Source organism: Tolypothrix sp. PCC 7601, assembly GCF_025677855.1.
Lineage (GTDB): Bacteria > Cyanobacteriota > Cyanobacteriia > Cyanobacteriales > Nostocaceae > Aulosira > Aulosira diplosiphon.
Genome location: NZ_CP064879.1, coordinates 5,305,780 through 5,363,450, shown reverse-complemented (window position 1 = coordinate 5,363,450; position 57,671 = coordinate 5,305,780). Strand labels below are relative to the sequence as shown.

Here is a 57,671-nt window from a genome sequence, read left to right as displayed (position 1 = left end):
TGGGATGTGAGTTTTGCTGAAGTAAGTGGTATCTCAACTTATATATACTGATATTTTGGCAAAGCAAATCAGATTGCCATCACCGTTTTATTTTTATGATTATGAAATAGAAATAATCCTAAAAAGCACCCTCTTTCTGAAATACAACTTTGAGAGTTTTAATAATTAAAATAATATCGTAAGCTATAGACCATTTACGTTGGTAGTCAATATCCATATTCAAAATATCTTCAAAGTCTTTGATTTGAGAACGCCCATTAGCTTGCCATTCTCCAGTCATCCCAGGTTTGACATTTAAACGTTGCCAGTGATGACTTGAGTAATGCATCACTTCATCAGGGGTTGGAGGACGTGTACCGACTAAGCTCATTTCTCCTAGTAGTACGTTCCAAAACTGAGGGAGTTCATCTAAACTCGTCCGCCGGAGAAACTTCCCTATCCTCGTAATCCGCGGATCATTCTCATTTTTAAAAATACGCTTGTTTTGAGATTCGTTCTTCACTAGATGCTTGAGTTTTTCCGCACCAACTACCATAGAACGAAATTTCCAAATCCGGAAAGAGCGCCCATTCAGCCCACAGCGAATTTGACTATAGAATATAGGGCCAGGATTATCTAATTGAATGGCTACAGCCACGGGAATCAAAATAACTGCCATAATCCCTAGTCCTATCACAGCACCTAAGATGTCAATTACCCTTTTCGCTTTGCTATTAACAGAAGGATGAACTGGGAATTGAGCAACATGGGCAAGATAGGCACGATTCACAACTGGGATGTCACTTGGTTGCGAATTAGAGAGTTTAGACATGGTAATTAAAGGTTCAGTCAATCAGTATTGAAAGCCAGCAATATAGATCAGAATTTTGGCGAATATTTAAGTCCATTTAATTTGTCCTGTTGGACTTTTATTTACTGCTCTGTTCTTCGCTAGGTGTCATTTGATAAATATTAAACTTTTGTTGTAAGATTAACCATAAAAAATGTAAATCTTCTATTAAATATCTTTTCCATAATCTCTTTGGTTCACGAGACATTCTATACAACCATTCCAAACCTAAATTGCTAATAAATTCTGGCGCTCTTGGAATATTTCCAGCTTCAAAGTCAATTGTTGCACCTATGGCTAAAAATATCTTGATATTGGGCAATTGCTCTTTATATTTACAGATCCACTTTTCTTGTTTAGGCGCACCCAAACCGACAGCTAAGACAGTTGCTCCTGAATCATTAATTAATTTCACTATCCTTTTACATTCTTGTTGATTTTTTTCAAAACCAAAGGCTGGTGAATAGTTACCCACAACAATATTGCGGTGGACTTTAGTATTTATTTTCTCTTGAGCTTTAGCTGCTACACCTTTGGCTGCACCCAGTAAAAAAATTTTGATTTGCTCGTTTTTTTTGTGGAAATTGTAAAAGGCGGGAAAGAAATCAGAACCAGAGATTTTTTCTTTGATGGGATTACCTAAAAATCTAGAAGCATAAATCAAAATTTGACTATCACAGAGTTTATAATCAGCACTACTATATGCCTCTAAAAACTCCCGATCACGTTGCAATTTCATTACATGATCGACATTAGGTGTAAATACAATACCTTTCTCAAGTCTTTCTAACAGATCTGTTGTTAGTAAGTTATCAATTTCAATATTTAAAACATTAACTCTGTCTGTAAATTCCTGAGCTATCGCATGACGATAACGTTGGAAATATTTCCTAATTAAGAGTTTGATTTTTCTAGAAAAGAAAATACTCCCAAAACGAGGAGTAATAAAACTCATTCGGTTTGCCATATATTTTGAAACCCATTATTGAAATTTGGTAAATGCTGGGGTGTTGTAATAGCAGCACAATGTACACACCGCTTGATGCAGGGTTAAAACAAACCTCTTTACTTGCTTGCTATACAAGGAATGCCATAGGGCTAAATCTATCAAGCCCTTGAGAATATTCGCATTACAATCTTATGCATCAACAAATAAGAGCATTGATATAACCAGAGATTTTATTTATTTGATATGGGTACAGTCTCCTCTGCTCATATCAATATAAAAAACTATCTAACGGCTATTTAAGCTCTCATCAATACAGCATTCTCATTAGTCAATAAGATTATCCACATAGCTATCCGCTTGGTTGTAGCGTACAGATAGCTGAAACTTCATAATAAATTCATCTATATAAAGTAGCTCAAAAATATGAGACTCTAGCCGTCAACTAGCTAAAAATATACATATAGCATAAACGATTCTAGAAATGCTATATTTAAACGTTGTTTATAGCTATTAATTCATTAATTAAAGATTGCTATTGTCTTTAATGAAGAGGGTAATAATGCAAGCTATATAATTTTTGAAACCCTGAAACATTTTTGCTATCTCTATCATCTCTAGCTGTATTATCCTCTCAATCATTCGGTCGTTGTCATGGAAAGACCTCGCGTTATGGTCATTGGTAGCAAAGTCACTACAGTGCAACGTGTCAGCCGCTACTGTATGACAAAGGATTTAGAAGTGTTCCCTTACTATGGTGTTCCGCTCAATGAAGAGATAACTCTGTTCAATCCCCATGTTTTTGTACTCTGTCAACCTCTACCTGAAGGCTTTGTGTCATGTATAGACCAACCTTACATTTTGTGGTCAGAGCAAACTGTTGATGGGGATAGAACCAATGTTAAATCCCCATCAGAATTGTCTATACGTTTGCAAGAACTCCTCCAAATTTAAATTAATCCTTCTCTGATAGCAATTGCGGCTGCTTGAACGCGATCGTCTACGCTGAGTTTATTGAGGATCATACGTACATAGGACTTCACTGTTCCTAGTGATAGGTATAACTCATCAGCAATGCTTTGGTTGGAATAGCCATCAGCAATTAGTTTTAAAATTTCCCGTTCCCGGTTGCTGAGGACTGGCTGTTGCGATGTTTCAGAAACAGCGACTTTGTGGGCAACTACCACAGGCCTAAGCATTCGGGAAACTTTTTGCGCTATTTGTGGGTCTAAATAAGCACCACCTTGGAGAATCAATTGAATCACTACAATTAATTGCTCCCATTCAATACTCTTTAAACAGTAACCATCTGCGCCAGCTGCCAGCATTCCCATTACCTGGGTATCATGGTCGAATGCGCTCAAGGCCAGAATGCGAATATGAGGGCGATCGCTTTTGATTTGCTGTGTAGCTGTGATGTCATCCATAATTGGCATATCAATGTCCATTAAAATCACATCTGGCTGGAGTTTTATCGCTATTTCTATTGCCTGTTTGCCGTCTGTAGCCTCTCCAACGACATCAAAACCAGGTTCTATCGTAAATTGGCCTTTCATCCCTCGGCGTACCAAAGCATGATCGTCTACTAATAAAATCCGTACGTTTTTTTGTTCGTCACTCTCAGACATGATTCCTGTTCCTACACTTTTAACACTATGCATGATGGAACCTAGCCTTATCTGTATTAACTGGTAAGGTAAACCAAAAGGTACTACCCTTACCGAGGGAACTGTCAACGCCAATTATGCCACCATGAGCTTCAATGATTTGACGGCATAAATAAAGACCAAGTCCACATTTACCACGTCGGCCTCGTCCTTGTACAAAACGGTAAAACAGTTGTTCTTTTTCCTGTGGTGCAATCCCTCTACCTTGATCGCGCACCGAAACTTTGACTTGGTTGTCTTTGAAGCTAGCAACATTAATCAATATTTGCTTGTGAGGCTCACTGATACGCACAGCATTATCTAGGAGGTTTTGTAAAACGCGTCGAATCTCTAACTCATCGCCATAGATGGTTGGTAGAGATTGAGCAATGTTATATTTCAAACAAAAATGAGATTGAGAAATAGCCTGAATTTGGGTAATTACTTTCACAACTATCTTTTCCCAATTTAGAGGCTCATAATTCAAGCTCACCCTATTACCAACTTCATAGCGAGAGATATCTAAGAGCGGAATGGCACTAAGATAACGGCAAACCCATTACCTATAAGGCTTTTGGGTGTGGGGTGTCGGGTGTGGGGTGTAGTGAGTTGAAGATTTATTTATGTTGGCACTGATTTCTAGAAACTCTTTATTCTTCCCTACACCCTGCACCCTACCCCCAACACCCAGTCCAGGCAAGGATTTCACTTTTTCTTAGTGCCATTCATCTCAGATAACACTACCAATTACTTATCTGAGATGTATTTTGACCAAATTACTTAAGACAATATGAACACACAAGTGTATTCAATTACGGGCTGCCATAGTAAATTCCTCGCCCATTTGTACCAATAAAGACCAGCCCAAATTGCTGTCTACTGGCTTCCATGACATTTGGGTTATTGCCGATAGGTATTTGGGGATCGCCAATACTTGTCCATGTTTTGGCATTATCTAGAGAACGGAATACTCCTTCACCTAGACCAGTAATTTTGCCATACAAATACAATGCAGGAATTGTGCTGCTCGTTTGTGGCTTTCCAAAAGCAAATAAATAAGCTCTCTCCACTTGGGGAATCTTTGTAAATGTCTGACCACCATTGGTTGAGCGATGTAATCCATTCCAGTTGAGACTCACCCAAACCTCGCCGCTTACCCCTGGAACTGTTTTCAGGGTAGACCAATTTTCATTGGCTAGGGATGAGTTAACAACATTGAAAGATGTACCACCGTCATCACTGCGGTAAAATTTGCCCCCATTGTAATAGTAAAATACATTACCATTGACTTTGTCTGCGGTTAGTGGCTGACCCCAATACCAAGGCCCTTGGGGGCCATTGGGTAATCCCGATACTTGACTCCAAGAAGCGCCGCCGTTGGTAGTGCGGAGCGGCTGACTTTGACTATTGATGACGACAAACAAATTGGGGTTAGTTGCAGATGTGGCTACACGCAGAGGTATGGTCTTAGAGGGAAATGAGGAAAACTTATTCCAAGTCTTACCGCCATCTGTCGAAGTTGCTCCATTATAGGTATTGTTCCAGCGATTGCCGCCTAAACGCACCATTCGTAAAGGATTGCTTTCACTGTAATCAATACTATAGGTGTCTTGAAACCGTAGACCATTATTGCCACCAAACTGTGTGGAAGGATAAGCCTTGAGTCCTTTTTGGTGATGAAAGCCATCAACATCAGCTAAACCGCTTAATAACACCGAACCACTGGGAGGCGCAGCGAGGGCAAAGCTAACCACTTCCTCATGCCCTTGTTCGTAATTAGACCAGATAGGTGATTCAACGTTGATATTATCTGTTTGCCATGTGCCATACCAATCTGTTAACCAGACCCTACCAGGAATTTTGGGGTCAAATTCAATATCTGCGGTTGCAGAAGCGAAATACCAATCAGGCCACCAAGGTACTTGAGAGTTTAAAGTACGTTTTTTAGCTTGCCATAAAGATCCACCGTTAGTAGATTGGAAGATGGTGTAAGAGTTGTTTTTTTGATACTGGTCGTAAACAACTAAAATTTGATTAGGGTTGCTGGGATTGACTGCGATCGCACCAAAGCCAGCTTGAGCATTAGGAGGGGTGATATTAGTCCAGACTCCATTTGTATATTTGCTAACTCCGGCTTTATGGGTCGCATAAACAATACCGTTGCTGACAACCGTCATGCGATTCACATGGGAAGGGCTACCTGGGATTTTACGCCAGGTGAGACCATTGTCAGTAGATTGATATATGCCATCACCGTAAGTATTGGCATATACAACACCAGATGCTTTTTTATCAAACACGATGGCAGCAATGCCAATATCTGCTTGAGGTTTTGCAGGTAAGCTAGTAACTTGCTGCCATTTACCACCAGCATCAGATGACTTCCATAGCCCATTTGTACGGGAACCAAAGAAGATGATATTGGAATTAAACGGGCTAACAGCCAGTCTTTCGCTAGCCCAACGCTGATTTTCATTGCCACCCATCGGCAAGTCAATATTCAACTTCGTCCAAGTTTTGCCTTGATTAGTAGACTTAAAAATTGTCCCTAAACCAGCCCAGCTACCAGTGTATTTACCCGCAGCAATATAGACAACATTGGGGTTTTGAGGATCGAGTGCTAGGGCTTCGCCTCCATAGTAGTTACTTTGAGAGAGGGGAAAGCGCTCTGTTAAAGGTATCCATGTCTTATTTGCAGGATTCCAACGGTAAAAGCCACCGATATCAGTTCGGATGTAGACAAGATTTTGCTGTAGAGGGTGCAGATAAATACCTGTAACATAGCCACCGCCCCCAATAGCAACATTTTGCCACTGGTAGCCGGATGTAGCACTACAACTCGATTTTACAGGTGTAATTGCAATAGCAGTAGTCAGCACCATCATACCAATGCAGCCAGCATTGACTAAGGGAATGCAGAATTTGCGATCGCTCATAGCCGATTACTTGAATTACGGAACACATCTACATCTACAGAAGAAAACTAGTGTTACAGGAATATTACGCAAACTTTGCTACTTTAATATGAGTAATTTCAAGTATTTATTTAACAAATCCAATGTCAATCCTCAATTCATACTAGTGATGCTATTCTTGACAAAATAGAAGAATGGAAAGAACGTGGTATTACCATCTTTAAATTGCCTACTTATTCACCATAGTTAAATTTGATTGATATTTTGTGGCGGTTTATTAAGTATGAATGGATTAAAATAGATGCTTACAAAAATTGGCAGACCTTTGTCGCATCTGTTGAAAAAACTCTCAGAGAATTTGGAAAAAATTATGTAATTAATTTTGTCTAACTACTTATTAACCAGTTTGGTCTTGCAAAATGCGCTTTCTTTGATTATTTCCTTTAGTTGTTAAAGCCACAGCCTCTATATAACTGTACAACGACGAGGGTAACAACCATAGAGAATAAGCGGCTGCTAATGTTAAAAGCGTGCGGCGTGGCTCTTCCAAAAGAACACGCCAGTCTGTCACACAAGCTTTATTTATCAGCTTTACAGCCATTGATGCATCTTGCAGACTCACTGCTCTACGTGCTAAATATCGCATTTGGTAAGCCATTGCGATATTTTCTAACTCAGCCATTAATTCCGGATTTATATATGCACGAGCTTTTTCAAGCATTCTCTCCCAAGAATTTAACTTTTTAACTAATTGGGCAGAAAATCCTTGGGAATTAACGCGATAAAAAGTTAAAGCTTCTGGAATTCCTTCTATGAGCCATTTAGTTGTCATCATAATACGTAACCAACACTCCACATCCTCGGAAGGATGCAGTTGGCGATCATCATCAAAATATAAATGACTTTTATAGGCAATGTCTTCTAGAGTTTCTCTTCTAATTACTGGTACAGAGCCGAATGGCACTAAGAAAAGAGAAAATCGTTGAGGCAGCAGGGGTGCAGAGGAGCGGAGGAGCAGGGGAGAAAGAAGAAGTTTTATGCATCGAACGCAAGAAATAGAAATTCCCCTCTGCACCCCTGCACCCCTGCCCCTCTGCAATCCTTACGCTGCATACCCTTCAGCTTAACTTAGTGCCATTCGGTACAGAGCCATTACCGATGGGAGTACGACAAAGGAGATCTAAAGGAGTAATATGCTTGAGTTTGGTTAGTTGATAGATCCCCAGAGATTTCCCTGCTTCATCAATAAATTCAGAGCGACAAAAACTAACGCCAACTGCTGGAGAGTTATCAAGATGTTCTACGTGCTTTGCTATCTTTGTTGGGGCCCATAAATCATCTGCATCTAAAAAAGCTAAATATTCTCCTTGAGCGTGACATATACCAGTATTCCGAGCAACGGCTACTCCAGCATTTTCTTGAGAGACAATTGTAATTCGTTTATCTGTAAATTTTTGGCAAATTTCTCTGCTTTGATCTGTAGAGCCATCATCAATAATCAGGATTTCAAGATTTTGATAGGTTTGGTTAAGCACAGATTTTACTGTGTCAGCAATATATTTTTCAGCTTGGTAAACTGGAATAATGACAGAAACTTTCTTCATAGCCTTTTAGTAGTGATTATTGATTACTAAAACCCATATTCGATATGAAGCTTTCCTTTATGATCTCTATGGATACTTAAGAACGTTGATCTTGTAAAATGCGTCGCCGTTGGGTAATGCCTGTACTTTTTAAAGCAACAGATTCTATTTGTTTATAAATAGATTGGGGTAGAATAAAAAGCAAATATGCTGCAACTAAGGTAAAAGTTGTCCGTCGTGGCTCTTGTATGAGAATTCGCCAGTTAGTAGCTAAAGCTTTATTTATTAGCTTCACAGACATTGAACCTGCTTGTAGACGTAACGCTGTGCGAGCTAAATATCTGAGATAATAAGCTCTACCAAGTTCTTCGCAATTATTTAATACCGAGGGTGCATAAGAGCGGATTTTATCAATTACTTTTTCCCAAGCATCTAACTGCTGGAAAAGATTTGCCGAAAGCCCATCTGAATTTATGCGATACAATGTTAATGATTCCGGAATACCTTCAATTTTCCAATTAGTCTGGATTAAAATCCGAATCCAGCATTCAACATCCTCTGATTGACGAAACTGTTCGTCAAAATAAAAATCTTCTACAGTACCGTAAAGATTGCCTTGAAATTTAATATCTGCAAAAACTTTCTTACGAAATAATGCAGATGAGCCATTGCCAAGTGGATTGCAGCAAAGTACATCAGGTATGGTAATTTTTTTCAGTTTAGGCATTTGATACGTACCTGATGGCTTACCCGATTCATTAATAAAGGCGGAACGGCTAAAACTCACACCGACATCTGGTGAAGTTCTAAGGTGAGCAATATGTTTTTCTAACTTCTCTGGTAACCAAATATCATCTCCATCTAAAAACGCTAAATATTCTCCTTGGGCATGGCGTATTCCAGTATTTCTAGCTCCAGCTAATCCGCGATTTTGCTGATGAATTATTTTAATTCTGTAGTCTGCAAATTGCTGACAAATCTCTATACTCTTATCGGGAGAATCATCATCGATAATCAGAAGCTCAAAATTTGTATAAGTTTGGCTTAGTACAGATTCTACAGTAGCAGCTATAAATTTTTCAACTCTATATACCGGAATAATTACAGAAATTTTGCACATTTTTAAAGCTGTTTGTTGATATTTACTATTACGTGAATATGATAATTATTTGTGAATTTACTCGCTTAATACAAGAAAAATTTATGTCATTCTCTTCTGTATTGTTTTGGGGAATTCTTTTAAAACAAATCATTTTCATGTTTGTTATTGTTTAATGTTAGAAAAAATCATAAAACGGATAAAATTTCGTTTTAATAAATCTTGATATTATATGCAAAAATAATCACAAATCAAAGAAGCAAATAATCACAATATTATGTGCATTTTTGAGTAGCTATAATTCAAGTATTTCCTCAATCAAAGTTTCCAACTTAATTATGTAGTTTTGCCAAGCATTTTTGACTGATTCCCGACCACCATTCCCCCAAATTTCTAAATCTTGATTTGATAGAGATGTGATCGCCTGAGCTAGTTTTACAGGATCTTGTGGAGGTACTAAAATACCACAGTTGTATACTTGTTCACTTAAACCATCAACATCAGACGCAATAATTGGTTTACCAGCTGCTTTAGCTTCTAAACAAACAAGACCCCAGGGCTCCCATATAGAGGGAATCACTACAGCATCACACTTTTCTAAGAAACTAGGTACATCATTAACACGTCCTAGTAATCTGACATTATCTAGTCCTTGGGCTAATTGTTTTAGTTCGCTTTCTAATGCTCCTTCTCCTTCTAACAGCAGAGTAACTTGTGCTGGTGATACTAATTTCATCGCTTTGAGCAAAACATCAAATCCTTTTTGGAGACAAAACCGCCCATATGCCCCCAAGATAATAGGCTTGTGAATAGGTTTTGAAGGAATCGCAAAAAACTTTTCTAGTAATCGGCATGATTCGATTACAGATACTTTATGTGAAGGAAGTAAACGATTTTGTAACATCCATTCAAATTGATTTTGGGATATTGATATTACATGATCTGCAAGACTATACGATAATTTGAGCATCAAGTGAAAACGAGACAAGTTAGGTACATTATATTGTTCAAAACATCTTGAATAATGATGCTCAATGATAATGATTTTTGTATAAGTATTTTTGAGTTTTATCGATAGCAGCTTTAGAATATTCCTCCAAGTATTCACAACATTAAATAAAATAATTTTAGGCTGAAAATCTTTAATAAAATCAATTTCTTTAATAGATAAAACTTTGAATTCAAATTTATCTTTCAGTTCCGAATGTATTAATGCATCAACAGTAGATTTTACTCCACCTAAATTATAATTTTCAACTAATATCAATATTTTATCTTTCATTAGTTTAATAATTTGTTGTTTGTCTAAAATTATGCAATAAAAAATACTAAGCTAATCTCATAAATAGTAAAATTTTTCAAATTTGTATTTGATGTTAATAAATATTTATTACTGTTTATTGCTCATATAAAAATTAGGAGGTCTCGTAAATATATATTTTATAGCCCAAATACTAAATGCACCTTGAATTACTAATTGACAAATTAACACTGTTGCGGCTATCCAAAAAATTCCCCACCTTACAGCAAATAGTAAAAAAACGGCAAATAACAAAGTATAAGTTAAGTTAAAATAGAGGTTAATATGAGTTTTACCTACAGCATTGATTAGTAAGCTAGTTGCATTGTAGAGAGGAAGTGATAAAGCTGATAAACAAATCAGGATCAAAACCGGAATCGCTGTTACCCACTTCTGCCCAAAAATAAGTGGCACATATAAAGGAGCTAGGCTGGATTGAAGAAGAATTAATGGAATTACAAACGTTGCAGTAGACTTAAGACTACTAAAGTATCGTGATCGCATCTGTTTAAAGTCTGCCCTAACTTCGCAAAGATGAGGAAATAAAGCAGTATTAAATGCGTTGACTACGTTTAAACTTATACCTAAACCAGCATTAAAGGCAAAATAGTATATACCTAAAGCATCAATGCTTAAAAAACGGCCTACTATTAAATAATCTATATTACTTCTGAGCTTATTTAAGAACTCAACGCCCAGTATATCTTTGCTAAAATATAGAATTTCTTGCCATTGTTCTAGCTGAAATGATTTAGGAGGCTGCCACTTATGATTCCTGTTATTAATGACTATCCATATAGGAGTAGTTATAACAATTGGTAAAATTACAGACCATACACCTAACCCTAATATAGCTAAAGTAATTGTTAAAATATTAATTGATAGAGACTGAATTATATTACATAAAGCTATGATATTTAATCTATTTTCGCGTTGAATTAATGCACATTGAACCATGAAAAATGGCAACATTAAGTATACTAAAGCACTAAAGCATATTGGTAAAATAATTCGATTATTTCCATAAAACAATGCTATTGGGAATGCTGCAGTACACTGAAGGATAAACATGAAAATGCAGACAATCCAATTTAGCCAGTATGAAGTATTACATATAACTTTTAAATTTTGTTCATCAGCCTGAATAATCTTAGAGCTAATTCCAGATTTCAGCGTTACAACATTTGCAAACTCATTGGTAGTTAAAATAACAGCTACTAGTCCATAATCATAGGGACTAAACATCCGTGCTAATGTAAAAGTTGTGCCTAAGCGAAAAATACGGTTTGCTAATTCTGCTCCTCCCAACCATCCAACATTGCGAATAAATTTAGTAGATAATGTTTGCCTTATATTATTGATTAACATGTGATTACAAAGTTTATTATAATATTGTTCTAATTATTTAGAAAATTTTATAGTAATCTTAGGATTAAATCTTTTCTTTAAATGCCATACCCATGATTAACAAACCTGGCCAATAAAGATAGGCTAAAGTTTCTATATTTTCTCCAAAGGTAAAGAAGAACAAAACTAAAAGTATACTAAGACTTACTTTAGCAGTATGAATTTTATGATATTTATGGATTAAATCTATCAAGCTCCATAAAAAAGGAAATAATAATGAAAATGCGCCTACTAATCCTTTTTCAAATAGGATACCGAACCATGTATGGTGACTACCTATAGGCATAAAAGTGGCAATTGCAGGCCCCTTAGGGTCAACAAACCCATGACCCCAAATAGGTGCTTCATTCCAGCGTTCTAGAGCTACGCGTCCTAAAATTTCTCTAATTCTTGATGAACTAGCTCTTACCTTAGAAAACTGTTCTTTAAAATCCTGAATAAAATTGATTAGCTTAGTGGCAAAGATACCTGCAACAAAACATATAATACCAGATAAAATTTGTACTTTAGGTTTAATAAAGTTTCCTATTAGCCAGGAAAAACATGGAACTATGGCAAGGCATAGCATTGACAATCTAGAAAATGAACTTAATATCATTGCTATAGAACCAATAATACCAATAAAGCGCCATTTTCTATCAGATTCCTGATTAGCTAAGAAAAAATAAATACAGCCTGTTAAGCCTAAAGCAGGTGCCCAAGGTGTAAATAATTGTAGACGGATTTGATTGGTTTCTTCTTCAAATCCATACAGGGCCACATTATACATTAAACTACTATTACCTCCTATTAAATGTAAAGGGGAATTATACAAGATATTCGGTAAATGTAATTGAGAAGCTATATAGCAGAGGGGTATAAATATTAAGCTTTGTAAGCAAATAATACAAATGGCTCTATAAATTAATTGAGGACGAATTTTTAAGCATCCAATCAAAGGAAATAATGCCAGATAAGCCCATGTTCTAGCCCAATTGATTGATGAAGTGACAATTTTACCTATTCCTAAATCAAAATCTATATGAGCGGCAATTAAACTTACTTCCATAACTAACATGGAAATAATCCATACCCAGATAGTAGGGGTAATGATGATTTTTTCATTATTAGGTGTATTATAATTTTGCTGCCAAAGTTTTTTAAATAGATAAAAAGCTAATACCCAGATAACTATAGACATAGCAATATAATTTGCTCCCAAAAGGTACAAACCATAAGTTCCTACAAGTGAGTACCAAACTAATTTTTCCGGGAAGTTTTGAGGTTTCATTGAATTTCTAAAAAAATTTCTTAGAACTGATTTTATGTAACATATAATTGCTAATTCTATAAAGGCTATTATTTTTGCTGATGACGAGCGCGCAGTGAGAGTAAAAATATTCCAGATGTTAATAAAATTGAACCAACAGTCGCACCAATATAAACGTATTCTTTTTTAGGATAGCTAGGCTTATCAGGTAAACTTGGTTCATTCACAATTTGCATGAAGGGATAAGAACCAAAAGCATTGGACTTACCGATATCAAGCCTAGTTAATGTAGTGGAAAATACTGCTTCTGCAACTTGCATATCTCGTTTTAATGCATCCAAGTTGGATTCTTGCTGTGCAAGATTTTTGAGTCTAGTTTCTAACTGAGTAATCTGTCTTTCTATAGCGTGAGCTTGAGATGTTAGTCCCTTTTGATCTGCTTGAACTGTTACTACTTGTTGAAACAAGCTATCCTGAGCAGTATTACCATTATTATTGCTACTTAGGTTTAATTGATTAAGAAAAGCCAGGGTGACTGGTTCTTTTAAAAGATATTTGCCTCTTTCGAGCAGAGCTTTTAGTGCCATGTCTCGCTTGTCTTGCTCTGCAATAATTTGAGGATGATCTGGTAAAAACTTTGATTCCAATACAGTTAAAGAAGCACTAGCTTCGCTATAATCTTTTAAATTATGCTGAAATATCTGATCTGATTGTAGAACAAAAGCTTGTGTAGCTTGTTGAGCAGATAGTTTTAAATTAGCGGATAATTGTTGCAACCTAGTGTTAGCTTGCTGTTGTTGAGCCAAAATTTCAGCTTTTTGTCTGCGTAGTTCTTCAATATTGGTTGTGAGTTCCTTAAGTTGTTCTTCAGAGTTTAAACCTGAACTAGCTTTATAATCCGAAAGTCGTTTCTGGGCAGTTTGTAATTTTTTTTGTGAAGATTTGAGTGAAGTTTGAATACCTAAGTCTTTTTTTAGGGCTTCTTGAGTTCTTAATTCATTAAGCCTTGCTTCTAAAGCTTTGTAGAAAGCTACAGATTTATTCTGTGCTTCCTCTGGACTTTTACCTTGGAACTCAACTTCCATGATGGTAGTATTATCTAATACTTTAATTCTCGGTTTACCAAACTCTTCTAAAGACATATTAAGTTGAGCAGATGCAACCTTAAGTACAGGTTCACTGCCAGCAATAAATTTATAATTTTCTCGCGGATCTTGTGTAGAACTATAAGAGTATGGAGATGAATTTTCATAAGAAGCTTGTCCAATGCCTGGTAAATTAACATTGGCGTTGGAACCTGCTCCTGGTAAATTGATAGCCGATTTACTAGTATAGGTTGGTGATGTAAATAGTAAATAACAAAAAGCTAATAGCCAAAATACTAAATTGGTAGTGATCCCTAAAAAAAAATAAGGTTGCCAACGTCCCTTATTTGCTGTTGATTTGCCTAATTTACCAGAATATCCGGTGGAGATTTCTATCCAATTAGTCATGAAAAATCCTCTAAAAGTCAGGAAATTGTGGAGTTCCAGAGGCTAAACGGTGTTATGCAATCAATAACTCGGCTCCGCTTATTGCCTGAAAATACCTGTATACATAGGTTTTGGTTACATGCACTTGATTGACACGTGCTGATTAAATTTTCTTACAGTATTGGGGATCGCCAACACTATCTCATGGCTATTGTCACGCTTAGATTAGATAGTATCCTGGCAATCATGAAACTATCCAGTTGGATAACCAAGTGGATAGGATAGGTAATTGGTAGTTAGGAATTACTTTACTTGCGGGTATAACGATGTTTTACGCCTATGGGGAAATATTCTGGATCGCCAGTAGGGGCTAATGCAACCTGTGGCATTTGATATTCTTTGGGAACGTAGTTAGCAAACTCGCTGTTGAGGCGGAGAAGTTCAGAGAGAATTGAGTTTGCGATCGCATTTCTTTTTTCCTCGCTAGCCTCGACTCCCGGTGCTAACTCTACCACCACAGATAATAAGCGGTTCTGGTCTGCGTCTTCTTTGACCTGCAATACAAATTTACCTGTGACCCATTGGGGAATTGGCGATCGCTCTAAACCAACTGTGACATTTTCCGGATAGATATTGGCACCAAAGTAAGAAACTGTAAAATTAGAGCGTCCGAAAACATAAACAAAAGGTAAGGGGTGAATTCCTCTGGCTAGCTGAATGTCGGTAGCTAGGCTTTCATCTTGCAATGGGTCGAATCCCCACTCTGCCAAGAACTGTAGCATGGCATCATAACTAATGATGCCGCCTGTATCTAAGATGTTATAACGCACTAAAGGAATGCCATTGTCTCCAGAAAATAGCAATGTGCCATTCTCAACTTCAAAAAATCGACTGATGGGATCATACTGTACTAGCGTTGGTAAGCGAGATTCCCCAAATAATGCTTTGGCTGCATCGGGATGTTGTGCTAAAAAACGACGAATGCAGATACTCAAAGGCGTTTCATTTCCTAATACACCTGCATCAGCAGTTCCATAAAGCGATGCGAAATCGTAACAGGGATTTTGTGAACCTATGCGTTCCCCAACCAAACTGCGCCATTCTTCACTAAATACTTCTCCCGCCATCACTAACTTAATATGATATTGCTGCCACTGTACGCCACGGGCAATGCCTGTATCAATCACATCTTTTAAAAATGGTGGATATCCTAACAAAACCACTTGCTCAAATCCTAACCCAAGCTCCTGTACAACCCGCAAGATTTCATCTTTATTATTACCAGGAGTAATCATCGTCACAGGGTAACCTTTGCTAGCGAGATAACGACAGCAATTTGTTGTGAACATTCCCCCTACCCATGTACCCAAAGTAAAGCAAACCACCGCTAAGGTACGTTTGGTATCTGCAGAAAAACTATCGTGAAAAATTTGCTCAAAGCGGGTGGCGATTTGCAATTCATCGGTGAAGAAGCGGGGCCAAAACGTCGGGTTACCAGTGGAACCAGAAGACGCAGCAATCATGTCACATTCCGACAACTGTCCATGACGACACAAATCAGTTAAAGGATAACGCTGAATGTAATTTTCCTTGGCGATCGCAGGCAATTTTTGGAAATCCGCTAAACTCTGGATAGTTGCCGCATCAATGTTTTCTGCTGCTAGAAAAGCTTTGTATGCTGGTACATTAGCAGCTACATCTTGAAATAAAGCTAAAGCTGTTGCTTGTGCGGAAGTTGCAAGATGTTGTTGTAATAGTGTTTCTAGGGGAGTAGATAAAAAATCTTGAAAGGCTGTGATTGCTTTTTGGGATTTGTGCATGGTTGGGGATTGGGGTAATGGGGAAGGGGGAAGGGGGAAGGGGAAATAATGTGTGACAGACGCGATGAATCGCGTCTCTACAATTGTTGACTCTTATTTAATTACGAATTACGAATTATGAATTACGAATTTAATTAGGGAAGGAAGTAAATGCGATTGATTTTATATACGAAACCGGGATGTCATTTATGCGAGGGTTTGCAGGAAAAGCTGGAAAAAATTCAAAATATTAGTTTTGAGTTAGAACTGCGGGATATTACGACTCGTGATGATTGGTTTTTAGCTTACCAGTATGAAGTTCCGGTTTTATATTTCTCTGAAAGTGAAGCCACAGTTGACACAGAGGAAAACTTAATAGAAAAACCTTTGCCACGCCCTTCTCCTCGTGCTAGTGTGCAGCAGTTGGAGCAGATGCTGCATAAGTATTTGTCCAATTAGTAAAATAATGCACAATAAACGCAAGATATAGTGTGTGACGAGGTTCACAAGATGAAACTGCGGGAATTACTAGCAGCAATAGACAGTGTAGAGCAATTGCCAAACCATCCGGCTTTGGAGGATGCGGAAGTCAAAGGCTTGAAAACAAATTCTCATGCTTGCGGTTCGGGAGATTTGTTTATTGGAATGCCAGGAACTAGGGTAGATGGTGGAGAATTTTGGCAAAGTGCGATCGCATTGGGTGCTGTAGGTGCAATTGTCTCTCCTCAAGCTGTGCAAAAAAATCCTCCCACACCAGAGGCTTTTGTCGTTAGTGCTAGTAACATGACGAAAGCTTGTGCTCAATTAGCCAGTGCTTTTTATGGTTACCCTGGGCGAAAACTCAAACTTGTGGGTGTGACTGGGACTAATGGTAAAACTACAACCACTCACCTGATTGAATATTTTTTAAGCAAGGAAAATTTACCCACAGCCTTGATGGGTACTCTTTACACTCGCTGGCCTGGTTTTGCAGAAACTGCTATTCACACTACGCCGTTTGCGGTGGAACTGCAACAGCAACTAGCAGCAGCAGTAGATGCTGGTTGTGAGTTTGGGGTGATGGAAGTCAGTTCCCATGCTTTAGCCCAAGGTCGAGTTTTGGGTTGTGAGTTTGAGGTGGGGGTATTTAGCAATCTCACCCAAGACCACTTAGATTATCACCGCGATATGGAAGATTATTTCGCGGCGAAGGCATTATTGTTTAGCCCAGATTATCTTAAAGGCAGGGCGATAATTAATGCTGATGATGCTTATGGTCAAAGATTAATCGCTTCTTTAGGTGCAGACAAAGTTTGGAGTTACAGCGTTAATCATACTAACGCTGATTTGTGGATGAGCGATTTAAATTACGAACCGAATGGTGTTAGCGGTACATTGCATACACCAAAAGGGAATGTAGCTTTTCGTTCACCTTTAGTGGGTCAATATAATTTAGAAAATTTGTTGGCAGCAGTAGGTGCAGTTTTACATTTGGGTTTAGAGTTAGACTTTGTTGCAGCTGCAATTCCTGATTTTCCTGGCGTTCCCGGACGGATGGAAAGAGTGCAGATTGCTGCTAATCAAGACATTAGCGTGATTGTCGATTATGCCCATACACCAGATAGTTTAGAGAATTTACTTAAAGCGGCGCGTCCGTTTATTCCCGGTAAAATGATTTGCGTATTTGGTTGTGGTGGCGATCGCGATCGCACTAAGCGTCCGAAAATGGGAAAAATTGCCGCTGAATTAGCAGATGTAGCTGTAGTGACATCTGATAATCCCCGCACCGAAGACCCAGAAAAGATTTTACAAGATATTCTGGCAGGAATTCCCGCAACTTTAAATCCTACAGTCATAGGCGATCGCGCTACCGCCATTCGTACGGCGATTTTACAAGCGCAGCCAGGCGATGGTGTCTTACTTGCAGGTAAAGGTCACGAAGATTACCAAATTCTCGGGACAGAAAAAATCCACTTTGATGACCGCGAACACGCACGCGAAGCTTTACAAGCAAGACTGAAGATATAAAACCGCCGCTTTTTATAAATTTAAATTCCCTGCATTTCTTTTCCCAGAGTGCAGGGGTGCAGAGGAAGCAAGGCAATACTTATCGGTTAAGGGCAAAAGGGGAAGAGGAAAAAGGCAAGAAAAAACCTTTAACCCTTACCCTTTCTCCTGCACAGACGCTACGCGTAGCTTGCTGAAGCGCAGGGGTACACCTTTTCCCTAAACCAAATTCCTCATTGAAAATCTTTAACCTTACTGATGGAATAATTTAATTTCTGGAAGTCTCCTATAAGAGAAATAAATCATTCAAGATGATGCCCTGTTTCCTATTTCCTCTGAAAAACACCAAACAGCAAACACCTTTGATCCATATCTAAATTAATCAAAAGATAATTAATGATAAAACTAATAAATTCTCAATGTATTGTTACCCATATATACTTGCCACCTTATAGGGTAAATGATACACTCCATTAGTTTTACAATTTATATTCCATATTTCTTGATAAATATTAAATTTTGTAGATTTTCCGTAAAAAAGGTAAATATTAGGGTGAAAAGCAAAGGCAGAATTATTTATGTCCTTTATCCTTCCTCATTTTTCCTTCTTGTGCTTGACTCATGAATGATTTTCTGGCTCAGGATCTGTCTGTTTATCATTTGGTTGCGGGAGTGCAAGCGCCTCCTCAAGCATTGCCTCTCAGTCCGGCGGCTCTGTTATCACTAGTTAGGTCACAAATTGACTTGCTGATTGAACAGAAAATTGCCGCGACTTTATGGGTAAAGCTACCACCTGGAAAAATTTGGTATTCAGAATTAGAGCGTTATCAATCTGCAGTTGATGTGTCTGTTGTGATTTATAACTGTCAGATGGAAGAGAGGCGGAAAGGGGAAGAGAGAAGGAATAGATCCCTGAGTCCAGCACTGAATAATCAAGTTATTAAGTTATTACCAAATAGGCAACTACAACGGGAATACTTTTTTATAATTTTGTCGCCACAGTTTTGTAGTTTAATTTTGGCTTATCGACCCCTTAAAAGACGCAGGAACCCAATATTAAAAAAGGTAAATGCCAATAAAGCTACACCTTTACTAGCGATCAATACTGTTGAAGGTAGAGTAGTTCAGCAAGTACTAGATGGCATTAGAAAAGCCAGCACAGCAGAATCATCGCCAATTGTGCCGACTGATTTTCTTTGCCCCAGTATGCCTGAATCTACACTCATGAATCAGCTTTTGGTCAAGCAAATTCAGCGACAAGATGAAATTAACCTACAACAAATTAAAAAGCGCACTACCAAGTTGCAACAGCAAAATCAAAAACTATATAACAGAGGAAAAGCCAAAGATGACTATTTGAGTAATGTGTGTCAAGAGTTGCGTACACCTCTTACCCACATGAAAACAGCGCTGTCATTGTTAAATTCTCCTACCCTCAAACCACCCCAACGGCAACGCTATTTACAAATGTTAAATAGCCAATGCGATCGCCAAAATTCTTTAATTAATGGTTTAGTAGATTTAGTCAATTTAGAGCGTAATTTGCAAGATACCACCTTAGAAGCGGTCAGTCTTGCAGATATTGTGCCTGGTATAGTCAGTACATACCAGCCCGTAGCTCAAGAAAAAGGCATCATGCTAGCCTATACAGTACCCACAGAACTGCCGTATGTGTGGTGTGTGGCTGGGGGATTGCGACTAATTGTGATTAATCTCTTACATAACAGTATTAAATTTACCCCGAGTGGCGGTCAAGTTTGGGTGCGATCGCGCGTGCAAGGCAATTTTGTACAATTAGAATTTCGCGACACAGGTATTGGCATAGCCGAAACCGAAATTTCCAAAATATTTGACAGCTTTTACCGCGTGCGTTCTGGGACAATAGATGAATCTAGCGGCCCAGGTTTGGGATTAACAGTTGTACAGCAGTTAATTTGGCGTTGCGGTGGCTCAATTGCCGTCAGAAGTAAACCAGCTGAAGGCTCAACGTTTACAGTTAGTTTAGCGCGTGTTCAAGATCAGCCAGTCATTTAATTTTTGAATTAAAAATCTCAACTCTAAAATCCAAAATTCGTCTTCTCCCAAAGGGAGAGGCTACGCCAAGGAAAGTTGGAAGACAGTTGCTACAAGTCGGGGAACCCGCAAGGGCGCACTGGTTCAACTTCCGCAAAATCTGAAATTGCGTATTAAGTAAGTCGGTGTAAATAAACCAAGCTATGTTACGAAACGTAAATAGGTTTGAAACCCTTACCAATGACCAATGACCAATGACCAATGACAGCCCTTACCAGCTATCTTTAATTGCAACGTTCTATTTACCATTGCTTAGTGCTAACTTCCAAAGGTAAGAAAATAGTCATCACTTCCCCATAGTGCGGACGCTGACGCACTATGAGTTTGCCACCAATGGCTTGAAACAAATGTTTGGTTGCCGCAATATTGAGACTAATTGTACCGGTTTCCGGTTGGAACATCAGCAATTGACCCAAGGCTTTGCGAATAGGTGGCGTTGTCGGTGTCGGCGCTTTAGTAGTATCTTGGCACTGAAATTGCGGCGACAATTGTAACTTCAGTTGATCACCAGCAGGAATCACTTGCACTTGAATATGACTACCAGCAGGTAAGCTGCGAGTAAAATTCTCAATCAAGTTAGTTAGTACCCTGTCTAACATTGTTGGGTTACTAACTACCGTTGGTAATTGTTGGGGTAACACCACATCTAAAGTTAAGTTGCGTCGAGTTGCAGCTTGTTCCCAACGGGGAATACTCTGCTGCAAAACTTGATCGAGAGACATCGGTGTTAGTTGAGTGTGGTTAGATTTCACCGAGTTAGATGTCTCTAGTTCTGCGGCTTTAAACAGCAATTCCATCCTGTCAATTTGCTCAGTACACTCATGATCAATCACTTCTAAGCGACTGATGACATTCGCCGGTAAGTCTCGCCGCTTTAATAGTAAGCGAGTCATGGTGCGAATAGTGGTTAAAGGAGTGCGAACTTCATGAGCAAATGCTTGCAGTAATTCTACATCCGGACGAGTAGGCGAAGAGGCGGGGGTGGGTGTTGGTGGTGAAGTCGGAATATTCTCTTTATATTGTTCTGGTTCTGCGAATTCTTGCAGTAAAAACTGACTAAACTGCATGACAGTACGGTAATCTGGAGGCACGACAGCATACTTTTGTACTAATGCATCCAAATCGGCGTAAAAATCAGGGTTAGTTAGCATTACCCTCGCACCCACAGCTAGCCAAGCTTGCTGTACTACCTCTGGTTCAAAGGAAAATAAAAATGTTTTTTGGCCGTTCTTTTGTTCAGCCAACACTAGTACTAATCTAAATTTATCTGTAAAAACTAAGCAGAATTGTTCTGTCCCTAGAGGATCGGCAGGCAATAAGCGTAATACTGATTTATGGGAAGCAGCGTCCTCTACCTTTTCTAGGGGGATCGGCATTTCAAATGGCATCAACGCCAAAGGATTAAATGGCTGGGCTGTAAAAGTTAGAGTTTGTAAGCTTTGAGTGAGTGATGCTTGGCTAAACAGGGGTGCTGGTGCAGCTAAAACTAATCCTTGGGTTTTATCAGGTGCAGCAGACGCTAAAGAATTGATCAGCAGATGTTCTGTTGCTGCCAAGCTGATACGCCACTGCCATTCTGCTTTGGCTGATGAACACTCAGTCAGAGGTGACTGATTCTCAGCTAAGATTTCCTTCAGACTTGGCAATATCCATTCGTACACAGGTTTTCACCCCTTGATTGGAAAGCGACTAATAACAGCTAGGTTAAGCATTTCATTACTTACTTACGAGGTTATAGCCATTTGTGTATTGGCGACAGTCGTAGAACCGAACAATCTAGGCGCGATTTCCCCTGAGATTGAGATCAACTCACCAAGAGCGATCGCCACATTTATGAAAATCACTAATGAAATATTATTAAATTTTGGGCAATTTAGTGCCAAAGCTATTTAGATCTGATAACATCTATCTTCTAATGAGAGACATGAATCAAGCCTACCTTGGAGGACAGCTACTGGGTATTTAGATTGTGACGATATAAAACCATCAAGTGTATGCCAAGTCTGACTCATTAGTAGCCGTAACTGAAATTAAATTGGTACTTCTATGCGTTGGCTAAAATAGCCTAGCCTTTAGAAGTTTCCTGGGTTTCAGATTTTAATCACCTGTGTGCTGAAAACTAGCACTTGCGTAAGTTCAAATTTAATTGTTTTTTAAGATTTGCTCCTCAACATAACACACACCTTAATTAATCGCTTCAAGTAGTCAATTCGGAGATTGATATGAAAAAGCTCATACCCTTGTTAGTCAGCAGTATTCTGGTAATTGGTAGTTTTGGTTGTCAAGATGCAACCAAAAATGCATCAGAAACTCCCACCACCAATGAAGCCAGCAAAACTACAGCCAAAGAAGCATCCGCCAACACTAAAACTACAGCCAAAGAAGCAGCTGCAAATACTAAAACTACTGCTAAATCTACTACCGAAACTAGCAAAACTCCAACCAAAGAAGCAGCTGCAAATACCAAAACTACTGCTACTGAAACTGCTACTAAAAGTTTAATTCTCAGCAAGTTAACCGAAAAAATTCCTGGTAGCAAGTTAGTAGTTGAAGACAAAGACGGCGTTGTTACAGTCACAGGGACAGTTCCCACCACGGCTGATCTCAAGAAGATTGAGCCATTAGTCAAAGAACAAAAAGGTGTTAAAAGCGTAAAAGTAGAAGCAAAAGCTGCAAAAGCTCAGTAAAATCTGAGACAGTTTTCCATTAAGAGTCTAATAATTCTTAACAGGACTTATAAAAATATAAGTCCTGTTTTTCATGACAAATTAGCTACTTTCTTGATCAGAATCCGATTCAATACTGCTCGGTTAATGATTTTCAACTCTTAATTTGGTTTGAGGAAAGGTAAAAGGTTAAGGGTTAAAGGTTTTTCTTGCCCCTTTTGCCCTTAACCGACAAGTATTGGATTATTCGTTACCAATTTGTAAATTTGCATTCTCTAAGATAAATACATGCAATTCTATAAATTGGGGATGTACCATGCCAAAACGCCTGATAATAGAGTTAAATAATTGGTTACAACGAGATAGAATTGTACGGAATTTAGAAATATTTCAAGACTTTATTATTATCTCACTCTGTCTAGGCTTATTTTGTGTAATGCTGATTCGTCTGACAGAAATGTTTACTTCCTTTTTACGTCCATTAGATTTACGGGAAGTAACATCTGATATTTTGTTTATTTTAATTCTAGTAGAGTTATTCCGCTTGTTAATCGATTACCTACAAGCACAACGCATATCTGTAGGCGCAGCAGTAGAAATTACTATTGTTTCAGCTTTGCGAGAGGTAATTTTACGTGGTGTGCTAGAAATACCCCGCGATCAACTACTAGGTATTTCTATATTTTTAGTAGTTTTAGCAGGGATTTTAGTAGCTTTACCTTGGATGACTCGCTTTTTTGAACATGACAAAACTACTAATCCTGACATTGCTGAAACAATCACGCAGTTATTGACTGAAAAACCTGAGTTGTAAAGTCAAAGATCTAAAGTGATGAGTCATCGGTAATTGGCTATTTTTCCTGTAGTTATCTAGCCAATCTTTAACTTTTTTAGTCCTGTTCGCACCTGATAGGTTGTTCAGTTAATACCAACTAATTATATCAAAAGTTGGTATAATGCTCCAGATTGTGCGATCGCCCTGAGGATTCTATCCTGCAATTCGAGTCTAAGAGCTAGGAGAAAGGTAAAGAAAAACCCTTTCTCCGGTATCTCAAACCATATTTTCAGTGCAAATTGCTATTTCTTGTTATGGGAGGACTAATAAAGGCAGATTTTTACAGCTTTTTAGTGAGTTTTTGTTTCTCGGATGTTAGCAGCGAAACTCTCTAGAAAGTAGTTGTCGTTAACTATTTACATCAGAAAATATAAAAATTTTTTGTCAGTTCGCTAGTAATAGGTTAATAAAAGATAAAAATCGGATTAAAAATGTAAACTTGATCCACAATACAAGCAAATGAAACTTAAATTTTATGCAAGTTTGATGATTTTTATGAAGTTTTAAGAGTTATTATCGATCGCAGGAATTAACTTGAAAAACTTGCAAAAACCAAATCAATTTAGTGAACTACCCTCCAGTTTACAGTTCAAAACAAAACTGTCCCATTCATTTGGTTGGCAAAACGGGACAAGCAGTTCAGATTTCAATTCATTCTCCTAGTCGGTATATCTGTGCCAACTGCGAACGGATATTACCAGATTGGAAGCAACAGTCAACTTTATGGGTAGTGATTGTTTTACAACAATCACAGTATCAATTACAGGAAAGTACACCTGTCATAGAGGAAGAGAAAGAACGCTTACGAGAAAAGTTTATGCGGTTTGGTTTTGATTTAGCTTTTAATCTACGCGATCGCAGCTATTTTACAGACCTCATAGATCCTCGTACAGGCTATCCGCTACTTTCTCATCCTGGAATTGTTCCTCATGACGACACAGCAGTTGTCAAAGCTTTGCTAAATTACCCAGTCATCAAAAACAAATGCTGTGTACTAGTACATCCAGAATGGGGGACAGCAGTCTATCCCAGCATCTTGATTTCCGAAGCTCCGCCAATCATGATTGAATGGGTGACTAAAAGCATAGCGCCCATGCATGGATGGCAAGAAATCAGCTAGATCATCAGTAACTGCGAATAAAAATGATGGACAAACAGGGCACTAGCATCGCCGTAAAAAATGTAAGAGTCAAAAATCACAACTCAAATAAAATTTTGATTTTTGACTCTTGCCCCATACATATGCTGTACGCTCAATTCGCTTAACTATATTTATAGTAATGTTTGTAGCCTTTGTACTTAGTCTTATCTCCGTTAGCAACGATGCCTAAAATATTGACGGGAGAGAGTTTTAGACTATCTTGAGCTTGCATTAGCCCCGATTTATCTGTTTTGTCTAACCTTACTACCATCACTACCCCGTCAGTGTAGGGTGCGATCATTCTCGCATCAACTAATCCTACTATCGGCGGCATATCATAAATAACTAAGTCAAAAGTTCTATTGAAATAGCCCATTAGTTGCTTCATTTTTTCTGAAGAAAGCAACCTTGCAGGATCGGGCGGTATTGGCCCCGAAGTAATCACAGATAAGTTGTTCATCGTTGGCATTTGCCTGATTACCTGTCCTATGGGGATATTCGTGGAAATTAAACTGCTTAACCCCCACAGGTTACTTAGATCGGCTAATTCATGAACTTGGGGTCGGCGTAAATCAGCATCTACAAGTAGTACTTTTTTGCCCATTGCTGCTGCTATTTGGGCTAGTTGGAATGAAACTGTAGATTTGCCGTCTCCTGGTAATGCTGAACTAATAACTAAAGAGTGAATTGGTTGATCGGAACTGAGTAGTTGAATATTTGAATACAGTACCTGTAAAGATTCCCAAAATCTGCCTTGACCGTAATAGCGATCGCTAGACGAGCGGCGTTGTAATATATGAGACATTTTTGGCATTTTGCGGGAAACATTTTTCGGTAAGATTTTTTCCAAAACTTTGTTCTCAGAATTGTGATATCGACTATCTTGGATTTTTCTATCAAAAGGCAAAGTTCCCAGCAAAGGTAGTTTGATTTTTTCTTTGAGACTGTCAGCAGTATGGTATGTATTATCTACCTTCTCTAGTAGCAAGCTAATGCCAACACCTAAAAGTAAACTAGCAATAAAACCTAACGTTAAGCTACGTTGAATATTAGCAGATATTGGTTGTCCAGGCTCAAATGCTCCTTGAATTAACTCCCAAGGTAGTTCTGTCTGAGCCACCTGAATTTGTAGCGTTTCCCGAGTAGTTAAAAACCGATTCAGGCTCTCGGTGGCAATTTGTAGCTCTCTCTGCAGTTCTGTATATCTTCGCGATAAAACTGGTAATAGTTTAACTTCTCGATCAACTTGGATTTCTACTTTCTTTAATTCTTGGCTTTGTACTTCTAAAGTCTGAACTTGAGTAGCTATCTCAGCAAATTTAACACCTAAAGTTCTCTTGGCTTCTTCTTCTAATAATGGCAATAAATTTTCTTTTTTCTGCCTTAAACTTTGGATAGGTGGGCTATCTTCTTGAAACCGAGTTTGTTCTCCAGCTATTTGAGCGTCTAATTGACGGATCTGAGCAATTAATTGTTGATATACAGATGTATTGCTGATCGCGGCTAGTTCTCCTTGTTCCCCTTTCATATTGGCAAAACTGGCACGAGACATAGCTAATTGTTGATCAATTGCTAATCTTTGGGTTTTCAAGGCTTGCACTTGACTGGCAATTTGTGTTGCCTGGGCTTCTGGACTAATAAAATCATACCTTTGGCGGAACAATTGCAGCTCTTTTTGCAAACTATCTACTCTATTTTTAATACTTGGTAGTTGTTTCTCAACAAACTGTACACCTTGCCTTAACTTGGTTTGGCGCTTTTGTAGACTATATTCTAAATAAGATTTAGCAATGATATCTAGAACTACTTTAATCTGCCGAGGGTCTTCACTTTTGAATCGTACCTCTATAATTTTCGTCTGTCCTAAACGACGAATTGTTAACAATGCCATTAGAGAATCATAATTTATATTTGGATAAATTTTCTGTATCTCTTTGACAATGCTTATCATCAATTCTGGGCTTTTGAGAACTTGTATTTGGCTTTCGTAATCTAAACTACCAGATTTACCTGAGCTACTAGGATCAATGGTGAGTTGTGACAAAGATTTCTCTTCATTTACAGGTTCTACTAAAAGTCGAAAATTACTTTCATAGATAGGTTTTTGCTTTAATGTAGAGTAGCCCACAGCAGCCATGACCACAGTTGCTACTCCTACAATAATCAACATGCGTCGCTGTACAACACTGAGGAATTGTCGTAAGTCCCAATCATTACTATCCTTGTCAAACCATGCCGTAATCTGAGGTGAAAATGCTTGGTGTATCGCACTTCCATTGCGCTCGTAAGTTGAAGGTTTAGTTAAATTGTTCTCCATCATTTATTTATCTTGTGTAATCAGCTAGGTAAAATTGGTCATTGCTGGTTGTAGTAAAGGTAAGATACACTCTTGTACTTGTTAAGTAAAATATATAAGTGAAAAACTAAATATTAGACTTAAAGTAAATCCCATATTATTAAGTTTTGAGTTGGCATTTATGTTCTTTGCCCTATCAATGCTCAAAAAAATAATTTATATAGCTGTTTTAGACTCCTAACGACAACTAGTCAATGTTTTAGAGGAGAATATCTAAAATAGTATTTATACTTAAAAGCACCTCAACCAAAATTTAGATGCTATAACAAAAGGCGGTTAAAATTGCTTGGGGCTGTCTCCTCTTAGTTCCGATTAGCTTAGTTAACTACTTTGTCAGCAGCATATGTATCTTTACGTAAGTTAAAAATCAGTCTAGTAATAATATGGACAGTGCTATACTGAGGCAAGTATATTCTGGCTTTCCAATGTCAACCTGAGTATACAAGGAAGTTTTAAGTATAAAATATGATACATTACTTAACTAAGAATTGAGATATAAATATCTAGCCCTCTCCCTCCTTTAGATGGACAGTCTCGGAATTCTTCACTATGTTTAGACAAAATCCTTTACAGGCTTACCTGGTTCTAGGCAGATTTTGCTCGCCTCGTGCTTCAAAAACAGAACTAAAACCCTGATTACAAATTATTCAACCCTCAATTACATAGAGCTTAGGCGTATTTCCAAAAATCAAACAGGAGTTTTATAGGATATTTTATTGCGGGATTGATTGTCACTAGTCTGCTGGATTGCTTAAGATATCTCTACTAACTCTGCTCTTACAGGCATAATAAGTTTTTCTGGTATGGTCTTCTGCCAATAACACTTAATCGGAGTTTTTCACAAAAGTCAAGGGTCAAAAAATTTTAGGTTTAGGTGGGTATTATAACTTTATCCAATCTCCTTACACAGCTTTAAATATTTGGGTAGGCTACAGTGAAAATTTTTCAACTCATAACGATTTTGCCTATTAGCTATTCGTCAAGAATTTTATAGTCATGGTTCAAATCCTTTAGCTCAGTTAAAACTAGAAAATCTCTGCTCTTAAATTTAATTATTTTGCTTAAAGTACCACTGTGGATTTCACGGTTAGTAGTAATACTTAAGAAGTATTATACTAATATTTTATTAAAAAATCAGTATAAATACTTTGGTGTATCATGGGTATATATGATTTAAAATTGTTCACCGATAACCGACGTAAAATTTAAAAATAATTTGTTACCAAAAAAATATTCCAATCATTGCGGTTATTTTACTTAGGCTGGATTCATCAACTCGATGGTGAATTTTGCCACAACTGCTGACTGCAATTTTTTATTAATTAAACAAGCAATTTATCTGGTGCATCATCTAGCTAATGCATAATACCTTGGCTCTGGATCATAGCAAAGCTAGAAAGTATCCTGATTAAACTCTTTCACAAAAAACCGCAATAAAGATTCAAAAAAATTATGTTTTTTCCCTAATTTATACAAACATCGTTTATAAAAGAATTTAACTGCAAGTATAGAGCGACTAAGGCAATCGATTGCTGCGATCGCTTTCTTGGTTATTTCTTGGTCTAGGAATCTTTTAAAAGGACGATATAGCCAATGACATTCAGTGAATGGCTGAAGAAATCGTTGCTAACCATCTCGACAAACAAAGGTGCTCAGAATCAGCAATTTTTTACTCCTGATAGAGACTTATTGTTAAGTGATAAAGTTAACTTCGATCATATAAAAGAGCAGAATGAGGAGGACTTTAACAAGTTTGTACTGCCTTCAATAGTCCCTAGTCAGTCTCTATCAATGAATACAACTTGGTATGAGCAACCGCTGAAATTATCTGTGATTACTGAGTTTTTTCCCCCAGACTACGCTGCTACAGGACAGTTGATTGAGGAACTGGTAAGACAGTTAGGTAAACAAGGAGTAAACATTGAGGTGTTTACAGGTCAGCCGGGGTATGCGTTTGGAACTTCCTATGCTCCTGCCATAGAACAAGTAGGTCGAGTTAGAATTAGGCGATCGCGCACTGCTCAACTTTGGTCGCGGCGAGTTCGTGGTAAAGCGATCAACGGTATCTTGTTTACCTTGCGTGCTGTGCTGCATCTAGTTAGATGTTGCCGTCGCCATGATGTAGTGTTGTTAACCTCAGCCCCACCATTTTTACCAATTGTGGGATATCTGGCTCACCTGTTTTTTAAGCTTTCTTATGTCTGCTTAATTTATGATATTTATCCCGATATTGCGATCGCCTTAGGAGTAATCCCTAAAAATCATTGGCTAGCAAGATTTTGGCAAACCATAAATAAAAAGGTTTGGCAAAAAGCTAAAGGAATAGTGGTGCTAAGTCCAGCGATGAAGCAGCGGGTAGTGGCAGTTTGTCCAGAGGTAGCAGATAAGGTATCTGTAATTCACAGTTGGGGAGATCCTGACTTGATTGTGCCAATGGTCAAAAAAGATAACTGGTTTGCAACGAAATATAACTTAGTTCATAAATTTACTGTTCTTTATTCGGGTAACATGGGTCGGTGTCATGATATGGACACCATATTGGCAGCAGCCAAACAACTGCAAGATGAGCCGATTCAGTTCGTTTGTATTGGAGGTGGTGCAAAACACGACAGTGTAATCCAAGCAGTCAATCGACTTGGGTTAAGTAATTTTTTGTTTTTACCCTATCAAGATAAAGAAGTACTGCCTTACTCTCTAACAGCTTGCGATCTCTCCTTAGTTAGTGTAGAAGCTGGTATGGAAAGTTTAGTTGCACCCAGCAAACTTTACCCAGCATTAGCAACAGGGCGACCTATTGCTGCAATTTGTTCAGAGTATTCTTATTTAAGGCAAATCATCGCAGATGCCCAATGTGGTGCTAGTTTCGAGAATGGTGACAGTTATGGATTAGTTGAATTTATTCGCTTATTGAACAGTGACAAACAATTAGCAGAACGCATGGGTATGGCATCTCGTCGGTATTTGCAGTCGCATTTTACGCCCGAGATTATTGCTAAACAATATTTAAGAGTTCTCCGACAAGCTGTTTCTTAACGCTTTTGAGTATTATTACGCAACATAATTCCCAAAAACGTATTAAATTACTTTCATCTTCGGCTTGACAATCGTAATTTGCGGCTATATAAACAAAGTGCATCTATCATTTAGGAACGCTGACTCTGAAAGTTATGTTTGACAAACTGGTCAATGCAGACTTCCTTAAGTAGGATTACGGAAACCTGCTACTAAAGAAGAGATAGTGAAGCATTTTCCTTAGAACTTGCACTGGTTCACAAGTTTTTCTTCTAAAAATTCAATAACTCACTGTTGATTAAGAAGTGGGCTTTGATGGTCTTTATGATCTCAGTCCCTTCAACGCAACCTTCTTGTGGATTTGTTTGATGTCTACTGATATGGAGGGCCGAAGTGCAGAAAAGGTGTGATCGAAATCGAAAACGTTCTAAAAGACGAGCCATATATTGTCCAGAACATGGGTGCTATTTAAATAGCATGAGTCAAAAATATGGGTTGTTTGCAGAACGAGCTGGACAGCTACAAGAGCGAGGGATGAAGCGGTTAGATGCCTTAATGTTAGTTGCAGCCAAAACTGCAATTCCTATAGACGGTGAGTGGTTGGAAGCTTTTTGGTGTGATGAATGCCAACAAACTAAGTGGTACCACGTTTGTAAGGGCGATTCCACTTATGAATTATCAGTAGCACCGCCAGAACTTTGGCAACAAGCCACAGGGGTAATTAATCCACACAGAAATCCTTCAGTGGGGGAGTTCACTAGTAGAAATGCTCGGATGCTTCGCTACAGAACTATTGAAAATTGTAAGTTTATATACTAATGCAAACACTCAAACATCTGTCGTTTTGAGCGAAGCAGAAGCTTAAAGATAATTGGCTTCGATCAAAATGACACCTGAAAATGCAAAATAAACAAAGCTTTATTGGAAAAAATAGAGCATTTATAAGTTTGAGTCGAATCTTTAGCGATTTGGAACAGCATTTATTGTAAAAAGTGGAGTATTCATAAGTTTGAGTCGAATCTTTAGAGCTTTGGATTAATTTTTGTTATGAAGGGTGGAGCATTTATAAGTTTGAGCCGAATATTTGCAGCTTTGAATAAGTTTTTATGGTAAAAAATCGTGTGTTTACAAGTTTTGTCGCATTTGTGACCACAAAAAACCATTAAGTTAGGAAATTTACGCAATTCCCCAGAAAATTTGATCGCTGATGATTCCCAATTAACACTAGTTCCGTATTGGTTAAGCATAAGTTAACTTATGTGTAGCCTTTCAAACATGGACATACTGCTATGGGAAGACCAAAGCGTACTTCGGTAATTTTAGAAAAAGCCCAGCGTCGGATAGCTGGTTTAAAGACAATTGATGGCTCACTAGATTTGGGAAATGGGCTTACGGTCGAAATATTTTTAGAATTAATTGAAGATACACGCAGAAAATTAGAGGCTCATAATATTGCTTTGTCAGCCGCCGATCAGACAGGTACTCTGGTTTCACAAGCAGAGCGATCGCTTGCCGATTTATCAGAGCGAATGTTAACTGGGGTAGCTTCTAAATATGGTAAACGTAGCGATGAATATGAGATGGCTGGGGGTGCGCGCAAGCGTACTGGTAAGCGGAATGCTCGCAAAGTAAGTACATCTACGCCCACAGAAAGTCCGGCTACAATCTAAGATATCTCGACGACTTGATAACTCATCAATTATTATTATTCAACCAACCATAGGGACACAAATTTTTGTGTCCCTATTAGATTAAGAGCGATGGATGTAGATCCAGATAATTTTTAATTTTTTAAATTTTGCAATTGCCTTGAGAGAATTACAATAAAATCCCCAAATGCTTGTAGGGGCGCAGTATTGCTCATTGATGTCAACTTAACGTGAAACCCGCTCTTGTGCAAGGTTTCGCCCTCACCCCCAGCCCCTCTCCCACCAGGAGAGGGGAGCAAGAGATTGAGTTCCCCTTCTCCTGCGGGAGAAGGGGTTAGGGGATGAGGGCGCGAGGTATTTGTACAACACTTGCCGTATATAGCTTTTAGCTTAAGTTGACACGTATGAGTATTGCTGTGCCCTTTGTGCTGTAAATGTGGAACCGCCGATCAATTTTGATGAGGTGAGACAAATTAATGAAAAAAGCGCTTATTTGTGGAATATCTGGACAAGACGGAGCCTATCTAGCGCAGTTACTTCTCAATCAAGGCTACTCAGTCTGCGGTACTTCCCGTGATGCTCAAATTTCATCTTTTCAAAATTTACTTCACTTAGGAATTCGAGAGCAAGTAAAGCTAGAGTCAATGGCTTTAACTGACTTTCGCAGCGTCTTACAGGTACTGACAAAAATCCAACCAGATGAAATCTACAACTTAGCAGGGCAAAGTTCAGTTGGTCTATCTTTTGGACAACCAGTAGAAACCTTAGAAAGTATAGCCACAGGTACGCTCAACTTGTTAGAAGCTGTTCGCTTTTTAGGTAAACGGATCAAGCTCTACAATGCCGGTTCTAGCGAGTGTTTTGGTGATACTGGCGAAATGGCAGCAGATGAAACTACTCCATTCCGTCCCAGAAGTCCTTATGCTGTAGCTAAAGCCACTGCATTTTGGGAAGTTGCTAACTACCGAGAAGCTTATGGTTTATTCGCCTGTTCGGGAATTTTGTTTAATCATGAATCTCCCCTTCGACCAGAAAGATTTGTAACTCAAAAAATTGTGGCTACTGCTTGTCGCATTGCTCAAGGTGGTACTGAGCAACTTTATTTGGGAAATATGCAGATTCAACGTGACTGGGGTTGGGCACCAGAATATGTGGAAGCAATGTATTTAATGTTGCAACAACAACAGCCTGATGATTATGTAATTGCTACCGGAGAAAGTACTTCACTAGAGGATTTTGTTGCCGCAGCCTTTGCATCAGTCAACTTAGATTGGCAAGAACATACTGTTATAGATAATAGCCTCCTGCGACCTACAGATTTAGCAGTGGGTAGAGGTAATCCAGCCAAGGCTGCAAACAACCTGGGATGGCAAGCGAAATACAAGATGAAAGATGTAGTGCAGATGATGGTGGAAGCAAGGTTAGCTAAGTCATGACAATGAAAGACAACATTCATCAACCCAGTTTAGTAATTGAAGCTGGACGCACAGAACAGCAATATTGGAAAGACTTATGGCGCTATCGGGAGTTATTTTACTTCTTAGCATGGCGAGACATTTTAGTGAGATACAAACAAACGGCGATTGGGATTGCTTGGGCACTCATTCGTCCGTTTCTCACAATGGTGGTGTTTACAGTCGTGTTTGGACAGTTAGCAAAGTTACCTTCTCAAGGTGCGCCTTATCCAATCCTAGTGTTTTCCGCCATGTTACCTTGGCAATTCTTCTCCAACGCTCTCTCAGAGTGCAGTAATAGCGTAGTTAGTAATGGCAATCTAATTTCCAAAGTCTATTTTCCTCGATTAATCGTACCTGTAAGTGCGATCGCAGTCAGCTTTGTAGACTTTCTAATTTCTGGGATGATTTTGTTGGGATTAATGGCTTGGTATAACTTTGTTCCTACCTGGCGAATTCTCACACTGCCATTATTTATTTGTATTGCCTTTGCTGCTTCAATGGGTGTCGGATTATGGCTGGCTTCTTTAAATGTGAAGTATCGCGACTTTCGTTATATTGTGCCGTTTATTATGCAATTTGGCTTATATATCTCGCCCGTCGGATTCAGCAGTAGTATTGTCCCAGAACAGTGGCGGTTTGTTTATTCCTTAAACCCAATGGTAGGTGTGATTGATGGTTTCCGTTGGGCAATTTTAGGTGGTGAAGCAAAGTTATATCTACCTGGGTTTATTTTATCTTTGGGGTTAGTAATATTACTATTCATAAGTGGCATTTGGTATTTCCGTAAGACGGAAAAGAACTTCGCAGATGTGATATAAAATTTTCTCTAATAGGCATTTATTGTAACCAATTACAAACTTGAAAAAGTTGGGCTAAGAAATATAGCTATGCGTTGATTCATTTACATTTAAAACACTGATGTAAGTAGGCACGAAAAAATCCAACATAGTTATATATTTCCCTGCTAACTTACTTCACTTATATTAACTATTAAGCGATTCATGCAACAGAAGCGTGATTTTGAGCAGAAACATCCGCAGTATAAAAATAATTGCGAATGGCTTTAAAACTAGGGAACAATCAAAAGCCAATGTCTGAAACTATTATTAAAGTTGAAAAAGTTAGTAAAAAATATATTATTGGTCATCAGCAGCAGGAACGTTATACTGCTATTCGGGATGTGATTACCTATAAAACTAAAGCTTTACTTAATCCGTTTAAAAGCAAATATAAAGCCCAAAATAATCAAGAAGAATTTTGGGCTTTAAAGGATGTTTCATTTGAAATTAAACAGGGTGAAAGAGTTGGCATTATTGGGCGTAATGGAGCGGGTAAATCAACATTATTAAAGATTTTAAGCAGGATTACAGAACCTACAGCCGGACGCATCAACATTAAAGGAAGAGTTGCAAGTTTGTTAGAAGTGGGGACAGGGTTTCATCCAGAGTTGACAGGACGAGAGAATATTTATCTTAATGGCGCAATTCTGGGTATGAGTAAAGCAGAAATTCAGCGTAAGTTTGATGAAATTGTGACGTTTGCTGAGATTGAAAAATTTTTAGATACACCAGTCAAACGTTATTCTTCCGGAATGTATGTGCGGTTGGCGTTTGCGGTGGCGGCGCACTTAGAACCAGAGATTTTGATTGTAGATGAAGTATTAGCTGTCGGAGATGCACAGTTTCAGAAGAAATGTTTAGGTAAAATGGATGATGTTAGCAAAGAAGGCCGAACAGTATTATTTGTCAGTCACAATATGACGGCTTTGCAAAGTCTATGCAATCGTTCTATATGGATGAATAATGGCAAAGTTTTAGAAGATGGCTTATCGAGTTTTGTAATATCTAATTATTTGGCTAAATCTGCTTCGGCAGTAACAGAACAAGTATGGGATAAAGAGAAGGAAGCGCCAGGTAACAATAATGTCAGATTACATCGTGTATCTGTGTGTCCAGAGCCGGGAAATCCATCTGATGAAATGAATGTTTCTACTCCTATTCGGCTAGAGTTTGAATATTGGAATTTCATACCCGATGCAAATTTAAATTTAAGTTTAGTTATTTATGATCTTCAAGATATCTGTATTTTTAATACTGTATCAGAATCAAAAGTTTCTCCACAGGGATTAATAAAAGGAATATGCCATATTCCTGGTGATTTTTTAAATGATGGAACTTATAGAGTTAGGATTTTAATTGTTAAAGATACATCTATCGTTGTTTTTAATCACGATAATATATTGATGTTTGAAATTGCTGACATTGAAAGACCAGGTAGCTGGTATGGTAAATGGATGGGCGCAGTTCGCCCTAATTTTATATGGGAAATAGATTTTAAAAGCCAGAATTCAACTATTAAATTATCATGTAATCAAGCAAATGAAAGTAATTAAAAAAGCATATAATTTAGTAAAATCTTTTTCAACGGAAAAACAACATCATATAGCTATTAAGAATGCTGATAATGCCATTAAAAATTTTCAGCATCCCTATCAACTAAATGTGGGTTGTGGAAATATTAAATTTCAAGGATGGGTAAATATAGATTTAGCATTTGTTCCTAATGTTACCGATATCATTTGGGACGCATCTCAAAAATTTTCCTTTTTAAAAGATGAATCTTGTTCATTAATTTATAATGAACACTTTTTGGAACATCTAGACATTGGACAAGGCTTGAATTTTTTATCTGAATGTTATCGATTACTAAATCCAAGTGGTGTTTTACGTATTGCAATGCCATCTCTTGATTATGTAGTTCAAAAATATAATTCTGAAAACTGGCGTAATCAAGATTGGTTAAGCTGGAAAGAATATAAGTTTATTCAAACACGTGCGGAGATGATAAATGTAGCATTTCGATCGTGGGGACATCAATGGTTATATGATCAAGAAGAGCTAGAACGTAGATTATACGAGGTGGGTTTTAAGGAATTAAGAAATGTGCAATGGGGTATCAGTGAAATATCAGAATTGAACAATAGAGAAACTCGTACAGACTCAATGCTGATTTGCGAAGCTAAAAAATAAAAATCAATCACAAATTCTCTAAAAATAAAATGCATCAGGTTATTTATCATTACATTTAAATACTACAAAAGCCTAAATGTACTAAAACAATCTTGCTACTTTAATAGCAACATATTGGAGGCAATAAAAATTGGTATATAAAGTATTAGTATTTCCAGGTGGTACAGAGATTGGATTGGAAATTCAAAAATCACTTTTGCATTGTAAGGATATCCAAATATATTCAGCTGGAAGTAGAATTTCAAATCATGCCTCTCTTGTGTTCAAAAATCACTTCATCATTCCGTCGGTTTCTGAGACAGATTGGTTAAACAGCTTAAATGAAATCATTATTCATGAAGGGATAGACTATATCTTTCCTGCTCATGATGATGTAATTGTGGCTTTAGCCGAAAATATAAAGTCTCTTAAAGCAAAAATTGTATCATCTCCGCAGGAAACTTGCTTAATTACCCGTTCAAAATCAGCAACATATCGTTTACTGGCAGATATAATTCCTGTTCCCAAATTATATATAGATATTGAACAAATAAGCACCTATCCTGTATTTCTGAAACCCGATAAAGGTCAAGGCTCTCAAGGTACTCAACTTATTGATAATCAAGAATATTTATACCAGTATTTACATAATAATCAACAACAAAATCTAATCTTCATGGAATATCTACCTGGAGATGAATATACAATAGACTGTTTCTCAGATAGAGATAGAGGTCTATTATTTTGTAGTGGTAGAGAGAGATCCAGAATTAGAAGTGGCATATCTATGAACAGTAAAACTGTTCATAACCAATCTGAGATATTTCAAAAGTATGCCTGCCTGATAGCAGAAAAATTATGTTTTCATGGAGCATGGTTTTTTCAACTCAAAAAGGATCAATATGGTATTTATAAGTTACTTGAAATTGCACCTAGAATTGCTGGTACTATGGCTGTTCATAGAGTTAAGGGAATTAACTTTCCTCTTTTAAGCATTTATGAACAGGAAAGAATACCAATTGAAATACTTATAAATCAAATTGACGTAAGTATTGACAGAGCTTTGATAAACCGTTACAAACATCATATCGAGTATAACAAGGTCTATGTTGATTTAGATGACACTCTAATTTTGAATGGAAAATTGAATTTAGAGCTAATCAAGTTTTTATATCAGTGCCTCAATCGAGATATTAATATAATTTTGATCACTAAGCATAAAGGTGATGTGAAAGAGACACTCAGTAAATATAGAATATTCAGTATATTTGATCAAATAATTCATATTGATAGTAGATCAAGTAAAGCAGATTATATTTGCGACGATAAATCAATCTTAATTGATGACAGCTTCAGTGAGCGCAAAGATGTTAGCAAACGCCTTGGTATTTTGACTTTTGATTGTAGTATGTTAGAAATGTTACTAGATGAAAGGAATTAGCTATAAATGCCAAATGTTGTTATTAGCCAAACAGATATAGAACATTTAAAAGTAATTCGTCATAATGTTGTTGAGTTTATGAAATATGCTTCAGCTAATTATGCCAAGCATCCAGGAAGATTACTAGACATTGCACCTCAAATTCATGAAGGTGCAGAACCTTTCTTTCAAAATTCGATTATTATAGATACTTTTGACATAAATCCTAAATCTGGATGTACTTATATTGGTGATATTTGCGGGTTTAATAGTTCTATACCTAATGAAACTTACGATTACATAGTATGTACAGAGGTATTAGAACATACCCTACAGCCTTTTAGTGCTGTAAATGAGATGTGGAGAATATTGAAGCCTGGTGGTTTGCTTTTCCTCAGCACTCCATTCAATTTTAGAATTCATGGTCCATTACCAGACTGTTGGCGATTTACTGAACATGGTCTAAGAGCTTTGTTAAATAAATTTGCAATAGTGGAATTGAATAGCATAGAAACCTTAGATAGAGCACTTATGCCGATTCAATATACAATCATTGCACAAAAAAATTAAAATAGCTAAGTAGAAATTTTCAAAAAATGCCTACCTACATCTATATAAGTTAATCTGGATTACTAACTTTTTAATTTAAAGCAAAATGTATTAGGATAAAGAGCAATTATCTAAACTTAATAAAAGGCTTATACATAGGAAAAAATGATAAAAGTTAAAAAACCATCCATACTTCCAGCATTAAATGGCGACCTGCTTAAAAGAGCTAATCTCTTCAAATTTATCAGGGAATTTATAGAAGCAGCTAACATGTCTGATGGCTACTATATGGAGTTTGGCGTACTTAATGGTGAGGCTATGATCGATGCTTATCGACAGTTCCGAGGTGTTGTCTCACATTATTTAGGATTTGATTCATTCGAGGGACTTCCAGATCTCAAAGAATCTGACCAAGAAGCTCAAGAATATACTCCTTATTTTTATAAGGGTAATTTTAAATCTATGCCTATAGACTATGTTAAAAATAACATCATCAGTTGCTCAAGAATGCAAGAAGAAGAATTAACCTTAGTTAAAGGTTTTTTTTCAGAAGTGCTTCCGAAACTAGAAAAAGCTATTCTGCGTGAGAAGGGAATTCCTCACGTTATTTATATTGATTGCGATCTCTACTCTTCTACATTGGATGTATTAAATTTTATTGATGATCTGGTTGTCACTGGGACTTGGATTTTATTTGATGACTACTGGTGCTACCGAGGATCTCCTCTTTATGGTCAACAAAAGGCAATCCAAGAGTGGTTAAACGGTCATGAGCGAATAGGGCTTTCTGAATACTCTAATTTTAATGGCTTTGGTAGAGCTTTTATTGCGTATGAAAAGTAGACATTTTTGGAGAAATTAAGGTGCCACACCTAACTAATTTATGATTCTCAGTGGCATTAAAAAACTTGTATCGTTATGTTGGTAATATCTACAACAATTATCCAGATTCCATATACAGTTATTACACAGAAATTTAAAGATATTTAAATTATGAATTTCTCAAATAAAAGTTTAGACAAACTAGGTATTTTTGGAAGTCAGCCACTTTTTCAAGAGAAGTTGTATGTTGGTCGCCCGAACGTTGGCGATCGCACACGTCTCCTCGAACGCATTAACGATATGCTTGACAGACGTTGGTTCTCCAATAACGGGCCTTTTGTACAAGAGTTAGAACAACGTATTGCAGATTTATTAGGAGTCAAACATTGCATTGCTATGTGTAATGGAACAGTAGCTCTCGAAATTGCAATCAGAGCAGCTGAATTCAAAGGTGAGGTGATTGTTCCCTCTTTTACCTTTGTTGCCACGGCTCATGCACTGCAATGGCAAGAAATTACACCTGTTTTTTGTGACATTGATCCTCAAACGCATACAATTAATCCTTGGCGAGTAGAAGCCATGATTACACCTCGAACCACAGGCATTATTGGAGTGCATCTGTGGGGACAACCTTGTAATGTAGAAGCTTTGGAAGAAATTGCCCTGAAACATCATCTCAAATTAATGTTTGATGCATCCCATGCATTTAGTTGTTCTTATAAGGGACGCATGATAGGTAATTTTGGAGATGCAGAAGTTTTCAGTTTTCATGCAACTAAGTTTTTTAATACCTTTGAAGGTGGCGCAGTAGTTACAAATAATGATGAGTTAGCGAATAAAATTCGTTTAATGAAAAACTTTGGTTTTGCTGGATATGACAATGTTACTTACATTGGCATTAACGGCAAAATGAATGAAGTTTCGGCGGCGATGGGTTTAACTTCTCTAGAAAGTATTGAGGAATTTACTGCAATCAACTACCGGAACTACAAGCATTATCAAGCAGAGCTAACGGATATTCCTGGAATCAGCCTATTCACCTTTAACCAATCTGAGTGTTGCAACTACCAATACATTGTTTTAGAAATCAATGAAGAAGAAACGAAAATTAGCCGCAACCAGCTGCTCAAAATTCTTCATGCCGAAAATGTGATTGCCCGTCGCTATTTCTATCCAGGCTGCCACCGTATGGAACCTTATCGCTCCTATTTCCCACATGCAGGCCTTCTGCTTCCTGAAACGGAGAAACTATCTCAACGAGTTATGATATTACCTACAGGAACTAATATAACAGAAAATCATATACACTCAATTTGTGAAATTATCAGATTTTCAATAACAAATGGAATTCAAATTCAAGAACGGTTAGAAGCAAATAAATCTAAAGTATCTGCTCAGATATATTAAACAAAATTATTTAAAAAATCGCATTATCTTTAAAAAACTATCAATATTGAACATATTTAACAGATGAATGAAAAATAATACTCCATTCTTGAATGAAGTTAAATCGCTTCAAGATAACAAGTACGATAAAATCCCAAAATCATCGTCTTTGCAAGATTTAAGATGGCTGATTGCTCAAAATACAATAGAAATTATTTCAGATGATTTACCGCTAGAACCAGCAGTCAGTATATGCATGATTACTTACAACCATCATCAATTCATAAAAGATGCTTTAGAAGGTGTTATTGCTCAAAAAACTACTTTTGAAATAGAGCTTATTGTTAGCGATGACTGCTCTACAGATGGTACTCAAGATATCTTACTTGACTACCAAAAAATATATCCAAATCTAATTCGTGTACTGCTGGCAAAAAAAAATCAAGGTCAACTTACGCCAAATAAAAATGCTCCCTTTATGCCTAATGTAATTAGAGCAATAGATTATTGTAGGGGTAAATATATTGCTCTTTGCGAAGGTGATGATTACTGGATAGATTCCTTAAAGCTACAAAAGCAGGTAGATTTTTTAGAGGCAAATGAAGATTATTCACTATGCTTTCATAATGCTAAAATTCAATTCATGCGCTCAGGTAATTTCAGAGAATGGATAATGCATGAGTCTCTTGATAAAACTATATTTGAGACTAAAGATTTACTTCGAGGATGGTTTATTCCAACCGCTTCTATTATGGCTAGAAATTATGGTGTTTCCATGATTCCTGAATGGTTTCATCATTGCCAAAGTGGTGATATAACTTTGTTATTATTATGGTCATTAAGGGGGAAAATTAAATATTTAAATGAAGTTATGAGTGTGTATCGTCTTCATGATAATGGTATAACAGCATCTGCAAATCATAGTGGGTATAATAAAGTTATTTCCATGATGTTTCTATATCAGAGCTTCAATATTGACACTAAATATAAATATAATGATGAAATAATGATAGCTATAATTTCTGAGATTAACACACATTTACCTGAAATCAAGGAGTTAAAAGCAGAAGTTGAAAAATTCAAGGCAGAGCTAACATTCCTTAAAGTCAAACATAAAATAAAAAATCTTATAAAAAAATATTTTTTGCATAAATTTACATGAATCTTACTAATCTTTTGACCAAACTATAGTGATTTCATTAATATCTTATTAAAGCGAAATTTTGCTTTGATTAACTATGAATAATTGAGAATTATAAGGTCGTTTTTTAATTAACTATATAAAACAAAAATTATATACTTGCATATTATAAATAATGAATATTGTTTGCACTATTGATAATAATTATGCACAACACTGTGCGGTCATGCTGTCATCTCTATTTATTAATAACCCAAACCAAAAATTTTATATATACATTATTACTAACGGATTAAAAAAACATATTAGTAATAAGATAAAACGTTTTTTTTATACAATTAAGCAAGAATATTCAATAATTGAAATTCAAACAAGTGAATTAGAAAAAGCTCCTGTTAGTCATCATATATCGTTAGCCACCTATTTTCGATTATTTATTCCTGAAGTTATTCCTGACAACATTGATAAAATTTTGTTTATTGACTCAGATATAATTATTCGTAAATCCATTGATCAACTTTGGTCTCTTGATATTCAAAGCTTTAGCCATGCTGCTGCTATTGCAAGTGGTATGGATGATTATCCCTCTAAAATCAATCTGCCAGAAGGCTCCCTCTACTTTAACGCTGGATTGATGCTAATTAACCTTAAAGCCTGGCGCGAGATGAAAGTTTTTCACAGAGGTTGTGCTCTGATTTATCAGCAACCTGAGCTATTACAATGGTGGGATCAAGATGTATTAAATATTCTCTTGAATAACTCTTGGCTTCCTGTTGATTTGACTTGGAATTCACAACCTTATCTTTATGATGAGTCTTTAATTAATTCTAAATATCAGGATAAATATAAAAAATTTAATTATTTAGAAGCTAAGATTGATCCTGCAATTGTTCATTTTGTTGGAGGTGGTAGTGCTAAACCCTGGCATCTTAATTGTAACCATCCTTTTAAACATGAGTATTTTAAATATCTTAAAAAGACTCCTTGGAAGAACAGCCATTTGATTGGTAAACCAAGTTTTATCTCAAAAATAAGATTTTATCTTGGCTTAGGTAGTAAACTGCATAATTTCCTTCAATTCTTGAGAACCAAATTGTTTAGCATATAGGATTGTGTTAAAACGCCTCTTTAATCAACAGGAAAAACTGAGAAATATTTGGGAATATTTTCGACTTAAATCACTTGGGGTAGAAGTACATTCTTCCTGTTTGCTAGGCAAGCATATCACAGCTAGTTTAGGCTTTGTGCAAGGTTCTATGGGCAAAATCTACTTAGGCCCAAAGGTGATGCTAGAACAAGGTGTAATTTTACAAGCTTGGGGAGGAAGTATTGCTATGGAAAATAATGTTTTTATTGGCCCATACACAGTAATTTATGGGCATGGTGGGGTCAAAATTGGTAAAAATACTTTGATTTCTATGCAATGCCGAATTTTATCTTCTAATCATACGATTCCTGATAAAAATATTCATATTCGCTCGCAACCAGACATTCTATTACCTGTAAGTATTGGAGAAGATGTATGGCTAGGTGCTGGGGTTACTATATTGGGAGGTGTCACGGTTGGAGATGGTTGCGTTATTGGTGCTGGTGCAGTTGTGACTAAAGATTTGCCTTCTTACTCAGTAGCAGTTGGTGTTCCTGCAAAAGTAGTGAGATATCGTCCATGAATCCTCTAATTTCTGTAATTATCCCTACCCATAATCCTAACCAGACGCGTTTACAAAGAACGCTTTGTGCTTTAAAAAAACAGACGTTGGATCAAGAAAGCTGGGAACTTATAGTAATAGATAATTTGACTACAGATCCCAAATACATTCCTAGTTTTGATTTCTCTTGGCATACTTCTACAAGAATCATTAGAGAGGAATGCTTAGGCTTAACAAGAGCAAGGTTAGCAGGTATTCAAAATAGCTTAGGTAATTATTTGGTATTTGTAGATGATGATAATGTTCTTTATCCTAATTACCTAAAAAGCGTAATTGATATTTTTCAAAATTATCCTCAATTAGGAGCGATTGGCGGTAAATCATTACCAGAATTTGAAGTACCACCGGAACCTTGGGTAAAAGATTTTTGGGTTTGTTTAGCACTCAGAGATTTAGGCGAAGAAGTTCAAGTCTATTCCTATAAAAACGAATCTATTGCTAGTAAAAAACACCCAGTATTTGCACCAATTGGTGCTGGAATGGCACTCAGATATCAAGCAGCTAAAGATTACGTGGATAGTCTTGGACAAGACTCTTTTAAGTTATCTTTAGACCGAACAGGTCAAAATCTACAATCAGGAGGAGATTGCGATATTAATCTCACACTATTAGATGCAGGTTGGGGAGTTGGTTATTTCCCAGAATTACAATTAACCCACTTAATTTCTGCTAATCGCCTCACCAAAGATTATCTTGCTCGTCTAAACTATGCCTCTTCACGTTCATGGATTCAAGTTTTAAACGAACATAATATCTGTCCTTGGAAAAAAATTCTTCCTTTAACTATTATACCGAGAAAAATGAAGGCTTTTTTGAGTTATCAAGCTTGGAAAAGTCCTACTGCTTTTATTAATTGGCAAGGTGCATGTGGAACTTTTGAAGGTTTAGCTATGCTATCTAATAAATAATATTACTTAAATTACATTTAAAATAAGATTTATTAAAACAATACTAAAAATATTAAATGAACCAACGAGAAGAAAAGAATAGAAATCAATGGTTAGATACTCTTCGAGGAATAGCTGCTTGTTGGGTAGTTATGTTTCATTTAAATCAAGTTATACCTCAAGAAGATAATCTTTACTTTCACTTTGTAGGTTTAGGCTATTTAGGAGTACCTATATTTTTTATTGTAAGTGGATATTGTATATACTTTACAGTTAAACGTTCAACATCTATTTTACATTTTTATTTAAGAAGATGGTGCCGAATTTATCCACCGTATTTGTTTAGTATTCTGTTAGTTATTACTGTTTGTGCATTTCGTAAGCTTGTGACAGGCACTAATGATGTGGCATATATACCTAACAATTTTCATTCATGGTTGGCTACTTTGACTCTAACGACTAGTCCTGTTAGCTCAGTTCCAACAATTAACTGGGTATATTGGAGTTTGAGTTATGAATTATTCTTTTATCTGATCATGGGTTTTATTATTTTAAAACCAAAATACCACTACTTATTACTGTATTCGCTCACTATATTAAGTTTAGTTCCAAGAATATCTGAACAGCATAATTTTTTATTCTTCTTTAATCAATGGGGTTTATTCTCTCTAGGCATAGCTTTAAAAGGTATATCTAGAAGCGAAGATATCAAGGCAGTACTATTATTACTAATTAGTTTAATATCAATTATTGTAAATAATCAAATAGAAGTCCAAGTCGTTGCCATTTTTACGGCTATAACTATATGGTTTTCAGATTATAATAAGGAAATTTTGCAAAAACAAAATTTTATAAATAAAATTGGAAAAATATCATATAGCTTATATTTATTACATGTGCCTATAGGTTGCTATTTATTGCTTCAATATCGTCAAGGTATATGGATAAAATATTTACCAATGCACATTATTTATGATTTTACTGTATTAATATTATGTCTAGCATTATCAGTATTATTCTTCAAATATGTTGAACTTCCTTCATTTCTTATAGTTAAGCATAAATAGTATTTTATCTTAATTGATATATTAATTAACGTAATTGAAAATGTTTATAAATAAAAAAATAAGTTTAGGATTGATAGTTTATAAGCTGTACTATCAACCTAGAGGTTTCTTAGAAAGATTAATCCATAAAGGTGTCACAAATACAATTTTAGAATTCCATGCAAAGTTGCAAATGGAAAAAGCAACTTATCACTTAAAATCAGTTAATAATGAGTTAGCTATTAATCAGTTAGAAATTCATTTTTTAACTGGCAAAAAGTTTTGGTATCAGACCTGTTTTTGCGCCTATTCAATGGCACAAAATACCACGTTCCCATTGCGTCCGATTATTTATGATGATGGTTCTTTAGAAAAAAAGTATCAGGACGAGATTCTGCGAATTTTTCCTAATGCAAAAATTATTCTCAAGCCAGAAATAGAAGAACGCATAGATCAATATTTACCGCAAAATAAGTTTCCTTATCTTAGAGAACGGCGCTTGAATTATCCTAATATGCGAAAAGTTACGGACATTCATGTTGGTTCTAAAGGTTGGAAGCTAGTGCTTGATTCCGATATGTTGTTTTTCCGAACTCCAAATATTCTGTTGGATTGGCTTAAATCTCCTCAACAACCCTGCCACATGGTTGATGTGGAAACCTCTTATGGATATTCACATAGTCTCATGGCTTCTTTAGCACAGGCAGAAATACCTAAACACATAAATGTTGGTATTTGTGGCTTAAAAAGTGAAGAAATCGATTGGGAGCAATTGGAATACTGGTGCAAAACAATGATTGAACAAGAAGGCACTAGTTACTACCAAGAGCAGGCTATTGTGGCTATGCTCATGGCAGGTAAATCACGTTTGGTTACCTCTACTGAAGACTATATTGTTATGCCAGAAAGGGAAGAAGTCATCAAACCAAAAGCAGTGCTACATCACTATGTAGCAAATTCTAAATCTTGCTATTTTCGCTATGGATGGCAACATTTATTTAGTTAATAGCGATTTATCAATCCTTGCATTAATTTACTTAAATATACATATATGTTACTGAAGAAAAATATTAAAAAATTGGTTTATGGTAGTCTTCCTGGCTTTTCTGGATCATTTCCATATTTTGGTACAAAAGTTTATTTCCCAAAAGACTCATATATATTTGAACTAGCTTGCGATCAAGGTATATACGAAGCTGCCAACCTCAAACTGATGCTAGCTCAGGTAAAGCCCAATAGTGTGTATTTTGATATTGGGGCGAATATAGGATTGATGTCAATTCCTGTCCTTCATCAATACTCTTCTTGCAAAGTAGTATCGGTAGAACCATCTCCTAATTCATTACCATTTTTAACTCTTACTGCTCAGAATAGCCAATATAAAGATAGATGGACTGTAATTGCTAAAGCTATGGGAGATAGGGTTGGTGAAATAAGCTTTTCTGCAGCAGCTTCAATAAAAATGGGAGCATTTGATAGTATCCAAGATGCTAATACTAAACGAGTAGTAGAAACAAATAGAATCACTGTTCCCATGACAACCCTGGATACAGAATGGGAGAGTATGGGTAAACCTGCTGTTTCACTAATTAAAATTGATGTTGAAGGTGCTGAGTTTCAAGTCTTGCAAGGTGGTATTAATTGTATTAAGCATGAACAACCCGGCATTTTACTAGAATGGAATGCACAACATCTTAAGGCATACGATTGTGAACCAGAAAAACTCTTACATATTGCAGATTTTTTAGGATATAGACATGTCTTAGCGCTTCCATCTCTACTATCTGTGAATCACTCAAGTATTCTCAAATTATGTATGGTGCAAACAGAAAGCTTTTTATTATTACCGGAATCATGAATAAAACCGAAAAAATTCAAATTATCTTACCAGACTTAAAAATCTATCAGCAGAATTTGATCAATGATCAAACCCCTTTTCCTCTCAAAACTGTACCTTTTTCTACTAATGGTTTACTTACAGAGTTACCACTTCCACCAAAAGGGAAATCTGGATGGCCTTGGACTATTGAAACTCAACCTATAAAACATCCTCTAAATAGTATAGATTTTCCTAAAATTTCAATTGTTACACCTACTTATAACCAAGGAGATTTTATTGAAGAGACTATTCGCTCTGTATTATTACAAAATTATCCAAATTTAGAGTATATTATTTTTGATGGTGGCTCTACCGATCAGACACAAGAAATATTAGAAAAATATAGTCCTTGGATTAGCTTCTGCCAAAGTAAAAATGATAGAGGACAGGGACATGCTATTAATCTAGGTTTTAGTATTGCTAGCGGCAATTATTATAGTTGGATAAATAGTGATGATTTTTATTTGCCTAACTGCTTTGAAAAAGTTTCCAATCATTTCGCCAAAACAAAAAAAGATTTCATTTATGGTGATTCTTTAATACTGTATGAAAATGAGAAGGTACTTAAATATGCACAAAGTTTTCTAGTCCTTGAGCGTTATTTACGTTTTGGTGGTATTATCCCTTCTCACGCTGCATTTTGGAGCAGTAGTATTCACCAACCAATTTGGGAAGAACTAAATTGTGCTCTAGATGCTGAACTTTGGCTTAGATTAGTGCCTAAACATTCCATAGGTCATCTACAATCGCCTTTAGCAGTTGCCAGAATCCAACCAGAAGCAAAAAGTTTTAATGATAAATATAAGCTGCTTTGGGAAAAAGACTATCAAGAAAAAATTTGGAAAGCTTATGACTCCATACCGTTTTGGAAATTTCGGAGTTTTGAGTTTAGATATGTGCAAATGATTTACAAAAAATTCCTCAGGCAGATGTCAAAAGTCAATATTAAAAATTTATTACTTAGAGATGATTTAAATATAGTTTAAATTATAAAAATTAGTCGTAAATATTAAAAATTATCAGTCTTTTTGACTGGGTTAAGCTATATTTTATGAAACCTTTAGTTTCTATAATTATTCCATGTTATAATGCTACCCCTTGGTTGGCAGAAACTTTAAAATCCACTTTAGTGCAAACTTGGAAAAATATTGAAATTATTATAGTAGACGATGGCTCAAAAGATAACAGCCTATCCGTTGCAAAAAGCTTTGAATCTTCTCAGGTTAAAGTCATTAGTCAACTTAACCAAGGAGCTAGCGTTGCTAGGAATGCTGCATTAAAGGAAGCACAAGGAGACTTCATTCAATATCTAGATGCTGACGATTTATTAGCACCAGATAAGATAGAACTTCAACTAAACATTTTAAATTTTGATTACAACTCTCATCATGTTGCATCAGCAGAATGGGCCAGATTTTATAAAAATTCCTCGGAAGCTTTATTTATACCCCAAGCTCTGTGGAGAGATATGTCACCTGTGGAGTGGCTTGTTTGCGCCTGGGAAAATAACTTGATGATGCATCCTGCTGCTTGGTTAGTTCCACGCTGTATTGCAAATCATGTTGGTGCTTGGAATGAACAACTCTCTTTAAATGATGATGGTGAGTACTTCTGCCGTATTCTCCTTGCTAGTCAAGGAGTAAAATTTTGTTTGGGAGCTAAGTCATACTACAGATCTGGTAATTCTACTAGTCTTAGCAGTTTAAAATCACGCTTTGCTTGGGAATCTGCATTTGCGGCTTTGGAGCTTAGCACCAATAATCTATTAGCTCATGAAAATAGCCAACGTACACGCCATACTTGTGCAATAGTCTTCCAACGTTTTATTTACGAAATTTATCCAGAAGTACCAGACTTAGAGCAAAAATCAGAAAATAAGGTTCATGAATTTGGTTGTTGTAAATTAAAACCAATAGGTGGGCCAATCTTTCAGATACTTTCTTTATTTTTGGGCTGGAAGCAAGCAAAAAAGATACAGAGTTTTGCCTATAAATATGGATATAAAAAAGCTGCTTTAGGTTGGAAACTATTCAAGTTCTTAGAGAGAAGCCTCTTCAATTTGAATTCTGGCACAGTTAAATTTTTTCCATTCGATAGATAATGTCAAAAATTCTTATCTTAATCAGTGGTCATCTTTGTACATCTCCTCGTCCTCAAAAAGAAGCAGAGACACTAGCAAATACTGGGCATGATGTTACAGTGTATGGTTTCTGGTTTGACCCAGAGTTAGTAAAGCGCGATCACTTACTCATGGTCAATAAAAAATGGCGATTTGAACCCATTATCGACTTCCAAGAAACTCAAAAATTAAAAAACTGGACAATTCGGCTTCAAGGACGTTTAGCTAGAGAGAATTTTCAACGTTTTAAAATCTTTTCACCTGCACTGCTAGGCTACGGAGCAAAAGCAATGTTGAAAGCTGCTCGTAAAGCACGTGCAGATTTAACTATTGTTCATTCAGAAGCAGGGCTTTGGGTAGGTAACCAATTACTAAACGAAGGCTTTAGAGTAGGAGTAGATTTTGAAGATTGGTTTTCTGAAGACCTTTTACCAGAAGCTCGTGTTGCTCGACCAATTGACCAACTTAAGTTTCTAGAAAGCAAGCTGATAAATGAGTGTAGCTATTGTCTGACAACCTCCAAGGCTTTAGCTGAAGCTATGGCAAAAGCTTATCAAGCTCCTAAACCAACTGTTATTTATAATGTCTTCCCTTTGTCTGAGCGATCGCAGATTGAAAATCAAAAACGCGATCGACAGAATTTAAAGCTACCATCTTTACATTGGTTTTCCCAAACTATTGGGCCGGGACGGGGGCTAGAAAATCTCTTCCAATGTCTGCCTTATTTGAAGATACCAGTAGAAATCCATCTACGAGGTAACTATCCTCAAACTTACCATCCTTGGCTAGAAGCATTGATACCTTCTGGTTGGGGTAATCAAATATTTATCCATTCCTCAGTTTCTAATCATGAGTTGGTGTCCCGCATTGCTGAACATGATATTGGTTTAGCGCTGGAAACACCCTACTGTTTTAATAAACAATTTACTGCAAGTAACAAACTATGCCAGTATTTACAAGCTGGTTTAGCAGTAATTACGACTGATACTGCTGGACAAAGAGAAATTTTCTCTCAATATCCAGAAATGGGTCGATTGATTCCTAGCGATGATCCTTTAGCCTTAGCCCAAGCAATAGAAGAATTACTTCAAACACCTAGCACTTTGCAAGCTGCAAAAGATGCATCACTAAAAGCAGCTAAGGAAAAATTCTGTTGGGAAATTGAAGCTAAAAAACTCATTCAAATAGCTGAGTCTGTGCTGAATTAATATATTGTGTGAACTTAGAAATTATGAAAACTCATTCCAGCACTACACTACAAATTAATTTAGCACCTAGTGACTGGCTCCATGCAAAACATACTTTACCACATCAATTACGGCAATTTGCTCATCAGGTAGATGAAATACTATTGACTTTAGATTTACATCGTAGTGCTGGACGCTTTGCTGAAGGTTGGGAAGAAAGACTACCACAAATTAAATTATTAATTGATGAATGCTGTAATCAGTATCCTCATGCACACCTCAAAGAAGTTGATTATTCACCTGAAATAGTTGCTAAAGTAAGTGCTATGTTTTTTGGAGGTCGGTCGATTCCGCCTAAAGATTTTCGGGGTGGCCCTTTTTATTCCTACTTTTTTGGCTTATATACTGCTAAAAATAACTATATTTTTCATCTTGATTCAGACTTAATGTTTGGGGGTGGTAGTTCTACCTGGATTGCTGAAGCTGTAGATTTATTAGATCAGCGCCCTGATGTCTTAGTATGCGGGCCATTTCCAGGCCCACCAACTGCTGATGGTAGTTTGCGATCGCAAGTTGCAGCACCAGAAAAACATTATTCACCTGCTTTTCGTTTTACTTCTCTCAGTTCACGTTTTTTCATGTTAGACAGAGAGCGATTTATATCACAAATTAAGCAACTTCCTCTTAAATATCCAGCTATTCGTAGTATTATTAAAGCCATAATTGAAGGTAATTATCCCTACAATTTACCTGAAGAAATTTTAACTGAAGCTATGCTGAAAAACTCCTTAGTACGAGTTGAGTTTTTAGGCAAACCTCCTGGAATGTGGTCATTACATCCACCATACCGTTCAAAGAATTTTTATGATAATCTGCCTGAATTGATTCAGAAAGTTGAGTCTGGAGATATTCCAGAGTCTCAGCGAGGATTTCATGATGTGAATGACAGTCTAGTAGATTGGAGTAGTGCTAGAACTATATTAAAACATAATCGCTGGTGGAAACGTTTAGCCAAAAATTTACAGCGCCAACTATTGAGCAATTTGTAATTAAATAATCAATAAACTTCTAAGTCAAAAAATGGCATAAATATATAAAAAATCATGTCTATATTAAATTATAATTCCTGGTCTATTAAGTCTAAGATACGTGCATATTTTGCTCACAGGTTAGGAATACCGGAAATCCCTGTGGCACTACAACGTTTATCCCTTCTTGAATTTCAACCGAATCAAATTTTTGATGTTGGTGCTCATCAAGGTGACTTTGCTCAATGTTGTCTTAAAATCTGGCCTCAAGTAAAAATTAGCTGCTTTGAAGCGTTGGAGCACAGAGTTGTTCAGCTTCAAAAGATGGCTACAGTCAATTCAGCTATACAAGTATTTCCAGGTTTACTAGGAGCGGAAGAACTTGATAAAGTAGCACTGAATGAGTCTGAAACAGCATCTTCTATTTTAGTTGAAAATATTCCTCAAAATTTCCCTATATCTTTTCATCAAATGCGAACTGTAGATCAAATAGTTCAGAATTATTTTGGTGGTTGTGGGCCAGATTTACTCAAATTGGATGTTCAAGGATATGAATTAGAAGTACTTAAGGGTGCTGAAAAATCTTTACCAACGATTAAAGCAATACTAGCAGAAGTCAATTTACTAGATATACATGAGAATGTGCCACTATTTGCAGAGATAATTGCATGGCTAAATGAGCGTGATTGGGTGGCTTATGACATCTGTAGTTTTATCCGTCGTCCTTTGGATAAAGCTCTTTGGCAAGTAGATATGATATTCGTTCCACGTAATAGCCCACTCCGAAATGACAAACGTTGGATAGCGTGAACCATATGAAAACTATTTCTCTACCAGCACCTTTAACCTGGGTACAACCACTCAATTTTCAGCATAAGTTACAGATTTGCGATCGCCTGTGTATTGAAGGTGTGAAAATTTGAATTATAAAGTTCTAATTGTCAGTCCGCATTTCCCACCAATTAATGCCCCTGATCATCAGCGGGTACGAATGTCCCTACCTTTCCTGGAAAAATTTGGTTGGGAACCTCATATTCTCACTGTGCGACCAGAATCGGTTCAAGGTGTTCAGGACTCTATATTAGCAAAAACTATTCCCAAGCATATCCCTGTCACTTACACATCAGCATTACCCGTGGAACAAACCAAATTAATTGGTATGGGTAGCTTAGGTCTGCGATGTTTTCCTTATTTGCTTACAGCAGGCGATCGCTTACTCAGCCAACAAAAATTTGATTTAATCTACTTTTCCACTACTGTATTTATTTCTATGGTTCTGGGCCCCAGATGGCACAGATATTTTAGCATTCCTTATATCTTAGATTTTCAAGATCCCTGGCTCAGTAATTATTATAAACAATCTAGAGAAATACCTCCTGGTGGAAGATTTAAGTACGGATTTTCTCAACTCCAAGCTAAGTTTTTAGAACCCAGAGCTATAAGCAAAGTTAGCTATGTAATTAGTGTTTCACCGAAATATCCAGAAATTTTACAAAGGCGATATCCACACCTCAAACCAGAAAAGTTTACTATTTTACCTTTTGGCGCTCCAGAGACAGATTTTGAGCAACTCCCTTCCTTAAATATTCAGCAAAAAGTATTTAACCCTGATGATGGTAAGCGTCATTGGGTTTATATAGGGCGAGGCGGTAGTGATATGGCTTTGGCGTTGCGAATTCTATTTTTAGCAATCCAGTCAGAGCGTTGCAAAAATCCTCACCTGTGGCAAGCTGTTAAGTTGCATTTTGTTGGTACAAGCTATGCTCTTGATCATCGAGCAGTGAAAACAGTGGAACCAATTGCTCAAGAATTAGGTGTTGCCGATTTAGTAGAAGAACATCCTCACCGTATTCCTTATTTTGAAGCTCTGCAAACTTTAGTAGATAGCGATGCTATCTTGCTGATTGGTTCTGATGATTCTAGCTACACTGCTTCCAAGCTTTATCCTTGCATTCTGGCAAAAAAACCGCTTTTAGCGATTTTTCATGAGCAGAGTTCCGTTGTCGAAATTCTCAACCAATGTCGTGCGGGTAGATCTGTGACATTTAAACAAGGCGATCGCCCTCAAGATTTCTTAGCTAAAGTTGTGCCTGATCTTCAATGGCTTTTATCTACTCCCAAAGGCTATCAGCCAGATACAAACTGGCAAGCGTTTCAACCTTACACAGCAAAAGAAATGACTCGTAAACAATGCGCTGTTTTTGACCAAGTTCTTACAACTGCTAGCCAAGATAGATTGCTATGTCCAAAGATTTAGAATCGCTGCCTTTGTCAGTAATACAATCCTCCGTTGCCTTTGACTACAAAAGGCAAAAAAGATTACTGCGAGGGTTTTGGCTGGTAGCCTTAGCTTTATTGAGCTTTGAATTATTTTTTAGCAATACCACATCTTTAGAAAGCAATTTTGGAGCTATCCTAATTACTACTGCAGCACTGCTACCCACTTACCTGTGGTGTTCAGGAAATGCATTAGGTATGCCCATTTTTCCACTATTTGCATTGACATATATTTGGACTCATGCATTACCCTTGGTTAGCAATCACCCCACAGTTCTACAATACTCTCCTGCTAGCCATTTATTTGCCAGCATTACAGTTAGTGGATGTTTGGGATTAGGCACATTTATTTGGTTGCAGTTTGTCAAATCAGCCCCTGCTATTCCCGAGTCATACTTGGTATTAGACAGTGGTAGAGGTGAGCAGTTTTTCTTAATTTCTCTTGCAGCTTATGTTGTATTTAACATGAGCAATTTAGGAGGTTGGCTATCGCTAGATTTCAGTGTTTTTTCTATCATTCGTAGTATTATCTTAGGTTTGACATTACTGTCTACATTTGTACTTTCTTATCGTTTAGGTACTAAGGATTTATCAAAGCAGAGATCTTGGTTATTTTTATGCTTGTTAATAACAGGAATGCTAACAAGCACAGCTACTTTATTGCTTGTAGATGCAGCATCCCTATTTTTGATTGCTACAATTTCCTTTATAATTGGCAGAAAGAAATTACCAATATTACTAATTATTGTTGCTCTCATTTGTTTCTCATTTCTAAATTATGGCAAGAGTGAGATGAGAGCTAAATACTGGTTCGGAGGACAAATTGCTCAATTACAACCCTGGGATTATCCAGCTTGGTATAGTGAGTGGGCAGGCTATAGCTTGAACTATTTGTTGCAAAATCAAAATGATTATGATTCAACTGTACCTCAAAGTTCCGAGGAAAAAGCTTCATTTTTTGAAAGAGCTAGTGTAATTCAAATGCTGCTTTTGACTCAAAGTCAGAGTCCGCAAGAAATACCTTATCTTTATGGAGCAACCTATGCAATTTTGCCACAGCTATTAGTTCCCCGGATTTTAAGCACAAATAAAATTGCTAGCCATGAGGGTACTTACATATTAAACATTCACTACGGTTTACAAACGCGTGAAGATACTTTCAAAACAACTATTGGTTGGGGACTACTAGCTGAATCCTATGCCAATTTTGGTCTAGTCGGCTGTGCTGGGCTGGCCGTTTTACTTGGGTCAATTTATGGACAAGCTACTCGTTGGAGTATTAATGCACCAGTCCTCTCAGCCAGGTATCTATTTGCGATGTTAATCATGAGCTTGTCCTTTCAAAGTGAATATAGTGCAGGGGTATACGTTGCTGCTTTATTTCAATCTAGTATTTCACTGACTGGGATTGCAGTTTTATTGATGCGAGCTTATAAAGTACCACGTGTCTCTGTCTGAAGCAGAATATTTTCCCTTGGCTGATGCCTTATATTTAATGCAAACATGCGAAAGCTAGCAATTATTACTTCTCATCCAATTCAGTATTATGCACCTTGGTTTCGTTATTTAACTAATAATGCTAATTTAGCAATTAAAGTTTTTTATCTCTGGGATTTTGGCATTACTCAGCAAGTTGATGCAGGTTTTCATAAAGCACTCCAGTGGGATATTCCTTTATTAACTGGGTATGAGTATGAGTTTGTAGCAAATGTTAGTTCTAACCCAGGCACTCATCATTTTTGGGGGCTACAGAATCCAGCTTTAAGCTCACAAGTTAGCGCCTATCATCCTGATGCTGTACTATTAATGGTATACAACTATGCCAGTATCTATCGCTTTCTTGGTCAGTGGGATACTCGTCAAATACCATTAATATTTCGGGGCGATTCTCATCGGTTAATTCCTAGTCATGGCATAAAAGCAGTTATACGTCGGCAGATCATCAGCCAAATTTATCGGCGTTTTGCTGTCTGTCTCTATGTAGGCAAAGCCAACTATGATTACTTTCAATATCATAATGTACCCAGTAATAAGCTACTTTTCTCGCCCCATGCAGTAGATAGCGATCGCTTTTTGAGCCAAGCTGAAACAGCAAAACAGCAAGCTATTGCTTGGAAACAAGAAATTGGCATTCCTCAAGACCATGCAGTTATTTTATTTGCAGGCAAGTTTGAAGCTAAAAAACGTCCTGTAGATTTACTTCAGGCTTTTTTACAAGCCAAACTTGACCGTGTATCATTACTATTTGTAGGCGATGGCAACCTAGAAAAAGAGTTAAAATCCCAAGCATTAGGACAGGAAAATATTTACTTTGTCCCTTTCCAAAACCAATCTTTAATGCCACGTACCTACGCAATTGCAGATTTAGTAGTGCTACCTAGCTATGGCAACTATGAAACTTGGGGTTTGGCGATTAACGAAGCAATGTGCTTAAGCCGACCAGTAATTGTCAGTACTCATGTCGGTTGCGCTCAAGACTTGGTTCATCCAGGGAAAAATGGTTTAATTTTTCCTGCTGGCGATGTATCTGCATTAGCGCAAAGCCTGCAAGAAGCATTTTCAGATAGACAACGCTTACATTCTTGGGGAGAAGAAGGCCGCCGTATCGTATCCGACTACAGTTATATGCAAGCAACACAAGGATTAAACCAAGCACTAAATTACATTATCAAGAGCAAAATTAATATTCCTGCTGTTGCCTAGCAATAAATTTAATTATTATATAAAAATTGCTATGAAATCTAAAAAATACCAACCTCATCAAAATGCAAACTCGTTCTGATGGAAAGCAATTCCATCTATGGCTTCCTAATATTTTTGAATTTAAAGGTGGTATCCAGGTTTATTCAGCGTTTTATTTACAGGCATTGCAAACGCTTTATCCTCAAAGCCAGTATGATGTTTTTCTCAAGCATGATGTAAAAGCATCATCGGATATCTCCTATTTGCCTACGACAAAATTTCATTTTACTGGAACCTATCCACAGAAAATTCGTACACCTTTTTTCGTTGGCAAAATTATTACTCAAGCACTGATAAAGCGCCCTAATTTAGTAATTGCAACTCACCTAAATTTCGCGATGGGTGCTTACTTTTTAAAACTTCTAACAAATATTCCATACTGGACAATAGCTCACGGTGTAGAAGCTTGGGATATTAAAAACCCTATTTTGAAAACTGCTTTAAACCATGCAGATCTCATTTTAGCCGTTAGTAGCTACACCCGCGATCGCCTAATTCAAGAACAAAATCTTAATCCTAGTAAAATCTCTATCTTACCCAACACATTTGATCCCAATCGGTTCCAATCTGCACCAAAACCTAGCTATTTACTAGAACGGTATAAACTCAAAGCGGAACAACCGATAATATTGACTGTAGCACGGCTAGCAGAGCTTGAGCGTTATAAAGGATATGACCAAATTTTAAAAGCACTACCTCACATTCGTTCGATGATTCCTGATGTCCACTATATGATTGTCGGCAAAGGGAATGACAGAAGCAGAATTGAGGAATTAATAGTTCAATTAGGGTTACAAAACTGTGTTACCTTAACTGGATTTGTTCCTGATGAAGAGCTTTGTGATTACTATAATCTTTGTGATGTTTTTGCTATGCCTAGTAAAAGGGAAGGGTTTGGCATTGTCTATTTGGAAGCTCTAGGTTGTGGCAAACCTGTTTTAGCTGGTAACCAAGATGGTGCAATTGATGCTCTGTGTAATGGTGAACTTGGTGCATTGGTTAATCCTGATGATGTGGGAGAAATCGCCAAAACATTAATTCAAATTCTACA

General features: G+C 37.0%; 49 protein-coding genes and 1 pseudogene (1 of these 50 running past the window's edge). 35 read left to right on the top strand and 15 right to left on the bottom strand.

Annotated features, from left to right (window positions below; translation table 11 throughout):
- Positions 1-118 precede the first annotated feature (118 nt).
- On the bottom strand, positions 119-811 hold the full coding sequence (locus HG267_RS22030) for a sugar transferase (protein WP_081583883.1): 693 nt from the start codon (positions 809-811) through the stop codon (positions 119-121).
- A gap of 97 nt (positions 812-908) precedes the next feature.
- A complete protein-coding gene (locus HG267_RS22025; protein ID WP_081583882.1) occupies positions 909-1,796 on the bottom strand; it encodes a WecB/TagA/CpsF family glycosyltransferase in 888 nt (295 codons plus the stop codon).
- 633 nt (positions 1,797-2,429) lie between these two features.
- Here HG267_RS22025 and HG267_RS22020 point away from each other — a divergent pair.
- Positions 2,430-2,729 (top strand): hypothetical protein, encoded by a 300-nt coding sequence (locus tag HG267_RS22020; RefSeq protein WP_228045630.1) that lies wholly within the window; start codon positions 2,430-2,432, stop codon positions 2,727-2,729.
- On the opposite strand, the gene HG267_RS22015 is transcribed toward HG267_RS22020, so the two are convergent.
- From HG267_RS22015 to HG267_RS21965, 11 genes and pseudogenes are all read right to left on the bottom strand, one after another.
- A complete protein-coding gene (locus HG267_RS22015) occupies positions 2,726-3,403 on the bottom strand; it encodes a response regulator (protein ID WP_045868850.1) in 678 nt (225 codons plus the stop codon). The two genes, HG267_RS22020 and HG267_RS22015, sit on opposite strands and share 4 nt — an antisense overlap.
- Before the next feature lie 25 nt (positions 3,404-3,428).
- Positions 3,429-3,872: a sensor histidine kinase gene (locus HG267_RS22010; protein ID WP_052335054.1), complete on the bottom strand. Its 444-nt coding sequence runs from the start codon at positions 3,870-3,872 to the stop codon at positions 3,429-3,431.
- Between the two features lie 361 nt (positions 3,873-4,233).
- A complete protein-coding gene (locus tag HG267_RS22005) occupies positions 4,234-6,357 on the bottom strand; it encodes a VPS10 domain-containing protein (RefSeq protein WP_052335053.1) in 2,124 nt (707 codons plus the stop codon).
- A gap of 376 nt (positions 6,358-6,733) precedes the next feature.
- Entirely contained in the window at positions 6,734-7,300 is a 567-nt protein-coding gene (locus HG267_RS22000) for a hypothetical protein (protein WP_052335052.1), read from the bottom strand.
- Positions 7,301-7,481: 181 nt separating this feature from the next.
- Positions 7,482-7,940 (bottom strand): annotated as a pseudogene (locus HG267_RS21995) (glycosyltransferase family 2 protein); the annotation flags it as partial.
- Positions 7,941-8,016: 76 nt separating this feature from the next.
- On the bottom strand, positions 8,017-9,039 hold the full coding sequence (locus tag HG267_RS21990; protein ID WP_045867994.1) for a glycosyltransferase family 2 protein: 1,023 nt from the start codon (positions 9,037-9,039) through the stop codon (positions 8,017-8,019).
- A 274-nt stretch (positions 9,040-9,313) separates the two neighbouring features.
- Complete coding sequence (locus tag HG267_RS21985; protein WP_045867993.1) at positions 9,314-10,300, bottom strand: glycosyltransferase family 4 protein; 987 nt, start codon at positions 10,298-10,300, stop codon at positions 9,314-9,316.
- A gap of 108 nt (positions 10,301-10,408) precedes the next feature.
- Entirely contained in the window at positions 10,409-11,686 is a 1,278-nt protein-coding gene (locus HG267_RS21980) for a lipopolysaccharide biosynthesis protein (RefSeq protein WP_045867992.1), read from the bottom strand.
- Between the two features lie 64 nt (positions 11,687-11,750).
- Positions 11,751-12,995, bottom strand: a complete 1,245-nt coding sequence (locus HG267_RS21975; protein ID WP_045867991.1) for an O-antigen ligase family protein — start codon at positions 12,993-12,995, stop codon at positions 11,751-11,753.
- A 68-nt stretch (positions 12,996-13,063) separates the two neighbouring features.
- A complete protein-coding gene (locus HG267_RS21970) occupies positions 13,064-14,467 on the bottom strand; it encodes a GumC family protein (protein ID WP_045867990.1) in 1,404 nt (467 codons plus the stop codon).
- 287 nt (positions 14,468-14,754) lie between these two features.
- Positions 14,755-16,266: a phenylacetate--CoA ligase family protein gene (locus HG267_RS21965; protein WP_045867989.1), complete on the bottom strand. Its 1,512-nt coding sequence runs from the start codon at positions 16,264-16,266 to the stop codon at positions 14,755-14,757.
- A gap of 150 nt (positions 16,267-16,416) precedes the next feature.
- Here HG267_RS21965 and HG267_RS21960 point away from each other — a divergent pair, with 150 nt between their 5' ends.
- From HG267_RS21960 to HG267_RS21950, 3 genes are all read left to right on the top strand, one after another.
- Positions 16,417-16,704 (top strand): glutaredoxin family protein, encoded by a 288-nt coding sequence (locus HG267_RS21960; RefSeq protein WP_045867988.1) that lies wholly within the window; start codon positions 16,417-16,419, stop codon positions 16,702-16,704.
- Between the two features lie 51 nt (positions 16,705-16,755).
- Positions 16,756-18,252, top strand: a complete 1,497-nt coding sequence (locus tag HG267_RS21955; RefSeq protein ID WP_045867987.1) for a UDP-N-acetylmuramoyl-L-alanyl-D-glutamate--2,6-diaminopimelate ligase — start codon at positions 16,756-16,758, stop codon at positions 18,250-18,252.
- A gap of 600 nt (positions 18,253-18,852) precedes the next feature.
- Entirely contained in the window at positions 18,853-20,265 is a 1,413-nt protein-coding gene (locus HG267_RS21950; protein WP_045867986.1) for a DICT sensory domain-containing protein, read from the top strand.
- 281 nt (positions 20,266-20,546) lie between these two features.
- Here the strand turns inward: HG267_RS21950 and HG267_RS21945 are convergent, their stop codons facing one another.
- Positions 20,547-21,965: a sensor histidine kinase gene (locus HG267_RS21945; protein WP_045867985.1), complete on the bottom strand. Its 1,419-nt coding sequence runs from the start codon at positions 21,963-21,965 to the stop codon at positions 20,547-20,549.
- Positions 21,966-22,053: 88 nt separating this feature from the next.
- Between HG267_RS21945 and HG267_RS21940 the strand changes: the two genes are divergently transcribed.
- The 4 genes from HG267_RS21940 to HG267_RS21925 all read left to right on the top strand — a co-directional run bounded on the left by HG267_RS21940 (position 22,054) and on the right by HG267_RS21925 (position 24,925).
- A complete protein-coding gene (locus tag HG267_RS21940) occupies positions 22,054-22,197 on the top strand; it encodes a hypothetical protein (RefSeq protein ID WP_155538954.1) in 144 nt (47 codons plus the stop codon).
- A 329-nt stretch (positions 22,198-22,526) separates the two neighbouring features.
- Positions 22,527-22,991, top strand: a complete 465-nt coding sequence (locus HG267_RS21935; protein WP_045867984.1) for a BON domain-containing protein — start codon at positions 22,527-22,529, stop codon at positions 22,989-22,991.
- A 295-nt stretch (positions 22,992-23,286) separates the two neighbouring features.
- Positions 23,287-23,784, top strand: coding sequence for a phosphate-starvation-inducible PsiE family protein (locus HG267_RS21930; protein WP_045867983.1), 498 nt, complete (start codon positions 23,287-23,289; stop codon positions 23,782-23,784).
- A gap of 586 nt (positions 23,785-24,370) precedes the next feature.
- On the top strand, positions 24,371-24,925 hold the full coding sequence (locus HG267_RS21925) for a methylmalonic aciduria and homocystinuria type D protein (RefSeq protein WP_045867982.1): 555 nt from the start codon (positions 24,371-24,373) through the stop codon (positions 24,923-24,925).
- A 142-nt stretch (positions 24,926-25,067) separates the two neighbouring features.
- Here the strand turns inward: HG267_RS21925 and HG267_RS21920 are convergent, their stop codons facing one another.
- A complete protein-coding gene (locus HG267_RS21920) occupies positions 25,068-27,266 on the bottom strand; it encodes a GumC family protein (RefSeq protein WP_309227614.1) in 2,199 nt (732 codons plus the stop codon).
- 1,629 nt (positions 27,267-28,895) lie between these two features.
- Between HG267_RS21920 and HG267_RS21915 the strand changes: the two genes are divergently transcribed.
- The 27 genes from HG267_RS21915 to HG267_RS21785 form a co-directional block, all read left to right on the top strand.
- Positions 28,896-30,335 carry a glycosyltransferase family 4 protein gene (locus HG267_RS21915; RefSeq protein ID WP_228045264.1) on the top strand — a complete coding sequence of 480 codons (1,440 nt, stop codon included), beginning with the start codon at positions 28,896-28,898 and terminating at the stop codon, positions 30,333-30,335.
- 372 nt (positions 30,336-30,707) lie between these two features.
- Entirely contained in the window at positions 30,708-31,133 is a 426-nt protein-coding gene (locus tag HG267_RS21910) for a hypothetical protein (RefSeq protein ID WP_045867980.1), read from the top strand.
- Between the two features lie 470 nt (positions 31,134-31,603).
- Positions 31,604-31,984 (top strand): hypothetical protein, encoded by a 381-nt coding sequence (locus HG267_RS21905; protein WP_045867979.1) that lies wholly within the window; start codon positions 31,604-31,606, stop codon positions 31,982-31,984.
- A gap of 455 nt (positions 31,985-32,439) precedes the next feature.
- Positions 32,440-33,399: a GDP-mannose 4,6-dehydratase gene (locus HG267_RS21900; protein WP_045867978.1), complete on the top strand. Its 960-nt coding sequence runs from the start codon at positions 32,440-32,442 to the stop codon at positions 33,397-33,399.
- A 2-nt stretch (positions 33,400-33,401) separates the two neighbouring features.
- Positions 33,402-34,238, top strand: a complete 837-nt coding sequence (locus HG267_RS21895; RefSeq protein WP_045867977.1) for an ABC transporter permease — start codon at positions 33,402-33,404, stop codon at positions 34,236-34,238.
- A gap of 272 nt (positions 34,239-34,510) precedes the next feature.
- The gene (locus tag HG267_RS21890) at positions 34,511-35,812 is read left to right on the top strand and encodes an ABC transporter ATP-binding protein (protein ID WP_045868844.1); all 1,302 of its coding nucleotides are present in this window, start codon (positions 34,511-34,513) and stop codon (positions 35,810-35,812) included.
- Positions 35,799-36,449, top strand: coding sequence for a class I SAM-dependent methyltransferase (locus HG267_RS21885; RefSeq protein WP_052335051.1), 651 nt, complete (start codon positions 35,799-35,801; stop codon positions 36,447-36,449). Before HG267_RS21890 ends, HG267_RS21885 begins: the two co-directional genes overlap by 14 nt.
- A 130-nt stretch (positions 36,450-36,579) precedes the next feature.
- Positions 36,580-37,869: an ATP-grasp domain-containing protein gene (locus HG267_RS21880; protein WP_045867976.1), complete on the top strand. Its 1,290-nt coding sequence runs from the start codon at positions 36,580-36,582 to the stop codon at positions 37,867-37,869.
- A 6-nt stretch (positions 37,870-37,875) separates the two neighbouring features.
- Positions 37,876-38,418 carry a class I SAM-dependent methyltransferase gene (locus HG267_RS21875; protein WP_045867975.1) on the top strand — a complete coding sequence of 181 codons (543 nt, stop codon included), beginning with the start codon at positions 37,876-37,878 and terminating at the stop codon, positions 38,416-38,418.
- A 144-nt stretch (positions 38,419-38,562) separates the two neighbouring features.
- Complete coding sequence (locus HG267_RS21870; protein ID WP_045867974.1) at positions 38,563-39,240, top strand: TylF/MycF/NovP-related O-methyltransferase; 678 nt, start codon at positions 38,563-38,565, stop codon at positions 39,238-39,240.
- Between the two features lie 150 nt (positions 39,241-39,390).
- Positions 39,391-40,626 carry an aminotransferase class I/II-fold pyridoxal phosphate-dependent enzyme gene (locus HG267_RS21865; protein WP_045867973.1) on the top strand — a complete coding sequence of 412 codons (1,236 nt, stop codon included), beginning with the start codon at positions 39,391-39,393 and terminating at the stop codon, positions 40,624-40,626.
- A 67-nt stretch (positions 40,627-40,693) separates the two neighbouring features.
- Positions 40,694-41,767 (top strand): glycosyltransferase, encoded by a 1,074-nt coding sequence (locus tag HG267_RS21860; RefSeq protein WP_052335050.1) that lies wholly within the window; start codon positions 40,694-40,696, stop codon positions 41,765-41,767.
- Positions 41,768-41,921: 154 nt separating this feature from the next.
- Positions 41,922-42,854 carry a glycosyltransferase family 8 protein gene (locus tag HG267_RS21855; protein ID WP_045867972.1) on the top strand — a complete coding sequence of 311 codons (933 nt, stop codon included), beginning with the start codon at positions 41,922-41,924 and terminating at the stop codon, positions 42,852-42,854.
- 4 nt (positions 42,855-42,858) lie between these two features.
- Entirely contained in the window at positions 42,859-43,416 is a 558-nt protein-coding gene (locus HG267_RS21850) for an acyltransferase (RefSeq protein WP_045867971.1), read from the top strand.
- Positions 43,413-44,363 carry a glycosyltransferase gene (locus HG267_RS21845; protein WP_045867970.1) on the top strand — a complete coding sequence of 317 codons (951 nt, stop codon included), beginning with the start codon at positions 43,413-43,415 and terminating at the stop codon, positions 44,361-44,363. Before HG267_RS21850 ends, HG267_RS21845 begins: the two co-directional genes overlap by 4 nt.
- Positions 44,364-44,419: 56 nt before the next feature.
- The gene (locus HG267_RS21840) at positions 44,420-45,409 is read left to right on the top strand and encodes an acyltransferase family protein (protein WP_045867969.1); all 990 of its coding nucleotides are present in this window, start codon (positions 44,420-44,422) and stop codon (positions 45,407-45,409) included.
- Between the two features lie 172 nt (positions 45,410-45,581).
- Complete coding sequence (locus HG267_RS21835) at positions 45,582-46,394, top strand: glycosyl transferase (RefSeq protein ID WP_263419963.1); 813 nt, start codon at positions 45,582-45,584, stop codon at positions 46,392-46,394.
- Positions 46,395-46,439: 45 nt separating this feature from the next.
- A complete protein-coding gene (locus HG267_RS21830; RefSeq protein WP_045867967.1) occupies positions 46,440-47,246 on the top strand; it encodes an FkbM family methyltransferase in 807 nt (268 codons plus the stop codon).
- On the top strand, positions 47,243-48,253 hold the full coding sequence (locus HG267_RS21825) for a glycosyltransferase family 2 protein (RefSeq protein ID WP_052335049.1): 1,011 nt from the start codon (positions 47,243-47,245) through the stop codon (positions 48,251-48,253). The genes HG267_RS21830 and HG267_RS21825 overlap by 4 nt, the downstream gene beginning before the upstream one ends.
- Positions 48,254-48,318: 65 nt before the next feature.
- Positions 48,319-49,368: a glycosyltransferase family 2 protein gene (locus HG267_RS21820; RefSeq protein WP_045867966.1), complete on the top strand. Its 1,050-nt coding sequence runs from the start codon at positions 48,319-48,321 to the stop codon at positions 49,366-49,368.
- Positions 49,368-50,594 carry a glycosyltransferase gene (locus tag HG267_RS21815; RefSeq protein WP_045867965.1) on the top strand — a complete coding sequence of 409 codons (1,227 nt, stop codon included), beginning with the start codon at positions 49,368-49,370 and terminating at the stop codon, positions 50,592-50,594. Before HG267_RS21820 ends, HG267_RS21815 begins: the two co-directional genes overlap by 1 nt.
- Before the next feature lie 23 nt (positions 50,595-50,617).
- Complete coding sequence (locus tag HG267_RS21810) at positions 50,618-51,622, top strand: hypothetical protein (RefSeq protein ID WP_045868840.1); 1,005 nt, start codon at positions 50,618-50,620, stop codon at positions 51,620-51,622.
- Between the two features lie 141 nt (positions 51,623-51,763).
- Positions 51,764-52,411: an FkbM family methyltransferase gene (locus HG267_RS21805; RefSeq protein WP_045867964.1), complete on the top strand. Its 648-nt coding sequence runs from the start codon at positions 51,764-51,766 to the stop codon at positions 52,409-52,411.
- A gap of 109 nt (positions 52,412-52,520) precedes the next feature.
- Entirely contained in the window at positions 52,521-53,858 is a 1,338-nt protein-coding gene (locus HG267_RS21800; protein WP_045867963.1) for a hypothetical protein, read from the top strand.
- On the top strand, positions 53,843-55,336 hold the full coding sequence (locus HG267_RS21795; protein WP_045867962.1) for a hypothetical protein: 1,494 nt from the start codon (positions 53,843-53,845) through the stop codon (positions 55,334-55,336). Before HG267_RS21800 ends, HG267_RS21795 begins: the two co-directional genes overlap by 16 nt.
- Positions 55,337-55,381: 45 nt before the next feature.
- Positions 55,382-56,581 carry a glycosyltransferase family 4 protein gene (locus tag HG267_RS21790; protein WP_045867961.1) on the top strand — a complete coding sequence of 400 codons (1,200 nt, stop codon included), beginning with the start codon at positions 55,382-55,384 and terminating at the stop codon, positions 56,579-56,581.
- Between the two features lie 62 nt (positions 56,582-56,643).
- Positions 56,644-57,671 carry the 5' portion of a glycosyltransferase gene (locus HG267_RS21785; protein WP_045867960.1) on the top strand. It continues 139 nt past the right edge of the window, so only the first 1,028 of its 1,167 coding nucleotides appear in the window; it begins with the start codon at positions 56,644-56,646; its stop codon lies beyond the right edge, outside the window.

Excerpts from the sequence above, each read along its gene's own strand:
- HG267_RS22030 (WP_081583883.1), bottom strand. The coding sequence starts at position 811 with ATGTCTAAACTCTCTAATTCGCAACCAAGTGACATCCCAGTTGTGAAT.
- HG267_RS22025 (WP_081583882.1), bottom strand. The coding sequence starts at position 1,796 with ATGGCAAACCGAATGAGTTTTATTACTCCTCGTTTTGGGAGTATTTTC.
- HG267_RS22020 (WP_228045630.1), top strand. The coding sequence starts at position 2,430 with ATGGAAAGACCTCGCGTTATGGTCATTGGTAGCAAAGTCACTACAGTG.
- HG267_RS22015 (WP_045868850.1), bottom strand. The coding sequence starts at position 3,403 with ATGTCTGAGAGTGACGAACAAAAAAACGTACGGATTTTATTAGTAGAC.
- HG267_RS22005 (WP_052335053.1), bottom strand. The coding sequence starts at position 6,357 with ATGAGCGATCGCAAATTCTGCATTCCCTTAGTCAATGCTGGCTGCATT.
- HG267_RS21990 (WP_045867994.1), bottom strand. The coding sequence starts at position 9,039 with ATGTGCAAAATTTCTGTAATTATTCCGGTATATAGAGTTGAAAAATTT.
- HG267_RS21985 (WP_045867993.1), bottom strand. The coding sequence starts at position 10,300 with ATGAAAGATAAAATATTGATATTAGTTGAAAATTATAATTTAGGTGGA.
- HG267_RS21980 (WP_045867992.1), bottom strand. The coding sequence starts at position 11,686 with ATGTTAATCAATAATATAAGGCAAACATTATCTACTAAATTTATTCGC.
- HG267_RS21975 (WP_045867991.1), bottom strand. The coding sequence starts at position 12,995 with ATGAAACCTCAAAACTTCCCGGAAAAATTAGTTTGGTACTCACTTGTA.
- HG267_RS21970 (WP_045867990.1), bottom strand. The coding sequence starts at position 14,467 with ATGACTAATTGGATAGAAATCTCCACCGGATATTCTGGTAAATTAGGC.
- HG267_RS21965 (WP_045867989.1), bottom strand. The coding sequence starts at position 16,266 with ATGCACAAATCCCAAAAAGCAATCACAGCCTTTCAAGATTTTTTATCT.
- HG267_RS21960 (WP_045867988.1), top strand. The coding sequence starts at position 16,417 with ATGCGATTGATTTTATATACGAAACCGGGATGTCATTTATGCGAGGGT.
- HG267_RS21955 (WP_045867987.1), top strand. The coding sequence starts at position 16,756 with ATGAAACTGCGGGAATTACTAGCAGCAATAGACAGTGTAGAGCAATTG.
- HG267_RS21950 (WP_045867986.1), top strand. The coding sequence starts at position 18,853 with ATGAATGATTTTCTGGCTCAGGATCTGTCTGTTTATCATTTGGTTGCG.
- HG267_RS21935 (WP_045867984.1), top strand. The coding sequence starts at position 22,527 with ATGAAAAAGCTCATACCCTTGTTAGTCAGCAGTATTCTGGTAATTGGT.
- HG267_RS21930 (WP_045867983.1), top strand. The coding sequence starts at position 23,287 with ATGCCAAAACGCCTGATAATAGAGTTAAATAATTGGTTACAACGAGAT.
- HG267_RS21920 (WP_309227614.1), bottom strand. The coding sequence starts at position 27,266 with ATGATGGAGAACAATTTAACTAAACCTTCAACTTACGAGCGCAATGGA.
- HG267_RS21915 (WP_228045264.1), top strand. The coding sequence starts at position 28,896 with ATGACATTCAGTGAATGGCTGAAGAAATCGTTGCTAACCATCTCGACA.
- HG267_RS21905 (WP_045867979.1), top strand. The coding sequence starts at position 31,604 with ATGGGAAGACCAAAGCGTACTTCGGTAATTTTAGAAAAAGCCCAGCGT.
- HG267_RS21900 (WP_045867978.1), top strand. The coding sequence starts at position 32,440 with ATGAAAAAAGCGCTTATTTGTGGAATATCTGGACAAGACGGAGCCTAT.
- HG267_RS21895 (WP_045867977.1), top strand. The coding sequence starts at position 33,402 with ATGAAAGACAACATTCATCAACCCAGTTTAGTAATTGAAGCTGGACGC.
- HG267_RS21890 (WP_045868844.1), top strand. The coding sequence starts at position 34,511 with ATGTCTGAAACTATTATTAAAGTTGAAAAAGTTAGTAAAAAATATATT.
- HG267_RS21885 (WP_052335051.1), top strand. The coding sequence starts at position 35,799 with ATGAAAGTAATTAAAAAAGCATATAATTTAGTAAAATCTTTTTCAACG.
- HG267_RS21875 (WP_045867975.1), top strand. The coding sequence starts at position 37,876 with ATGCCAAATGTTGTTATTAGCCAAACAGATATAGAACATTTAAAAGTA.
- HG267_RS21870 (WP_045867974.1), top strand. The coding sequence starts at position 38,563 with ATGATAAAAGTTAAAAAACCATCCATACTTCCAGCATTAAATGGCGAC.
- HG267_RS21865 (WP_045867973.1), top strand. The coding sequence starts at position 39,391 with ATGAATTTCTCAAATAAAAGTTTAGACAAACTAGGTATTTTTGGAAGT.
- HG267_RS21860 (WP_052335050.1), top strand. The coding sequence starts at position 40,694 with ATGAAAAATAATACTCCATTCTTGAATGAAGTTAAATCGCTTCAAGAT.
- HG267_RS21855 (WP_045867972.1), top strand. The coding sequence starts at position 41,922 with ATGAATATTGTTTGCACTATTGATAATAATTATGCACAACACTGTGCG.
- HG267_RS21845 (WP_045867970.1), top strand. The coding sequence starts at position 43,413 with ATGAATCCTCTAATTTCTGTAATTATCCCTACCCATAATCCTAACCAG.
- HG267_RS21840 (WP_045867969.1), top strand. The coding sequence starts at position 44,420 with ATGAACCAACGAGAAGAAAAGAATAGAAATCAATGGTTAGATACTCTT.
- HG267_RS21835 (WP_263419963.1), top strand. The coding sequence starts at position 45,582 with ATGGAAAAAGCAACTTATCACTTAAAATCAGTTAATAATGAGTTAGCT.
- HG267_RS21830 (WP_045867967.1), top strand. The coding sequence starts at position 46,440 with ATGTTACTGAAGAAAAATATTAAAAAATTGGTTTATGGTAGTCTTCCT.
- HG267_RS21825 (WP_052335049.1), top strand. The coding sequence starts at position 47,243 with ATGAATAAAACCGAAAAAATTCAAATTATCTTACCAGACTTAAAAATC.
- HG267_RS21820 (WP_045867966.1), top strand. The coding sequence starts at position 48,319 with ATGAAACCTTTAGTTTCTATAATTATTCCATGTTATAATGCTACCCCT.
- HG267_RS21815 (WP_045867965.1), top strand. The coding sequence starts at position 49,368 with ATGTCAAAAATTCTTATCTTAATCAGTGGTCATCTTTGTACATCTCCT.
- HG267_RS21810 (WP_045868840.1), top strand. The coding sequence starts at position 50,618 with ATGAAAACTCATTCCAGCACTACACTACAAATTAATTTAGCACCTAGT.
- HG267_RS21795 (WP_045867962.1), top strand. The coding sequence starts at position 53,843 with ATGTCCAAAGATTTAGAATCGCTGCCTTTGTCAGTAATACAATCCTCC.
- HG267_RS21790 (WP_045867961.1), top strand. The coding sequence starts at position 55,382 with ATGCGAAAGCTAGCAATTATTACTTCTCATCCAATTCAGTATTATGCA.